General features: G+C 70.1%; 49 protein-coding genes and 2 pseudogenes (1 of these 51 running past the window's edge). 21 read left to right on the plus strand and 30 right to left on the minus strand.

Features of this window, described 5'->3' with window-relative positions:
* Window positions 1-171 precede the first annotated feature (171 nt).
* Window positions 172-1,653, minus strand: a complete 1,482-nt coding sequence (locus ABIA35_RS19625) for an MFS transporter (RefSeq protein WP_370358830.1) — start codon at window positions 1,651-1,653, stop codon at window positions 172-174.
* Between the two features lie 133 nt (window positions 1,654-1,786).
* Between ABIA35_RS19625 and ABIA35_RS19630 the strand changes: the two genes are divergently transcribed.
* The gene (locus tag ABIA35_RS19630) at window positions 1,787-2,152 is read left to right on the plus strand and encodes a nuclear transport factor 2 family protein (protein ID WP_370335667.1); all 366 of its coding nucleotides are present in this window, start codon (window positions 1,787-1,789) and stop codon (window positions 2,150-2,152) included.
* A gap of 164 nt (window positions 2,153-2,316) precedes the next feature.
* Here ABIA35_RS19630 and ABIA35_RS19635 read toward each other — a convergent pair whose 3' ends face one another.
* Window positions 2,317-3,441 carry an NlpC/P60 family protein gene (locus ABIA35_RS19635; RefSeq protein WP_370335669.1) on the minus strand — a complete coding sequence of 375 codons (1,125 nt, stop codon included), beginning with the start codon at window positions 3,439-3,441 and terminating at the stop codon, window positions 2,317-2,319.
* A gap of 253 nt (window positions 3,442-3,694) precedes the next feature.
* On the opposite strand from ABIA35_RS19635, the gene ABIA35_RS19640 reads away from it, so the two are divergent.
* The 6 genes and pseudogenes from ABIA35_RS19640 (at window position 3,695) to ABIA35_RS19665 (ending at window position 10,783) form a co-directional block, all read left to right on the plus strand.
* Window positions 3,695-4,033 carry a hypothetical protein gene (locus ABIA35_RS19640; RefSeq protein WP_370336462.1) on the plus strand — a complete coding sequence of 113 codons (339 nt, stop codon included), beginning with the start codon at window positions 3,695-3,697 and terminating at the stop codon, window positions 4,031-4,033.
* A gap of 165 nt (window positions 4,034-4,198) precedes the next feature.
* Window positions 4,199-5,101 (plus strand): hypothetical protein, encoded by a 903-nt coding sequence (locus tag ABIA35_RS19645; RefSeq protein WP_370335671.1) that lies wholly within the window; start codon window positions 4,199-4,201, stop codon window positions 5,099-5,101.
* On the plus strand, window positions 5,091-6,443 hold the full coding sequence (locus tag ABIA35_RS19650; protein ID WP_370358831.1) for a hypothetical protein: 1,353 nt from the start codon (window positions 5,091-5,093) through the stop codon (window positions 6,441-6,443). The genes ABIA35_RS19645 and ABIA35_RS19650 overlap by 11 nt, the downstream gene beginning before the upstream one ends.
* A gap of 242 nt (window positions 6,444-6,685) precedes the next feature.
* Window positions 6,686-8,215, plus strand: coding sequence for an SCO6880 family protein (locus ABIA35_RS19655; protein WP_370358833.1), 1,530 nt, complete (start codon window positions 6,686-6,688; stop codon window positions 8,213-8,215).
* Window positions 8,216-8,230: 15 nt separating this feature from the next.
* Window positions 8,231-9,616: pseudogene (locus ABIA35_RS19660) on the plus strand (ATP-binding protein); the annotation flags it as partial.
* A gap of 249 nt (window positions 9,617-9,865) precedes the next feature.
* Complete coding sequence (locus ABIA35_RS19665; protein WP_370358834.1) at window positions 9,866-10,783, plus strand: arginase family protein; 918 nt, start codon at window positions 9,866-9,868, stop codon at window positions 10,781-10,783.
* Here ABIA35_RS19665 and ABIA35_RS19670 read toward each other — a convergent pair.
* Entirely contained in the window at window positions 10,772-11,713 is a 942-nt protein-coding gene (locus ABIA35_RS19670) for a GNAT family N-acetyltransferase (protein WP_370358835.1), read from the minus strand. The two genes, ABIA35_RS19665 and ABIA35_RS19670, sit on opposite strands and share 12 nt — an antisense overlap.
* Window positions 11,714-12,090: 377 nt before the next feature.
* Between ABIA35_RS19670 and ABIA35_RS19675 the strand changes: the two genes are divergently transcribed.
* The 4 genes from ABIA35_RS19675 to ABIA35_RS19690 all read left to right on the plus strand — a co-directional run bounded on the left by ABIA35_RS19675 (window position 12,091) and on the right by ABIA35_RS19690 (window position 18,614).
* Complete coding sequence (locus ABIA35_RS19675; RefSeq protein WP_370358836.1) at window positions 12,091-13,089, plus strand: aldo/keto reductase; 999 nt, start codon at window positions 12,091-12,093, stop codon at window positions 13,087-13,089.
* Between the two features lie 366 nt (window positions 13,090-13,455).
* A complete protein-coding gene (locus ABIA35_RS19680) occupies window positions 13,456-13,629 on the plus strand; it encodes a hypothetical protein (protein ID WP_370335683.1) in 174 nt (57 codons plus the stop codon).
* Between the two features lie 34 nt (window positions 13,630-13,663).
* The gene (locus tag ABIA35_RS19685; RefSeq protein WP_370358837.1) at window positions 13,664-16,813 is read left to right on the plus strand and encodes an AAA family ATPase; all 3,150 of its coding nucleotides are present in this window, start codon (window positions 13,664-13,666) and stop codon (window positions 16,811-16,813) included.
* Between the two features lie 214 nt (window positions 16,814-17,027).
* Window positions 17,028-18,614 carry a SpoIIE family protein phosphatase gene (locus ABIA35_RS19690; protein ID WP_370335686.1) on the plus strand — a complete coding sequence of 529 codons (1,587 nt, stop codon included), beginning with the start codon at window positions 17,028-17,030 and terminating at the stop codon, window positions 18,612-18,614.
* Window positions 18,615-18,651: 37 nt separating this feature from the next.
* On the opposite strand, the gene ABIA35_RS19695 is transcribed toward ABIA35_RS19690, so the two are convergent.
* Window positions 18,652-18,969, minus strand: a complete 318-nt coding sequence (locus ABIA35_RS19695; protein WP_370358838.1) for a helix-turn-helix domain-containing protein — start codon at window positions 18,967-18,969, stop codon at window positions 18,652-18,654.
* A 2-nt stretch (window positions 18,970-18,971) separates the two neighbouring features.
* Window positions 18,972-19,305 (minus strand): annotated as a pseudogene (locus ABIA35_RS19700) (type II toxin-antitoxin system RelE/ParE family toxin).
* A 421-nt stretch (window positions 19,306-19,726) separates the two neighbouring features.
* Here ABIA35_RS19700 and ABIA35_RS19705 point away from each other — a divergent pair.
* From ABIA35_RS19705 to ABIA35_RS19735, 7 genes are all read left to right on the plus strand, one after another.
* Complete coding sequence (locus ABIA35_RS19705) at window positions 19,727-20,260, plus strand: RNA polymerase sigma factor (protein ID WP_370336466.1); 534 nt, start codon at window positions 19,727-19,729, stop codon at window positions 20,258-20,260.
* 190 nt (window positions 20,261-20,450) lie between these two features.
* Window positions 20,451-22,091, plus strand: coding sequence for an ABC transporter substrate-binding protein (locus tag ABIA35_RS19710; RefSeq protein WP_370358839.1), 1,641 nt, complete (start codon window positions 20,451-20,453; stop codon window positions 22,089-22,091).
* 15 nt (window positions 22,092-22,106) lie between these two features.
* Entirely contained in the window at window positions 22,107-24,056 is a 1,950-nt protein-coding gene (locus ABIA35_RS19715; RefSeq protein WP_370358840.1) for an ABC transporter permease, read from the plus strand.
* Window positions 24,053-24,820, plus strand: a complete 768-nt coding sequence (locus tag ABIA35_RS19720) for an ABC transporter ATP-binding protein (RefSeq protein WP_370358841.1) — start codon at window positions 24,053-24,055, stop codon at window positions 24,818-24,820. The genes ABIA35_RS19715 and ABIA35_RS19720 overlap by 4 nt, the downstream gene beginning before the upstream one ends.
* Window positions 24,820-25,530 (plus strand): ABC transporter ATP-binding protein, encoded by a 711-nt coding sequence (locus ABIA35_RS19725; RefSeq protein ID WP_370335696.1) that lies wholly within the window; start codon window positions 24,820-24,822, stop codon window positions 25,528-25,530. Before ABIA35_RS19720 ends, ABIA35_RS19725 begins: the two co-directional genes overlap by 1 nt.
* Window positions 25,531-25,601: 71 nt before the next feature.
* Complete coding sequence (locus ABIA35_RS19730; RefSeq protein ID WP_370358843.1) at window positions 25,602-27,296, plus strand: choice-of-anchor P family protein; 1,695 nt, start codon at window positions 25,602-25,604, stop codon at window positions 27,294-27,296.
* 58 nt (window positions 27,297-27,354) lie between these two features.
* Window positions 27,355-27,747, plus strand: a complete 393-nt coding sequence (locus ABIA35_RS19735) for a hypothetical protein (RefSeq protein ID WP_370335700.1) — start codon at window positions 27,355-27,357, stop codon at window positions 27,745-27,747.
* Window positions 27,748-27,805: 58 nt separating this feature from the next.
* Here ABIA35_RS19735 and ABIA35_RS19740 read toward each other — a convergent pair whose 3' ends face one another.
* From ABIA35_RS19740 to ABIA35_RS19810, 15 genes are all read right to left on the minus strand, one after another.
* Complete coding sequence (locus tag ABIA35_RS19740; protein WP_370335702.1) at window positions 27,806-29,533, minus strand: ABC transporter family substrate-binding protein; 1,728 nt, start codon at window positions 29,531-29,533, stop codon at window positions 27,806-27,808.
* A gap of 82 nt (window positions 29,534-29,615) precedes the next feature.
* Window positions 29,616-31,769: a dipeptide ABC transporter ATP-binding protein gene (locus ABIA35_RS19745; protein ID WP_370335704.1), complete on the minus strand. Its 2,154-nt coding sequence runs from the start codon at window positions 31,767-31,769 to the stop codon at window positions 29,616-29,618.
* On the minus strand, window positions 31,766-32,695 hold the full coding sequence (locus ABIA35_RS19750) for an ABC transporter permease (RefSeq protein ID WP_370358844.1): 930 nt from the start codon (window positions 32,693-32,695) through the stop codon (window positions 31,766-31,768). Before ABIA35_RS19750 ends, ABIA35_RS19745 begins: the two co-directional genes overlap by 4 nt.
* A 58-nt stretch (window positions 32,696-32,753) precedes the next feature.
* The gene (locus ABIA35_RS19755) at window positions 32,754-33,737 is read right to left on the minus strand and encodes an ABC transporter permease (RefSeq protein WP_370335708.1); all 984 of its coding nucleotides are present in this window, start codon (window positions 33,735-33,737) and stop codon (window positions 32,754-32,756) included.
* Between the two features lie 341 nt (window positions 33,738-34,078).
* Window positions 34,079-36,103: a dipeptide ABC transporter ATP-binding protein gene (locus ABIA35_RS19760; protein WP_370335710.1), complete on the minus strand. Its 2,025-nt coding sequence runs from the start codon at window positions 36,101-36,103 to the stop codon at window positions 34,079-34,081.
* A 7-nt stretch (window positions 36,104-36,110) separates the two neighbouring features.
* Complete coding sequence (locus ABIA35_RS19765) at window positions 36,111-37,046, minus strand: ABC transporter permease (protein ID WP_370335712.1); 936 nt, start codon at window positions 37,044-37,046, stop codon at window positions 36,111-36,113.
* Window positions 37,046-37,993, minus strand: a complete 948-nt coding sequence (locus tag ABIA35_RS19770; RefSeq protein WP_370335714.1) for an ABC transporter permease — start codon at window positions 37,991-37,993, stop codon at window positions 37,046-37,048. The genes ABIA35_RS19765 and ABIA35_RS19770 overlap by 1 nt, the downstream gene beginning before the upstream one ends.
* 43 nt (window positions 37,994-38,036) lie before the next feature.
* Window positions 38,037-39,935: an ABC transporter substrate-binding protein gene (locus tag ABIA35_RS19775; RefSeq protein WP_370335716.1), complete on the minus strand. Its 1,899-nt coding sequence runs from the start codon at window positions 39,933-39,935 to the stop codon at window positions 38,037-38,039.
* 493 nt (window positions 39,936-40,428) lie between these two features.
* On the minus strand, window positions 40,429-41,400 hold the full coding sequence (gene hemB / locus ABIA35_RS19780) for a porphobilinogen synthase (RefSeq protein ID WP_370335718.1): 972 nt from the start codon (window positions 41,398-41,400) through the stop codon (window positions 40,429-40,431).
* 104 nt (window positions 41,401-41,504) lie between these two features.
* Entirely contained in the window at window positions 41,505-41,963 is a 459-nt protein-coding gene (locus ABIA35_RS19785) for a DUF5709 domain-containing protein (RefSeq protein ID WP_370335720.1), read from the minus strand.
* A 120-nt stretch (window positions 41,964-42,083) separates the two neighbouring features.
* Window positions 42,084-43,862: a uroporphyrinogen-III synthase gene (locus tag ABIA35_RS19790; protein WP_370358960.1), complete on the minus strand. Its 1,779-nt coding sequence runs from the start codon at window positions 43,860-43,862 to the stop codon at window positions 42,084-42,086.
* Window positions 43,863-43,867: 5 nt separating this feature from the next.
* A complete protein-coding gene (gene hemC / locus ABIA35_RS19795) occupies window positions 43,868-44,821 on the minus strand; it encodes a hydroxymethylbilane synthase (protein ID WP_370335722.1) in 954 nt (317 codons plus the stop codon).
* Window positions 44,818-46,140, minus strand: a complete 1,323-nt coding sequence (locus ABIA35_RS19800) for a glutamyl-tRNA reductase (RefSeq protein ID WP_370335724.1) — start codon at window positions 46,138-46,140, stop codon at window positions 44,818-44,820. The genes hemC and ABIA35_RS19800 overlap by 4 nt, the downstream gene beginning before the upstream one ends.
* Window positions 46,137-46,910, minus strand: a complete 774-nt coding sequence (locus tag ABIA35_RS19805) for a redox-sensing transcriptional repressor Rex (protein ID WP_370336470.1) — start codon at window positions 46,908-46,910, stop codon at window positions 46,137-46,139. The genes ABIA35_RS19800 and ABIA35_RS19805 overlap by 4 nt, the downstream gene beginning before the upstream one ends.
* Window positions 46,911-47,409: 499 nt before the next feature.
* Window positions 47,410-47,697, minus strand: coding sequence for a glutaredoxin family protein (locus ABIA35_RS19810; RefSeq protein WP_370336472.1), 288 nt, complete (start codon window positions 47,695-47,697; stop codon window positions 47,410-47,412).
* Between the two features lie 70 nt (window positions 47,698-47,767).
* Between ABIA35_RS19810 and ABIA35_RS19815 the strand changes: the two genes are divergently transcribed.
* From ABIA35_RS19815 to ABIA35_RS19825, 3 genes are all read left to right on the plus strand, one after another.
* A complete protein-coding gene (locus ABIA35_RS19815) occupies window positions 47,768-48,589 on the plus strand; it encodes an HAD family hydrolase (RefSeq protein WP_370335726.1) in 822 nt (273 codons plus the stop codon).
* Window positions 48,590-48,968: 379 nt separating this feature from the next.
* Entirely contained in the window at window positions 48,969-49,820 is an 852-nt protein-coding gene (locus tag ABIA35_RS19820) for an ECF subfamily RNA polymerase sigma factor, BldN family (RefSeq protein WP_370335728.1), read from the plus strand.
* 256 nt (window positions 49,821-50,076) lie between these two features.
* Complete coding sequence (locus ABIA35_RS19825; RefSeq protein ID WP_370358845.1) at window positions 50,077-51,276, plus strand: DUF5667 domain-containing protein; 1,200 nt, start codon at window positions 50,077-50,079, stop codon at window positions 51,274-51,276.
* A gap of 83 nt (window positions 51,277-51,359) precedes the next feature.
* Here ABIA35_RS19825 and ABIA35_RS19830 read toward each other — a convergent pair whose 3' ends face one another.
* From ABIA35_RS19830 to ABIA35_RS19875, 10 genes are all read right to left on the minus strand, one after another.
* A complete protein-coding gene (locus ABIA35_RS19830; RefSeq protein ID WP_370358846.1) occupies window positions 51,360-51,560 on the minus strand; it encodes a hypothetical protein in 201 nt (66 codons plus the stop codon).
* A gap of 32 nt (window positions 51,561-51,592) precedes the next feature.
* Complete coding sequence (locus ABIA35_RS19835) at window positions 51,593-51,976, minus strand: hypothetical protein (RefSeq protein WP_370358847.1); 384 nt, start codon at window positions 51,974-51,976, stop codon at window positions 51,593-51,595.
* A complete protein-coding gene (locus ABIA35_RS19840; RefSeq protein WP_370358848.1) occupies window positions 51,973-52,329 on the minus strand; it encodes a PadR family transcriptional regulator in 357 nt (118 codons plus the stop codon). Before ABIA35_RS19840 ends, ABIA35_RS19835 begins: the two co-directional genes overlap by 4 nt.
* A complete protein-coding gene (locus ABIA35_RS19845) occupies window positions 52,313-53,299 on the minus strand; it encodes a hypothetical protein (protein WP_370358849.1) in 987 nt (328 codons plus the stop codon). The genes ABIA35_RS19840 and ABIA35_RS19845 overlap by 17 nt, the downstream gene beginning before the upstream one ends.
* A gap of 269 nt (window positions 53,300-53,568) precedes the next feature.
* Window positions 53,569-54,246, minus strand: a complete 678-nt coding sequence (locus ABIA35_RS19850) for a Crp/Fnr family transcriptional regulator (protein WP_370335740.1) — start codon at window positions 54,244-54,246, stop codon at window positions 53,569-53,571.
* 361 nt (window positions 54,247-54,607) lie between these two features.
* Window positions 54,608-55,666 carry a lysophospholipid acyltransferase family protein gene (locus tag ABIA35_RS19855; RefSeq protein WP_370358850.1) on the minus strand — a complete coding sequence of 353 codons (1,059 nt, stop codon included), beginning with the start codon at window positions 55,664-55,666 and terminating at the stop codon, window positions 54,608-54,610.
* Between the two features lies 1 nt (window position 55,667).
* Window positions 55,668-56,654, minus strand: a complete 987-nt coding sequence (locus ABIA35_RS19860; RefSeq protein ID WP_370335744.1) for an NAD-dependent epimerase/dehydratase family protein — start codon at window positions 56,652-56,654, stop codon at window positions 55,668-55,670.
* 31 nt (window positions 56,655-56,685) lie between these two features.
* Complete coding sequence (locus tag ABIA35_RS19865) at window positions 56,686-56,787, minus strand: 30S ribosomal protein bS22 (RefSeq protein ID WP_015796886.1); 102 nt, start codon at window positions 56,785-56,787, stop codon at window positions 56,686-56,688.
* Window positions 56,788-56,935: 148 nt separating this feature from the next.
* Window positions 56,936-57,160 (minus strand): helix-turn-helix domain-containing protein, encoded by a 225-nt coding sequence (locus tag ABIA35_RS19870; RefSeq protein WP_370336474.1) that lies wholly within the window; start codon window positions 57,158-57,160, stop codon window positions 56,936-56,938.
* Window positions 57,161-57,455: 295 nt separating this feature from the next.
* Window positions 57,456-57,671 carry the final stretch of a phosphatase gene (locus ABIA35_RS19875; RefSeq protein ID WP_370358851.1) on the minus strand. 582 nt of this gene lie beyond the right edge of the window, so only the last 216 of its 798 coding nucleotides appear in the window; its start codon lies beyond the right edge, outside the window; its stop codon occupies window positions 57,456-57,458.

A 57,671-nucleotide genomic window follows, 5' to 3' on the forward strand; every position in this document is an offset into this window, starting at 1 on the left:
GCTTCCTCCAGACCCCACCTCACGATGACGCCCTTGCCTCCGGCTCGGAGTTAGGACCGCCTCCTCCTCCAGGGGACTTCCACCCCCAAACAACCGCCCATGCTGGGCGCACAAACGGCGTGACCGCCCGGGCCCGACGCCCGGATGGTCACGCCGTTCGGCGCGCCGGCACTAGTCCTTGTCGAACTGGAGCAGGACCGTCACCGCGACCGCGACGCCGACCAGGAGTTCCAGCCCGGCGGTGAAAGCGTGGGTGTAGGCGGCGGGGGTGGTCGAGGAGCCGAGGGCGGAGTAGAAGACGATCCCGATCACCGCGACCCCGACGGCCCCGCCGACCTGCATCACCGTGGACACCACGCCCGAGGCGGCACCGGTGTGGTGCGGCGCGACCCGGGCCATCGCCCCGGCGGCCAGCGGGCCGATCGCCAGGCCCATGCCCGCGCCGTCGCCGACCAGGGCCGGGATCATCCACAGCAGGGAGCCGTGGCTGCCGGTCAGGTGGATGGTGACGATCAGGTCGACCAGGCTCAGCGCCATCAGCAGCGTCCCGGCGGCGGCGGTCTGCCGGCCCAGCCGCGCGGTGACCTTCTGCGCGACCATCGAGGTGAGCAGGTACCCGGCGCCGATCGGGGTGAAGATCAGGCCGGCGTGCAGGGCGTCCAGGCCCCGGCCGAGCTGCACGTAGAGGGCGAAGACCAGGAAGAACGAGCCCTGGCCCATCCAGAACACGATCTGCGCGATGATGCCGCGGCCGAAACCCTTGGTGCGGAACAGCGCGGGGTCGATCAGCGGCGACTTCTCAGCGGCGGCCAGCCGGCCCTGGTACCAGCCGAAGGCCCCGAACAGGACGAGGGCGGCGCCGAAGCTCAGCCAGGTCCACAGCGGCCAGCCCTGGCTCTGCCCCTGGATCAGCGGCAGCACGGTGGCCACCAGCGCGGCGCTGACCAGCGCGACCCCGGGCACGTCCAGCCGCGTCCGCCCCTCGGCCCGCGACTCGGGCAGCGCCCGCGGCACCAGCGTCAGCGCCACCGCGCCGACCGGCACGTTGATCAGGAAGCAGCTGCGCCATCCCAGCCCGGCGAAGTCCATGTCGATCAGCACCCCGCCGATCAGCTGCCCGAACACCGCGGCCAGACCCATAGCCAGGGCGTAGGCGGTGAAGGCGCGGACCCGCTTGGCACCCTCGAAGGCGGTCCCGATGATGGCCAGCGTCTGCGGACTCAGCAGCGCGGCACCGATCCCCTGCACCACCCGCGAGGCGATGAGCACGTTCGCCGTCGGCGCCATCCCGCAGGCGGCCGAAGCGGCGGTGAACAACGCCATGCCCAGCGCGTACATCCGCCGCCGCCCGAACATGTCCCCGAGGCGCCCGGCGGTGATGACCCCGGCGGCCACGGTCAGCCCGTACCCGGCGACGATCCACTGGATCGCGGCCGGCGAGGCGTGCAGATCGCGCTGCGTGGCCGGAATCGCGACGTTGACGATGAAGATGTCGAGGGTGGTCATGAAGACCCCCGCGAGCAGGACCAGGAGGGTCAGGTTCTGGGCCCGGGCACTGTCGCGCCCGGTGCGCTCCGCCGGCGCCTCGTGCGCCGAGCCGGCCGGTGTCGCCGGTGAAATCGGCGTCGCCTTCAAGATCTGTGTGGTGGTCATGGGCTCAACGATGGCCGCGCGGGGGTCATGGAGACGATTACCTGAGTGGTAATCGCGAGGTCATGGCCCCGCACCGCATCGTTGAGGCACAGGCCGCCGGGCAAGCCGGGGGCCGACAACGAAGGGCCCGATCATGACCGACATCACCAACCTCGTCAACGGCTACATCGCCGCCTGGAACGAGACCGACGCCGACGCCCGCGCCAAGAAGGTCGCGGAGGTCTTCGTCGAGGAGATCGAGTACACCGACCCGCTGGCCTCGGTGCACGGCCACGGCGAACTCAGTGCCCTGATCGGCGGAGCACAGGCCCAGTTCGCCGGGCTGAGCTTCCGCCTCGCCGGGGAGCCGGACGCGCACCACGACGTGGTCCGCTTCACCTGGGAGCTGGCGGCGGGCGACGACGAGGCGCTGGTGGTCGGCTTCGACGTGGCGCTCATCGCGCCGGACGGGCGGATCGGGGCGGTCGCCGGGTTCCTGGACAAAGTGCCCGCGATGTGAGTGCCGCGGACGCGGTGATCACGCGAGCACGCCGGAGGGCGGCGGTCAGGGGCTTCGGCTCCTGCCGCCGCCCTCGGCGCGTGGGTGCAGCGGGGGCGCGCAGGGGGGGCGAACTGCGGCGATAGCTCAACCCCTCTTGAGGGGCCTCTCCTGACGCCCCGTTCTCAGCGCTTCGTGCCCGGCGCCATCGCAGGGGCCTGGTTGCCGGTCGGGGTGGGGGCGCTCGGAGCCGGCGGATTGCTGCCCGGATTACTCCCCGGGTTCTGACCCGGGTTCTGGCTCGCCGTGCGCTTCGCCTGCGGCGTGGCCGCATCCACAGCCGCGCCGACGACCAGCGGCTGCGGGCGCGTGGCGCCGAGGTAGTCCGCGGCGCCGATCGGGTCGAAGCGGATCACCGCGCCGGTGTGCGGGGCGTCGATCATCACGCCGCCGCCGACGTAGATGCCGACGTGGTGGATGCTGCCCGGGTTGGACAGGTCGGTGGCGTAGAAGACCAGGTCGCCGGGCTGGAGCTGGTCGACGGGGACGTGCGGGCCGGTGTACCACTGCTCGGAGGCGGTGCGGGGCATGGTGATGCCGACCGAGGTGTAGGCGGCCTGGACCAGGCCGGAGCAGTCGAAGCGGCCGTCGGTGCCGTCGCCGCCCCACTCGTAGGGGGTGCCGAGGCGGTTGTAGGCGTAGGCGATCGCGCGCACGGCCATGTCGGACGGCGCCAGGGTCGGGTCGGGGGCGCGGAAGGCCTGCTCGAGCGCCTCGATGTTCTTCACGTAGTTCTGGGTCTCCGCGTACGGCGGGATGCCCTGGTACTGCTCGACCGCGCCGGGCCCGGCGTTGTAGCCGGCCAGCATGTTCGCCACGGCGTCACCGCCTATCCCCGAGAGCTGGTGGGAGATGGCGCAGTCGTAGCGTGCGGCGGCCGGGATCGCGTCGGCCGGATTGCGCGGATCCTGTTTGCCGTCGCCGTCTTGCGGTGAAGACCAGTTGGGCCAGGTTCCGGGCATGAACTGGGCGATCCCGATGGCACCGGCCGGGGAGACGATGGTCGGGTCGAAGCCCGACTCCTGATACAGCTGGGCGGCCAGCAGCGAGGGGGTCAGCGTCGGGCACATGTGCCCGTACTGGTTCATGAGTGCGGCATCGGCGGCCGGCACGGTACCGTCGGCGATCCGGCCAACGGTGCTCAGACTGGAGCTGCCGGAGGCCACGCTCATGGTCCCGACGACGATCGCGCCTACCAGAAGGAACGGGGTGGCCACCAGCGACGCGCCGACGACGACAGATGTCTTCATCAGAGCCCTTCCTCCCTTCAGTCGATCATCGGATCAACCGATAACCAAGGTGTGCCGCAGACTGATAGAGGAAAACGACACCATAGACAAGGTATCTGCCGTCCGCATCATCCTCGTAGACTGAGTTCCCTACGCTACCGGCAGCGACACCACCACATCGCGAGTACTACGAACACCATCGTTATAACCACAGGACTGGAGGCAGGCGGTCATCGTGTCTGCACTGCAAATTCTGCATGGCGCGGCGCACACCGTGGCCACGTTCCTCGCCGACCCCACCCCGACGCCGGCGCCCCCGGCGGGCAACGACATCAACACGATCATCGGCGGCATCGCCCCGAACTGGGGCCCGTTCGGCAAGGTGGGCAACGAGGCCCGGGTGATGATCGAGGTCATCATGGCCACCGCGATCATCATCTGCCTGGGCATCGCGGTCTGGGGCGCGGCCAAGCAGCGCATCGGCGCCACGGCGCTGCGCGACACCTTCTCCGCCGAGCAGGGCAAGGGCCTGATCGTGGCCGGCCTGACCGGTGTGTTCATCATCGGATCCCTCGGCACCCTGTTCACCATCGTCTACGGCATGGCGATCTGACACGGCATGGCGATCCGCCCGGCCCCCGCGGCCGGCCGGAAGAGGTGCCACCAGGCGCCGCCGGTCAAACCCGCACGAAGCCATCCGGGTATTTGTTAGGAACTGGTGGCCCGACACGACGACGATGTAACGCGACCGGGGCATCCGGGGTGGGGAGACTTGAACATGGTTATCGACGGCGGTAGCGGCGGTCCGGGCCGCACGGGCGACGGCGGCCCACGCCGCGGCCGGCCCGGACGCGCACCGCGCATCGAGCAGCCGCAAACCATCATCCGCCTCCCCAAAGACCCCTACGACGGCGAGTTCAAGGCCCCCCGAGCCCGCCGAGGCCGAGGCGTCCTGGCCCTGGCCGCAGTCGTCGTAGTCGTCGCGGCCGTGATCGCGATCAACAGCAGCAGACACAACACCGGCGCCGCCAGCCAGGGCGCCAGCACCGGCGTCGGCGGCGGGGTGCCCCCGGCGACCGCGACGGTGGGGCAGAGCGCTCCGGCGGGGGCGGCTTCGAGTCCTGCGTTCCCCAGCGGATCGATCGGGAGCGTGCTGGTCGGATATCCGAACTCGCAGGCGGGTGCGGAGTCGGCCGCGGCCAACTACGTTTCCGCTTTCGCCTCCGATGACATGGTCCATCCCGATTCGCGGCACAAGCTGATCCAGGCGATCGCCGACCCGGCCATAGAGCCTGCGCTGCAGCAATCGCTCGACACCGCATTCAATCGCACCTTGAGCGCGTACGGCCTGGACGCACAGGGCAACCCCCCTAAAGGACAAACGTTCGTTTACCGCAACGTGCCGATCGGGGTCAGCGTGCAGTCATACACCAACGCCAAAGCGGTCGTAGCGGTGTGGGACACCACCATCGACGGCATCGCGGGTCAGGGCTCGACCGAACCCATCACGCAGACGTGGAGCACCTCGACCCTCACGCTCACGTGGGTCAACAACGACTGGCGCCTCAACGACTTCTCCCAGAGCGACGGACCGACTCCGGTGTCGACCCAGCAGGGCTCGGTGCCCGCCGACATCCAAAAGGCCGTCCAGCAGTTCGCGAGGCTCCGTTATGCTCCTTGATCCTCAGGTGCTGCACGCCGCCCCCGCCGATCCCTGCGAGCTGCTGATCGGGGCCATGAAGACGGCCTGCGACAACACGCAGCACATGGTCAACGGCACCCCGACCGCCCCCGGTACCACCGGAGGCAACAGCGTCTCCCCCGCCGATACCCTCACCGACCCTCTCGGCTCCATCGCAAAGGGCTGTGCCGAAGCCGCGCAGTGGGTCATCAACAACCTCTCCGGCGCGATCACCAAGACCGCCACCGTCAACTTCACGAACATGGGCTTCCTGAAGCAGTACGCGATCGTCTTCGCCGCCTCGGCGATCCTGACCGTTCTGCTCTGGCTGCTGTCCGTCGTCAAGCGGGCGGTGCGGGGTGACTCCATCGTCACCGCCATAGGTGAGGCCACCGGTTTTCTGTGGATGGCGGTGCTGGCCTCCGCGTTCACGCCGGTGATCCTGGCTGGGATGGTCAAGATCACCGATAGTGTCTCCGATGCCATCGGCAATGGATCCACGGCTGATCGGAACGGGTTCCTCGCCGGCTTCTCCAAGGCTCTGGATCCCAACTCCGGGCTGGGTGGCGGCCCGATCATGCTGATCTTCGTCTCTGTGCTGTCGATGATCGCCGCCGCGCTGCTCTGGCTGGAGCTCATCATCCGCGCGGCGATGCTCTACGTGGGGGCCGCGTTGGCCACGGCCGTGTACGCCGGGTTCGTCGACAAGTCGATGTGGGGGCACATTCGGCGGTGGGTGGGGTTGATGATCTCCATCGACCTCATCAAACCCATCATTGTCATCGTCCTTTCGTTGGCCACGGCTGTGTCGTCGGGGCCTCAGGACTCGTTCAGCGCCGTGCTGTCCGGGCTGGCGATCATGATTCTGTCGATCTTCGCCTCCGGGCTGGTCTACCGGTTCGTGCCGGCGTTCGGGGACGAGATGCTGACGTTGCAGAAGGAGCGCGCGGCCAAGATCGGGAAGGCCGCGATCACCAGTGCTGCCTTCACTTCCCCGGCCGGGACCATGCGCAACGGTATGGCCACTCACGCCAATCGCATCAGCGGCGCCTTCGCCGGTGGCGGTGGGGGCGGCAACATGGGCGGTGCGGTCGCCGGGATGTCCGTGGGTGCCCTGGCCAGCGGGGCCGGTGCGGCGGCGGGGATCGCGGCGCACACCGGCAGGGCTCTGACCGTTCGCCCCGGCGCGGACGGCGGCCAGGGCGGCGGCGGAGGCGGCAATGCCGGTGGTGGCAACGCCGGAGGCGGCAGCGGCGGCTCGGCCACCTCCGCCTCCCGGCTGCAGGCGACCCCCGCCCCCGTCATCCCCAAGACCCCGCCGCCACCGCGCGGCGGTTCGTGACCGTTCGTGACGGTTCGTGACCAACCCCGGTCCGGGACCGGCGAGGGAGGCGAGGACGAGATGAGGCACACCGCGAGCGCACGCATCGGCGGGTTCGCGTCCTGCGATCCCGCCGCCCGCGTTTCCCGGGTAGCGTCGAGGACAGAACCCGGCCGCGCACCACGATCACCCGCTCCCCCGCTGGAAGGCACCGCCGTGAGCACCACGCCAAGCAGTGACGTCCGCCCCCAGGGGGCCCGGCCATGAGCACCACCCAGCAGGAGCCGCCGCAGTACCGGCGGGCCTATCTGCTCGGCAAGGCCAAGCCGAGCGCGCTGATCGGGCGGAACCGGGAGACCGGGGAGATCGGCGTCATCATCGTGTGCTGCGCGATCTCGCTGCTGTCCGGGTTCTTCGTGCCCACCACGTTCTTGAAGGTGCTGGGCATCCTCGCCGGGCCCGCGCTGGCGCTGATCGTCGTGTTCATGCCCTACAACGGCCGCACCATCTACAAGTGGTTCGAGATCAACCGCTCCTACAAGCGGCTGTTGCGCTCGCCGCAGGCCACCTGGCGGTCGCGTGCCATGGAGGCCGGGACGCGGATGGACGGCGGCGAGGTGGAGATCGGCCCTCCTCCGGGTGTCGGACGCCTGCGCTGGCTGCGCGCGCAGTTCGGCCCGGACGAGATCGCGGTCCTGATGCACCTCGACCGCCGCACCGTCACCGCGACGCTGGAGATCGAGGGCCCCGGTGTCGGCTCGCGGGACTCCGAGGACCAGGAGACGCTGGTCGACCGGTTCGGCACGCTGCTGCGGCACGTGGCCAACGGCGACGGTTTCGTCACCCGGCTGCAGATGCTCGCCCGCACACTGCCCGCAGACCCGGACGCGCACGCCAAGGACGTGGCCCGGCGGGGCGACGAGAACTCCCCGCGCTGGCTCCAGGAGTCCTACGAGCACCTGCTGTCGATGGTCTCGACCTCCTCCGAACAGCACCGGGCCTACCTGGTCGCCTGCATGCCCTACACCAAGGACCTGGCCTCCGAGGCCTACGTCATCGGACGCGGCGCCGTGGACGTGGGGCTGGGCATCATCATGGCGCGCGAGCTGGCCGACATCTGCGCCCGGCTGGCCGACGCCGACATCAAGGTGCGGCAGCCTCTGGGCCCGGTCGCGCTGTCCTCGCTGATCCACTCCATGTACGACCCCGACCACCCGATCGACCACCTGCACGCGATGTCGCGGCGCAACGCCTGGCCGGCCGAGTTGGACGCCACCCACCCGCAGTTCCTGCGGGCCAAGACCCGCGAGTCGGTCACCGCCGAGCCGTGGTGCCACGCCACCGCGTGGATCAAGGAGTGGCCGCTGACCCCGGTCGGCGTGAACTTCCTGGCCCCGCTGCTGGTGCACACCCCGGACGTGATCCGGACCGTCGCGGTGACGATGGACCTGGAGCCCACCGACGTGGCCATCGAGCGGATGCTCACCGAGAAGATCAACACCGACGCCGAGGCGTCCCGGCAGGCCAAGCTCGGCCGGGTCGACGACCCCCGCGAGCGGGCCCACGCCGGCCGGGTCGACCAGCGCGGCGAGGACCTGGCCTCCGGCGCGGCCGGGGTGAACCTGGTCGGCTACATCACGGTCTCCTCGCGCGGGCCGGACCCGCTGAACCGGGACAAGCGCACGATCCGGGCCTCGGCGGGCAAGTCCTTCCTCAAGCTGGAGTGGTGCGACCGCGAGCACCACAGGGCGTTCACCAACACCCTGCCGTTCGCGACCGGACTGAAGAAGTAAGGAGGCTGACACGCCATGGCTGGAAACTCCCTCCTGGACGGCCTGATCGAGGGCTTCGCCTCGCTGGTCTTCGGCAAGGTCGAGACCACTCGCCCGCCGGTGCGCACCTCCTCCTCGCAGGCGCAGGCGGTCTATCTGCCGACCGCCGCCCCGGGCCTGGGCGACAGCGGCGTCATCATCGGCCGCGAGGTGTACTCCGGCAAGGGCTACGTCTACGACCCCTTCCAGCTCTACGGCCAGCAGCTGCCGGCCCCGCACTGGCTGGTGCTCGGCGAGTCCGGCAACGGCAAGTCGGCGCTGGAGAAGACCTATGTGCTGCGCCAGCTGCGCTTCAAGGACCGCCAGGTGGTGGTCCTGGACGCGCAGGGCGAGGACGGCGTCGGCGAGTGGCACCTGCTCGCCGAATCGCTCGGCGTCACCCCGGTCCGCCTGGACCCGCACGGCGTGCGCGGCGACAGCATCCGGCTGAACCCGCTGGACCCGGCGATCACCTCCACCGGACAGCTGGCGCTGTTGCGGACCATAGTCGAGGTGGCCCAGGGCCGGCCGCTGGACGAGCGCGCCGGCTACGCGCTGAAGGCGGCGCACCTGCGGGTCGGCGAGGCGGCGCTGCAGTACGGCCGCCAGCCCATCCTCTCGGACGTGGTCGAGGCCCTGCGCACGCCGCTGACCAGCGCCGCCGAGGACATGAACGTGACCATAGAGGACGTGCAGGCCTGGGGCCTGGACGTGGCGCTGGTCCTGGACCGGCTGGTCGACGGCGACCTGGCGGGCATGTTCGACGGGCCCACCACCTCCGGCATCGACCTGGACTCCCCGCTGATCGTCTTCGACCTGTCGGCCATCGACCGCAACTCGATCGGCATGCCGATCCTGATGGCCATCGTCGGCGTCTGGCTGGAGCACACCTGGCTGCGCCCGGACCGGGTCAAGCGCATCCTGCTGGTCGAAGAGGCCTGGCACATCATCAACTCGCCCTTCGTGGCCCAGCTGTTCCAGCGGCTGCTGAAGTTCGGCCGCCGCCTGGGCCTGTCCTTCGTCGCGGTGGTCCACCACCTGTCCGACGTCGTGGACGGCGCCGCGGCCAAGGAGGCGGCGGCGATCCTGAAGATGGCCTCGACCCGCACGGTGTACATGCAGAAGGCCGACGAGGCCAGAACCACCGGCAAGGTCCTGGGCCTGCCCCGCTGGGCCGTGGAGATCATCCCCTCCCTGACCCCGGGCATCGCGGTCTGGGACGTCAACGGCGATGTGCAGGTGGTCAAGCACATCATCACCGAGCACGAACGCCCCCTGGTCTTCACCGACCGCGCCATGACCGAGAGCTCGGCGGACGCCGCGCTCACGGCCAGCGCCGCAGCGGCCGCGCTGACGGCCGGGACGGCCGAGGAGACGGCGGCACTGGAGGCGGCCGAAGCGGACCGCCTGGCGGCCCTTCCAGCGCCCGCAACGCCGGTGCGCGCGATCGCGGCGGGGAACCAGCAGCCCATGGACCGCCAGCGGCGGTGGGCGGTGGAGCCGATCGAGGCGGATGACGACGACGAGCTGACGGCGATCGCCGGGACGCTGTTCGGGAAGAAGGCGGAGCTGCCGTACCAGGCTGAGGCGCCGTACCAGGCGGAGACGCCCGAGGTCTGGGATCGCTAGCCGGTGATCGCGCTCCTGTCCGCACCGAGCAATCTGGGCCTGCGCCCGCCCGAGCCGACCAGCGTCCCGGGCACCGCCAAAGCCCCGGAAGCCTTGCGCGAAGCGGGATTGTTCGCCCGCTTCGCCGAGGCCGGAGCCCTCGACGCCGGCGTCGTGTTGGCCGGCCGCTACCTGGACGACGCGACGCCGGGACGGCTGCGCAATCAGGACGCGATCATCGAGCACGCCCGGCGGCTGGCCCGCCGCATCGCCGAGATCCGGTCCGAGGGCAGCTTCCCCCTGGTGATCGGCGGGGATTGCAGCCTGGTGGTCGGAGTGGGGCTCGCCCTGCGCCCGGCCGGCCGCTTCGCGCTCGTGCACCTCGACGGCCACACGGACTTCCGGAACCCCGGCAACTGCGAGTCCTGCGCGGCGCTGGCGGGCGAGGATCTGGCCGCGGCCGTCGGACGCCACTGGCCGGCGATCGCGGACATCGAAGGGCTCGGACCGTACTTCGCCCCGGCGGACACGGTGCACGCCGGATGCCGCGACGACGACGCCGAACTGGACGAGGTCCGCGCCGCCATCGGCCTCACGATAAGGGCCTCCGAGATCATCGCCGACGGCGCCGCGGCCACCGCCGACCGGATCCGCGACCGCGTCGACCGGCCCGGCATCGACGGCTACTGGCTGCACCTGGACGTGGACATCCTCGACGCGGCCGTGATGCCGGCGGTGGACAGCCCCGACACCGGCGGCCTGCACGCCGGCCAGCTGACCGAGCTGCTGGCCGCCCTCGCGCCGCGCGCGGTCGGCGCGCACGTCACCGTCTACGATCCCGATCTCGACCCGGACGGCCGGTACGCGCGGGTGCTGGTGGACGTCGTGACCGAGGGCCTGGGGCGCCTGGGGAGCGAGCTGTCCGGACAATCAGGAATCTGATCCGAGCGCCTTCTCGACGTCCGCGATCTCGGCCTCGATGTAGACGCTGTCCGCCAGCGTCCGGAATCCGAGCACCCGGTTGATCGAGGCCATGTGGTCCAGGTCGGCAGTCTGGGTCATCACCTGCCGGGCCGCGGGACGCTCGGCGACGAGCGTGCGCAACTGCGCCGCCTTTACAGCCAGCCCGAGACCGTGGCCGCGGTGCTCACGCCGTACCGCGGTGTCGAGCTGCTGCACGACGGTCGGCCGGGCGGCCCCGATCGTGACGATGGTGATGGCGGCGACCTCGCCGGTCGCCTCCTCGACGGCCACCACCGCACGGGATTCGCGACCGGCCTCGGCGTTGCGGGCCTCCTCCTCCCGCACCCGCGCCGGCGTCCACTGCGGTTCATCCCATCGGAGGTCACCGGAGACCGCGTCGTCCATCGCCTGCCGGGCGACAACGTAGGACGCGAGCAGGCTTTCGGGAGCGGTGTCGGTCCACGACTCAAGGCGGTATCCGTCGGGGACCGGAACGCTCCACAGCGTTTGGTCGACCTCGGCGAGGATGAGGATCTGCTGGACGTACCGCAGCGTAGGCCGAAAGCCCAAGCCGGCTCCCCAGAATTCGCCCGAGTCGTGGGAATCGGCGGATCCGATAACCCGGGTCCGGCCCTCGGCGCGCGCCGCCTCGATCAGTATTCGAAGAAAGTCGGTCGCGATGCCCCGGCGACGCCGATCGGGCCGGATGCGGATCTCGATAAGCGCGGTCTGTGTGTTCTCCCTCGCGGGCAGCTGAAGGAAACCGGCGGCTTCCTTCGTTCCCCCGTCGTCGCCGAACCACAACTGCGCGAAGTCGCCTTTGGTCGTTCCCGTGCGCAAGGCATATGCCAGCTCCGGCCCCGACCTCGACGGCCGCAGCGGTCGGTCCGCCGCGTCGAGTTCCGCCAAGAAGGCCGCGGCCTGCTCAAAGTCGCTGTCAGAGGCCTGAGTCTCGTCGAACCGCGTGAACTCCATCCATCCCTTATAGCGTGAAGTCCAGTAATCGCGCCGCCTCGTTTTCGCTCTGACAGGGCCACACGTCCCCGCAGGTGCAGAACACAGGCCCCGGTTCCCCGTCCAGACCCCGCACCTCCACCCTCTGATGCACCGCGAAAAGCACCCCCACCCAGTTGCGGTAATCCGGGGCGACGTGATCGTCAAGACTTGCGACACTCATGTATGTCCTCCAGTCTCCGCGCTGTCCGGCGACACCGTCTTCCGGACGCGGTGTCCAACGACGCCGCCCGGCGCGGGTGACGGGTGAATTCTGTGATGGGAGTTGCTGCATGAAGTACCGCGTCCTCGGGAGTGACGGTCCGCGGGTCTCCGCGCTCGGACTCGGCTGCATGGGCATGTCCGACTTTTACAGCGTCACCCCCGAGTCCGAAGCGGAGTCGATCTCGGTGTTGCACCGGGCGATCGACGATCTCGGGGTGACGCTATTGGACACCGCCGACATGTACGGGAAGGGCGCGAACGAGAAGCTGGTCGGGCGGGCGCTGACCGGCGGCCGGCGGGACGCGGTGGTGCTGGCGACGAAGTTCGGCATCCGGCGCGACCCGGAGACCGACGAGCGTTCGATCCGCAACGATCCCGAGTACATCCGGGCCGCCGTCGACGCTTCGCTGGCCCGCCTCGGTGTCGACCACATCGACCTCTACTACATGCACCGCCGCAACCCCGATGTCCCGGTCGAGGAGTCGGTCGGCGCGATGGCGGAGCTGGTGCGGGCGGGCAAGGTGCGCTTTCTGGGTCTGTCCGAGGTGAACGCCGAGACCCTGCGCGCCGCGCACGCGGTGCATCCGATCACCGCCCTGCAAAGCGAATACTCGTTGTTCACCCGCGACATCGAGGCCGAGGTGCTGCCCGCGGCCCGCGAACTCGGCATCGGGATCGTGCCCTACTCCCCGGTCGGGCGCGGGCTGCTGACCGGTGCCATCACCTCGACGGAAGGGCTGGCCGCCGACGACTTCCGGCGTTCCAACCCGCGCTTCGCCGACGGCAATCTGGAGGCGAACCTGAAGCTGGTCGCGGAGCTGCGCGCGGTCGCCGAGGAGACCGGCCACAGCCCGGTGCAGCTGGCGCTGGCATGGCTGCTGGCGCAAGGGCCGGACATCGTGCCGATCCCGGGCACCAAGCGGATCAAGTACCTGGACGAGAACTCGGCCGCGGCGGACATCGAGCTGAGCGCCGAGCAGCTGGCCCGGATCGAGGCCGCGGTGCCTCACGGGGCCGCGTCCGGGGAGCGCTACGCGCCTGATTCGGCGCGGCGGACCGAGCGCTAGACGATTGATTCCTGGGGGTACCGGCGGCGAAACGGTTGATCAGCGGCGCCTGGCCGCTGATCAACCGTTTCGCAAGACTGCTTGTCAGGTGCGGTGCTGCTTGCCGGAACCCCCAGGAATCAACCGTCTAGAAAGCGTTGGGGCGCCTGGCGAAAAGGACTCCGTCCACCGCCGATGACAGCCGGATAAGCCTTCGACAAACACGGCTCGCTGTGCCGTAAGGGCCTCTGAGGTACCTGAGGGTCATACCTAAGGTACCTCAGCGCCCAAGGACTGGCCTGTTGCCTCATGTGTAGGGGGCACCTCCCGCCGGAGACTAGTACACGTCACCGAAGTGGGAGTCATCGAGAGGCTGGAACCGGAACCATGAACAACACCGTCTTCACTCTGGAGATCGCCAACGCCCGCCGCACCGAGCTGATCGAGCAGGCGCGCCGCCACGGACTGGCCAAGCGCGCCCGCAGGACGCGGGACATAAGCCCGGACAAGGTACATACCGTGCACGCCGGATCACGTTCCGGTGAAAGGTCGATGACCTGACCGGGACCCCTGTGCGATGCTCGACCATGTGTCGATGCGCCAGGTGAGCCCCGTCTTCGTCGGCCGCGGGCCGGAGCTGTCCAAGCTCCGCTCGCTGCTGGCCAGCGCGTCCCGGGGCGAGCCCGCGGTGGTGGTCGTCGGCGGGGACGCCGGGATCGGCAAGTCCCGGCTGATCGAGGAGTTCGTCCGGCCGCTGCTGGACCCGGACCCCGCCGCCGGCGATCCGGGCTCGGCTTCCTTCAGCGACGTGCGGGTGCTCATCGGCGGCTGTGCCGAACTCGGCGACGAAGGTGTGGCCTACGCCCCCTTCGCCGCCGCGCTGCGCCAGCTGCTGCGCGACTTCCCCGGCGCCTTCGGGGACGGCGACGGCGTGCGCCGCCGCGAGCTGGCCTGGCTGCTGCCGGAACTGGCCGAGGGCCTGTCCGGCGACGACTCCCCGCGCGGCGGCATGATGCGCCCGGCAGGCATGGAGCGCCACAGCGACGCGCTGCCGGCCGTGACGCGCGCCGGTGAGCAATCCGTACGCGGGCACCTCTTCGACGCCGTCCTGGGGCTGCTGGAGGACCTCGGCTCGGCCGAGACCCTGCTGCTGGTCCTGGAGGATCTGCACTGGGCCGACCGTTCCACGCGCGATCTGCTGGGCTTCCTGTCCCGGTCGCTGCGCGACTCGCGGGTCCTGGTGGTGGGCAGCTACCGCACCGACGACCTGCACCGCGGCCATCCGCTGCGGCCGTTCCTGGCCGAGCTGGACCGGATCCGGGGCGTGCGGCGGATAGACATCGGCCCGCTGACGACCGGCGAGACCGTCGAGCAGCTCGCCGCGATCTACGGCAAGACCGGCCGGGATCTGCCGCCGGGGTTCGCCGAGGAGGTGTTCGCGCGCGCCGAGGGGAACCCGTTCTTCACCGAGGAACTGGCGTGCGCGGCCGACGGCTCCAGCCTGATGCCCTCGGACGTCAGCGGTTTCGCGCTCTCCGACACCCTGCGGGACCTGCTGCTGATCAAGGTGGAGCAGCTTCCCGAGCCCACGCAGCGGATGCTGCGCCTGCTGTCGGCGGCGCTGCCGCCGGTGGACCACCGGTTCCTGCTCCTGGTCACCGGGGCCACCGACGACGAGCTCAACGAGCAGATCCGCCCGGCGTTCCAGGCGCACATCCTGGTCCCCGGCGAGAGTCCGACCAGTTATCGGTTCCGGCACGCCTTGCTGCGCGAGGCCGTGCACAACGAACTCCTTCCGGGCGAGCACTCGGCTCTGCACCGCAAATACGCCGAACTGCTGGAGGCCGAGCCGTCGCTGGTCGCCGCGGAGGCCCGGGAAGTCGAGCTGGCACACCACTGGTATTCGGCAAGGGACTATCCGCGCGCCTATGACGCGGCGGTGCGGGCGGCCGAGGCCGCGGACGCGCGGTACGCGTACGTCGAGGAACACCAGATGCTGGAGCGCGCGCTGGACCTGTGGGACCAGGTGCCCACGCCCGGCCTGGAGTACGCCCGGCTGCTCTACAAGACCGCCTGTGCCGCGCACCTGGCCGGCGACCCGCACCGCGCGCTGTCCCTCACGGACAAGGCCCTCAAGCGGGTCGACCCGGAGCAGGACCCGGAACTGGCCGCGCTGCTGCACCACCTGCGCAGCCGGGACCACCACATCCTGGGCCGCGGCGACGGGATGGCGGACATCTGGGCCGCGCTGGACCTGGTGGACGGCGAGCAGTGCCCGCAGGTGCGCGTGCAGATCACGAACAGCGCCTCCTTCATCAAGATGCTGACGTCCGACGACATCGACGCCGCGCTGCGCTTCGCCGAGGAGACCGCGCTGCTGGCCGACAAGATCGACTCGGACCTGTACCGGATCGCGGCGGCCATCACCAAGGGCACGGTGCTGGCCGGGCAGGTCTCCCTGGGCACGCACGAGGAGGGCCTGGCCATCCTGCGGCAGGCCATCATCGACGGTCTGGGCTACGGCGATCCGGGCATCATCGGCCGCGGCTACATCAACCTGTGCAGCGCGCTGGAGACCCTGGACCGGCACCAGGAGGCCGTGCAGGTGGCCCGCGCGGGGCTGGCCGAGCTGAAGCGGCGCGGGGTCCGGCTGCGGGTCGCCGAGAGCATGCTGTGGCTGAACATGGCCGAGTCGCTGATCGCGCTCGGCGACTGGGAGGGCGCGGACGCCGCGCTGACCTCCAGCCTGGACCTGGACCCGCCGGGCATCCACGGCGCCACGACCCACGAGTACCTGGCCGACCTCGCGGTGCTCGGCGGCGACCCCGAACAGGCCCGCAGCGAGCTGGCGCTGGGCTCGCGCATCCCGAGCCGGACCTTCGAGCACCAGTACGCGCTGCCGGGCATCCGCCGCGAGATCGAGAAGGCGGTGTGGCTGACCCGCTCGATCAGCGATGCGCGCACAGCGTTCCAGGTCTTCCTGGACAAGCCGCAGTTCCTGGGCGATGAGCGGTACGCCTGGCGGGTCCTGACCGCGATGGCGATGGCCGAGGCCGACCACGCAGAGCTTTGTCGATCTACACAGCCGACACGTGCCGCGGCCCGCTCCGGCACCTCGGCCGTGGACACCGCGGGCTCGGCGATCGTGGCGGCCCTGGCCGAGCGCGCCGGCCGGCTCCCGGCCCTGACCCCGAGCCAGGCCGCGGCCGCCGCGCAGGTGGCGGCGGAGCTGGCGCGCTGGCGCGGCGTCGCGGGCGCCGCGGAGTGGGCCACCGCGAGCGAGCTGGCCTCCCGCGAGGGCGTCCACGCGCATCAGGCCGCGTACATCAACTTCCGCGCCTCCGAGGCCTGCGCCGCCAACGGCGACCGCGACACCGCCGCCGAACTACTGCGCCGCGCGGTCCGGGCGGTCGCCACCCTTCCGGACGGCCCGCTGTGCCAGGAGGTGCAGGCCCTGGCCCGCCGCGCCCGGCTGGACATCAGCGACTGCATGCCGGAGGCCCCGGCGCCCGGCGGCGGCAAGGGTGCGGACTCCGGCGCGCCGCTGGGACTGACCGCACGCGAGTTGGAGGTGCTGGCGCTGGTCGCGCAGGGCCTGTCGAACCGGCAGATCGGCGAGCGGCTGTTCATCTCGACGAAGACCGCGAGTGTGCACGTCTCCAATATCCTGGCCAAACTGGGAGTTTCCGGACGCGGCGAGGCGGCGGCGGTCGCGCATCGGCTGCGAGTCTTCGAGCAGGCATAGGATTCGCCGCACTCCGGCGGCATCCGTCCTCGATATTCGTTCCCTGAGTCGCGGTCGGCACGCACAGTCACTCCCCGTCGATCGCTTGCGAACCCTGCGCGATCCCTCATTCGGATGGATCGCCCCGCGCCGTTCCCCTGACACGCCCCGGCAGAGGTCCACACTGATGGTTCGCGCGAGTTTCACGTCGTGCGCCGTCCGTCGAAAGGCCGCCATGAAGACACCGGTCATGCCCGCGATCGAGGAGCTGCTGCACGCGGCGTTCGACGCCGCGCCGATGCCGGCGGTCCTCGCCGAAGGCCCCGATCACCTGCTGCTGGCCGCCAACGACGCGTGCCTGGCCGACTTCGGCGCGCCGGCGCTGCGGCGGCCGGTCGCCGAATCGCTGCCGGAGCTGGCCGCCACCGGTCTGCCCGCGGCCCTGGACCAGGCCTACGACACCGGACGCGCGGTGCTGCTGCGGGACCGGATGGTCCGGCGGCGCGGCGGGGACCGGTACTACACGCTGGTGTGCGTGCCGGCCAGCGGCGGCGTCGCGGTGTTCTGCCGCGACGAGACCGAGCGGGTGCGGCGGGAGCAGGCGCTGCTGGAGGAGGAGACCCGCAACCGCAACATGGCGGTGATGCTGCAGCGTTCCCTGCTGCCGCAGCGGATCATCCAGCCGGACGAGATCCGGCTCGCGGCGTGCTACCTGCCGGCGCTGGTGCGCTACGAGGACTCCTCGCTGGACGACGATCCGGTGCTGGAGGTCGGCGGCGACTGGTACGACGCGATCCCGCTGGGCGCCGGCCGCACCGCGCTGGTGGTCGGCGGCGTGACCCCGCAGGCCGGCGGCGTCGGCGTCCGCGCGGCGGCGGTGATGGGGCGGCTGCGCGCGGCGGTACGGGCGTACGCCTCGCAGAACCTGCCGCCCGGCGAGGTGATGTACCACCTGGACCGGCACGCCCTGGACTTCGACGGCGAGCGCACCGGATCCCCGGTCGCGACGCTGGTGTACGCGGTCCACGACGCCGACAGCGGCTCGCTGACGTACGCGAACGCCGGCCACCTGCCGCCGCTGCTGCGGCTGCCGGACGGGTACGTGGTGGTCCTGGAGGGCGCCTCGGGGCCCTCGCTGGGCAGCGGCGACTGGACCTGGCAGGAGGCCGCCGTCGCGGTGCCGTCGGGGTCGTATCTGGCCTTCTACACCCAGGGCCTGCTGGAGCGCGGCACCGGCGATCTGCGGCGGGTGTTCGCCCGCGCGCCGGAGGAGGAGCCGCCCCGCCCCGGCGCGGGCCCGGTGGACCTGGTCCGCGACCACATCCTGGCCTCCATCGACCCGCTCTCGGTCTCCAGCGGCGGCCTGGACCCCGCCGGCGCGGTGCGCACGGACGACGTGGCACTGCTGGTGGCGCACGTCCCGGTCTGGACCGGCGCGCACGCGGCACTGTTCCGTTCAGCCTCGGTGGAACTGGTCGGCGGCCCCGAGATCGCCGCACACGCCCGCAGCTACACCGCCGGCGTCCTGACCACCTGGGGCGTCGCCGAGGACCTCACCGACACCGCGGTCCTGGCGGTCAGCGAACTGGTCGCCAACGCCGTCACCCACGGCACCGCCCCGGTGGTCCTGCGCCTGCGCCGCACCGACCGCCGCCTGATCATCGACGTCGCCGACCAGTCCGACCACCTCCCCCGCCGCCGCCTGGCCCGCGAGACCGACGAGGACGGCCGCGGCATCAGCATCATCGCGGCGGTGGCCGCGGCCTGGGGCGCGCGACCGCTGCCGGAGGGCAAGTCGGTGTGGTGCGAGTTCGAGTTCTGAGGCGCTACGGCCCTGACGGACTCCGGCCTCGAACGGTTCAGGCGATCGCGGCGATGTCGCCGTCGTCGAAGTAGATGGCCTGGTGCAGCCGACCACCCAGCGCCACGGCGTACCGGGCCAGGACCTCCTGGCCGGACACCATGCCCCGCTCTATCTGCGAGATACGGCCCTTGGTGACACCCATCCGGTCGGCCACCTGCTGCTGAGTCAGGCTGCGGCTTCGCCGGAGCTCGGCGAGCCGGTACCCGGTCGCCTCGGCGAGCAGTTTGACCTTCCTCTCGGCAGCCGCCTCCTCGCCACCGGCCTCCGCGACGAACTCGGCGCGGACATCACTCCATTTCACGTACCCGGCCACTGTCAATCCTCCTCTGCGCCATGTTCGTTCAGGTACTGCTGATATCGCTACTCCGCCAACGGGGATCGCCTCGTCATACCATCGCTGCCACTGCCCAGCCTTGTCACCGGCGACAAGCAGAATGGTTGATCGCCAGGGATCGAACGCGAACAAAATACGGACCGTACCCGGGCGCAGCTCTTTGAGATTGGCGATCACCGACCCGCGGATCGTGTCCACCAACGGCCTGCCCAAGCCCGGACCGACCGTGGCCAGCACGTCAAGCGCGTCGGAGACCCGTGTGCGATCGGGGAGGTCCAACGCCCTAATCCAGTCCAACACGAGTATAGCATTCACTAAACCTTGCGTTCATCCCCTCACCCTCCGTACTCACCACCGCCCCTTCCGTCCCTCTCCCCACACCCGCTTCGACGCCGCTCCCCACCGGCCCGTATATTGCAGTGCACCCACAGCCGTCCCCTCAAGATGCCCTGCCGCCCAAGGCGGGTCGGGCGATAGCATGGGACCTCGGGTTGTCGGTCGCCGGCCTTCGCGCGGTCGGCGGGGGGACATCGATCTCAGGAGCTGACGGATGAGTGTGGCGGGCGCTGTCGCCTGGCCGGCGCGCACCATATGGTGGCCGCGTTGGCGTCGTGCGACCGTCGCGAGCGCTCCTGCGAACGGAGTCGCCGCTGTCGTGGCGGCGCTGCGGGAGGCGTTGAACACCCCGACCGAGGATGCCGACGACCTGTCCGCCAGCGGGAACCATCCGCTGGCGATGATCGGCGGGAGCACCGCGCCGCGCGGGCACCGGGCGCTGCAGCCCGGTGACGGGCCGTCGCTGGCCGACCTCTACTACGCGCACCGGCTCTCGCTGGTGCGCCTGGCCATCCTGCTCGTGGACGACAAGGCCTCGGCCGAGGACGTGGTGCAGGACTCCTTCACCGGCCTGTGGCGCCGCTACGGCGACGACCTCACCGGCATGGAGAACCCGCTCGGCTACCTGCGCACCGCCGTGGTGAACAACGCGCGCTCGGTGCTTCGCCGCCGCAAGACCGCGCGCGGCTACACCCCGCCGCACGTGCCGGACGCCGCCAGCGCCGAGTCCGTGGCGCTGCTGTCCGAGGAGCACCGCGAGGTGCTGGAGGCCATGCAGAAGCTGCCCCCGCGCCAGCGCGAGGTCCTGGTGCTGCGCTACTGGTCCGACCTGTCGGAGGCGGACATCGCCGACGCGCTGGGCATCAGCCGGGGCACCGTGAAGTCGACGGCGAGCCGCGGGCTGGAAGCGCTCGGCAAGATTCTCAAGGGCTGAACGTTCCGGGCTCGGGAGCACTCGAGGGCTGAAATACCCCACCACCGTCACTCTCAGGAGTGAATCAGTATCACGGTTTGCCAAATTCTGCTGCGCGGCTGTCGCCCCTCTATTGAGTTCTCTGTTGAATTAGAGCACGCTGCCTTGCTACACCCAACGTTTCTGACGACCCGTCAGGTGGTAGCACTCGATGACCTCCGCGCGCTCACCGCGATTCCGTATCAGTCATGACCGCCACAACCGCCCGATAGCGACGGCGATCGTCGTCGCGGCCCTGTCGCTGTCCCTCGGCGCGTGCGGCGCACGCCTTTCCGCCGACCAGAAAGCCGAGGCCATCGCCTACGGCCAAGGCGCCCACGACGGCTCGCAGAACGCTGACGGCTCCCAGAGCTCCAGCGCCAACGGGACCACCACAGGCGGGACGACCGGTGGCACCACCGGAGGCACGACCGGGGGTTCCTCCGGCGGCAGCGCGTCCGGCGGTACCAGCGGCGGATCGTCCGGCGGCGCGGCGGGCGGCAGCGGTGGCAGCACCGGCGGGGGCACCGGCGGCAAGAGTTCCGGGGGCACCACCGGCGGCAAGACCTCTGGCGGCGGCACCGGCGGTACCGGTGGCACGGGAGGCGGGAGCGGCGGCGGCTCAGGGGGGTCCGGGGGTACCGGCTCCGACACCTGCGTCGGCACCGCCTCCGGCTCCAGCGCCACCGGCGTCACCGCGACCAGCATCAGTCTGGGCAACGCCAGCGACCTGTCCGGCCCGATCGGCGGTCTGTTCAGCTCGGCGCCGCAGGCCGTCCAGGCGTACGTGGCCTACTTCAACGCCACGCACCCGAACGGCATCTGCGGCCGCAAGCTCACCGTGCACTCCTACGACTCGCAGACCTCCGACGCCGGCGACAACCAGCAGACGCTGACCGCCTGCCAGGCCGACTTCGCCCTGGTCGGCTCGGTCTCCGCCTTCGACTCCGGCGGCGCGGCGTCCGCGGCCCAGTGCGGCATCCCGGATCTGCAGGCGGTGAGCACCACCCGGGTCCGGCAGACCTGCGCGGTCTGTTTCGGCACCGACTCCCAGCAACTGCCGCTGGTGCCGCAGGTGCAGCCCGACTTCTGGAACAAGCAGTTCCCGGGAGCGAGCGCCAAGGCCGCGTTCCTGTACGTGGACACCGGGACCACGGCGCAGCAGGCGAAGTCGTGGGAGGCGGCCTACGCCAAGGACGGCTTCACCTGGGTCCTGAACCAGCCGATCGGCGTCTCGGAGTCGAACTACACGCCCTATGTCGTGAAGATGCAGCAGTCCGGCGTGCAGTACGTGCAGTTCCTCGGCGCGTATCAGGAGGCCGCGACCCTCGCGCAGGCCATGCAGCAGCAGGGTTTCACGCCGAAGGTCTTCGTCCTGGACCCGACCGGCTACGACCCGAACTACGTGCAGCAGGCCGGCTCGGCGGCGAACAACACCTTCGTCTTCAGCAACGCGGCCATGTTCGAGGAGGCGGGCTCGAACCCTGAGCTGCAGCTCTACACCAAGTGGCTGCACCAGGTGGCCCCGGGCGCCGCGCCCACCTACTTCGGGATGTTCGCCTGGTCCTCGGCCGAGCTGTTCACCAGGCTGGCCAACCAGATCGGGCCGAACCTCACCCGGCCAGCGATGGTGAAGGCGCTGGCCGGGGTGCACAACTACACCGGGAACGGGCTGTTCGCGCCGCAGGACGTCGGCGGCAAGCAGACCTCCCCGTGCGCGCTGTTCATGCAGTACACCGGGTCCGCGTGGAAACGGGTCTCCCCCGGCTCGGGCTGGACGTGCGGGAACCTCATCAACTCCGGCGTCAACTGAGATCGGCGCCGCCGGATGAATGTCTTCCTCACGTACACCATCCTGGGCCTGGTCATCGGCGCTTCCTATGCGATCGCCGCGTCGGGCCTGGTCCTCACCTACGCCACCACCCGGATCTTCAACGTCGCGCACGGCGCCACCGCGATGGTCATGGCGTTCGTGTACTGGGAGCTGGCCTACAACCAGGGCCTGTCCAACTGGCTGGCGGTGCTGATCGTGGTGTTCGGGGTGGCGCCGCTGTTCGGGGCGCTGCTGGAGCGCTGGGTCATCCGCCGGGTCGCCGACTCCGGGATCGGGGTCACGCTGGTGGTGACCTGCGCGGTGCTGGTCGGGCTGATCGGCGCCGCGGAGAAGATCTGGCCGCCGGGCGTGCACCAGGTGCAGCAGTTCTTCGCCGGGCACGGCGTCACGATGGGCATGGTGCGGATCAGCGGCAACGACCTGCTGACCGTGGCGCTGGCGGTGGTCGTCGGGGCCGTGCTGTGGGCGTTCCTGTCGTTCACCCGGCTCGGCGTCGCGATGCGCGCGGCGGTGGACGACAAGGAACTGCTGGCGCTGCACGGCGGCCGGCCGCACCTGATGTCCTCGATCGCCTGGGCCATGGGCTCGGCCCTGGCCGCGCTGGCCGGGATCCTGCTGGTCTCCGCGCAGCCCAGCGAACTGAACTACATCTCGCTGACGCTGCTCGTGGTGAACTCCTACGCCGCCGCGATGGCCGGCCGGCTGACCAGCCTGCCGCGGACCTTCGTCGGCGCGCTGGTCCTGGGGCTGCTGAACGCCTACGCCTCCGGGTACCTGTGGACCGGCCCCGGCTGGACCGGCTTCCGCGAGGCGATACCCGCCATCTTCCTGTTGTTGATGCTGTTGCTGATGCCGCAGGCCCAACTGCGCGTCGGCCGGCTGGCCGGCGTGGCGGGGGTGCGGACGCCGGAGATGCGCCGGGTGGCACTGGCCTCGGCGCTGCTGCTGCTCGCGGTGGTCTTCGGCAACGCGGTGCTCAGCGAAGTGAACGTGAACCGGATGGCGCTGGGGCTGTGCTTCGCGATCCTGGCGCTGTCGCTGGTGCCGTTGACCGGGTTCAGCGGATACGTGTCGCTGGCCCAGTTCAGCTTCTTCGGCGTCGGGGCGCTGACGGTCGCGAAGCTGCACTCCTCGGCACCGACCGCGATCCTGGCCGGGGCGCTGCTGGCAGCGGTCGCCGGGATCCTGGTGGCGTTGCCGTCGTTGCGGTTGCAGGGCCTGTATCTGGCCCTGTCGACGATCGCGTTCGCGCAGATCATGGACACGATGGTGTTCCAGAACCCGTCCCTCGGCGGGTTCGGCGGGTCGCTGGCGACCAAGCGCCTGGACATGTTCGGCTACCGGTTCACCTCCGACAAGGCTTACGCCGTCTTGGCCGCGGCGGTCTTCTGCTTGGTGGGCGCGGCGGTCATCGTGCTCCGCAAGGGCCGCTATGGCAGGGTCCTGATCGCTTTGCGCGACTCGCCGGCGGCCTGCGCCACGCTGGGCCTGAACCCGCGCACGGCGCGGGTGGCGGTGTTCGCGGCGTCGGCGGCCGTGGCCGGGCTCGGCGGCGGGCTCTACGCCGGACTGCAGAACCAGGTCGGGAGCACGAACTTCCAGTTCTTCAACAGCCTGCCGCTGCTGCTGATCGTGGTGTGCGCGGGAGTGACGTCGGTGAGCGGCGCGCTGCTCGGCGGGATGCTGCTGATGGCGCTGAACAGCTATCCGAGCGTGCAGGCCTATCTGTTCCTGATCCTGGCGGTCGCCGCGGTCGGGCTCGGGAAGCAGCCGAACGGGATCACCGGATGGCTGTTCTCCTTGCGGGACAACCCTTTGGGCGCGCGGCTGGGGATCAGCTCGGCGGGAATCGCCCGAGGTATCGCGAACCGCTCCATAGCGGGTAAGGGTTCTGGGACCGACGACCCGGTCATGGTCGGGGACGGCGCGGAGGTCGAGGCGTGACCCGGTTGGACGTGAAGGACGTGACAGTCCGCTTCGGCGGCGTGACGGCGGTGGACAGCGCCACGATCTCGGCCGACGGCGGCCAGGTGACCGCCCTGATCGGGCCGAACGGGGCCGGGAAGACCACGCTGTTCAACGTGGTCACCGGCTTCCAGCGGCCGACCGCCGGCAAGGTGTTCCTGGACGGCGGCGACATCACGCACACGCCGACGCATCGCCGTGCCAGGCATGGGATCGCGCGCACCTTCCAGAGGCTGGAAGCGTTCGGCTCGCTGACCGTCGAGGAGAACATCCGGGTCGCGGCGGACGCCGTGCGGGCGAAGAACACCAAGCCGGCTCAGGTGACCCGGGGGCTGATCAAGCGGATCGGGCTGGAACGCTATGCCCACGCGCGCGCCGACTCGGTGCCGACCGGCGTCGCACGGCTGGTGGAACTGGCGCGGGCGCTGGCGATCGACCCGGAGCTGCTGCTGCTCGACGAGCCCTCTTCGGGACTGTCGGAGGCGGAGACCGACGCGTTCGGCGAGTTGCTCCGGGACCTGGCGGCGCAGGGTCGGGCCGTGCTGATCGTGGAGCACGACATGGGGCTCATCATGCGGGTCTCGAACCTCATCCATGTGCTGGACCGGGGCAAGCTCATCGCCTCCGGGACGCCGGCGGAGGTGCAGGCGGATCCGTTGGTGCGCAAGGCGTATCTCGGCGAGGACGAAGAAGAAGAAGAGAACGAGGAACAGGAAGAGAAAGAGTCCGGAGGCTGGTTCTGATGGCGCCGATCCTGGAGCTGGAGAACGTCCACGCGGCGTACGGCCGTATCGAGGTGCTGCACGGCGTCGACCTGGCGGTCCCGCGCGGCGCCGTGGTGGCTCTGCTCGGGCCGAACGGGGCCGGGAAGACGACGCTGATGAAGGTGTGCTCGGGACGTCTGCGGGCCACCTCAGGCCACGTACACCTCGGCGGCTCGCACGTGAACAACGCCGCCCCGGACGCCTTAGCCCGCGCCGGCCTGTGCACGATCCCCGAGGGCCGCGGCATCTTCCCGAACCTGACGGTCGCGGAGAACCTGCGGCTGTCGGGACTGGCGGGGCAGTCCTCGGCGGCGGAGATCTACGAGACGGCGTTCAGCCGGTTCCCGCGCCTGGCCGAGCGCTACGACCAGCTGGCCGGCTCGATGTCCGGCGGCGAGCAGCAGATGCTCGCCATGGCCCGGGCGCTGGTGACCAATCCGGCGGTGCTGCTGGTCGACGAGCTGTCGATGGGGCTGGCCCCGCTGATCGTGAGGCAGTTGTACGACGTGCTCGGGCAGATCGCGGAGCAGGGCGTGACCGTGGTCGCGGTGGAGCAGTTCGCCGACATGGCGTTGCGGGTCGCGGACTTCGCGGCGGTGATGACGCACGGCAGGATCGTGGCCTTCGACGAGCCGGAGGTCATCCGGCGGGATCTGGCCGCGTTGTATCTGGGAGGTGCGGCAGCGTGAGTACTGGGCCATCAGGAAAAGCTGGGCCATCCGAAAAGGCTGGGCCATCAGGAAGGTCACGGAGTTCAGGGGTGCGGCGGGGCGGTGCGGCCGCCGCGGCGGTGGCGCTCGGGGTGCTGACGGCGCCCGCGGTGTGGGCCGGGCCCGCGCCGGCGCCCAGGCCCGCGGACGGCGGGTCGCCGCCGGGGCTGGGCGGCTGGACGATCTCGGCCTCGGCCGCGCCGGTCACCATGGAGATCTACGACCCGAAGATCCCGATCCCGGCCCAGCCGGGGCAGCCGAACCTGGAGTTCGACCTGTCCTACACGCGGGCCAGCTACGGGTCCGGGCCGACCGGGGCCGCGACGGCCAGCTGGCTGTGGCCCGGGGACGCGATCGCGTTCGGGCTGGGGCAGCTCTTCAACAGTCCGAACGTGAAGTACCCGATCCTGACGAACGTGCAGTACCCGGGCAGCACCCCGGACGCCACGATGCAGCCGATCCCGGGCTCGTACATGCAGTCCCACACGGACGGCAACGGGTCCACGTCGGTGTCGACGTTCGGGCTGCCGCTGCCGGGGACCGGGCCGTCGCTGCCGGGGCAGGCGCCGTCGAGCGCGCCGTCCTCGGCGCCGTCGTCCTCCTCCGGCGGCCTGCTCGGCGGGCTGCTGCCCCAGCCGCAGCTGCCGGACCTGGGGTCGCTCATCCAGTTCCTCACCGGCCAGTCGGCGCTGGTGGACGTGCAGGGCGAGCGGTCGCAGTCCTCGGCGACGGTGACCAACGGCAAAGCCGTGGCCACCGCGGAGTCCGACGCCGGGAAGCTGCTGATCCTCGGCGGGCTGATCGAGTTCGACGGCCTGAAGGTCACCTCGCAGAGCACGTCGGACGGCGTCAGGGGCGCCTCGACCGGGAACGTCGACTACGGCTCGATGTCGGTGGCCGGGGTGAGCTTCGGCATCACCGCGAACGGGATCCAGACCCCCTTCGGCCTGATCGCCCTGCCGCAGCTGCCGGACGCGATGAACCAGCTGCTGGCGCCGCTGGGCATCTCGGTGGCGCTGCCGGCGGCCGGCGACCTGTCGAAGGACACCGCGGGCGAGATGTTCAGCCACGGCCTGCAGGTCACCATCGACACGGCGAAGCTGAAGGCGATGCTGCCGCTCACGCCGGTGCTGAACCAGCTCTTCGCCCAGATCCCGCCCTCCCTCACCCAGCAGCTGCCGCCGCAGCTGAGCCAGATCATCAGCATCCTGCCCCAGCTGGCCCCGAAGATCGTGCTGACGGTCGGCTCGGCGAAGTCCAAGGCCGACGCCTCGCAGGCCATCGCCATGACCGGCGGCACCACGACCGGCGGCACCACCGGCGGCACGACCACCGGCGGCTCGACCAGCACGACCGGCGGCACCACGGGAGGCGGCACGACCACCGGCGGCACCACGACCGGCGGCTCCGGAACGAGCGGCACCACCGGCGGCACGGTCGGCGGCGGAGGCGACAGCGGCGCGGGCACCGTCGGCGGCGGCACCACGGGAGGCGGCACAGCCGGCGGCACGACAGGCGGCACCACCGGCAGCACGGTCCCGAACCCTCCGCTGCAGAACACCGCCGCGAAGGTGACCCCGGCAGCCTTCGGCGGCCTGTCCGGCCAGCTGATGCTGGGCGCAGCGGCGGTGGCCTGCGTGGCGGCGTGGGGGCTGCGCAAGTACAGCACGCTGCTGTTCGGCGGCGCGGGCTGCGAGGCGGGGCACTCCACCGGGGTGCCGGACCTGCGGGAGTTCGAGGAATGACGGCGGTGGCACCAGCCATGGCGGCCCCGGCACCCCGGCACGCTCAGAAGGGCGATCGATGAGCACTGCGAAGACCTTCGCCGGCCGCGCGATCAACGGCCAGCTCCGCGCCGCCGCCGTGGCGGCGCGGCCCAAGACCCGCACCACCGAGTCCGAGCGCCTGATGCAGCAGGGCCTGTCGCTGGCCGGCAGCCTGCTGATGCCGCTGGGGCTGCTGGCGATCGGCCTGGGCTGGTACGGGGCGGCGCACACGCCCTACAGCTTCGAGCAGGTCGCGTACCTGGTGTCCGGGGGGATCGGCGGGCTGGCCCTGACCACGCTCGGCGGGTTCCTGTTCTTCGGGTCCTGGCTGGCGCGGATCGCGCATCAGCAGCGGCAGCAGACCGAGTTGCTGGCCGGGGAGATCGCGCGCCTGGCCGACGCGATCCTGGCGCTGGAAGCCGGGGACTGAACACAGCGGCGCGGGCCCCGTTCTGCCGAACGGGGCCCGCGCTTCACTGTGTTCGGGCTCAGCTGGTGAAGCCGACCTTGGTCCAGTCGTAGTCCTGGAAGCCGAACGCGCCGAAGTTGGCCAGCGTCGTCTTGGTGGCCCAGATCTGCGGGCGCTGGTACAGCGGGATCAGGCTGGCCTGGTCGGTGGCGAGCTTGTCCGCGGCGTTGGCGTCGGCGATGGCCTGGGTCGGGTCGGTGTCCGCCAGGGCCTTGGTCAGGGCCTGGTCGATCGCCGGGTTGTTGTCCAGGCGGGGGTTGTTGTGGATGTTCTTCGGGTCCGTGACCGACTGGATCTGCGGGGCGCCGCTGCTGATCGGGAACGGGTTGCCGGTGTAGGCGAAGGCGGTGATGTCGAAGTTGCCGGTGTTGATGTACTTGTCGAAGAAGTCGTCGCTGTTGACCGGGGTCTCCTCCAGGCCGATGCCGATCTTGGCCAGGTCGGCCTTGACCATCTGGGCCTCGTTGGAGGTGGTCTTCACGCCCTGCGGCTCGATCCACTTCAGGTCCAGCTTGACGCCGCCCTTGGCGCGGATGCCGTCGCTGCCCTTGACCCAGCCGGCCGCGTCCAGGGCGGCGTTGGCGGCGGTCGGGTTGAAGGCGACGTCGGCGCCGTTGTCCTGGTAGCCGGTCTGGTTGTTCACGAAGAAGCGGTTGTTCAGGACCGTGGGCTTCCAGGTGCCCAGGTTCTTCAGGTCCACGTCCGCGATCTGCTGGCGGTCCAGGGCCTGGTAGATGGCCTTGCGGACGGCGTCGTCCTTCAGCGCCGGGCTCTGGGTGTTCATCGAGATGTGGCGCCAGTCCGGGCCGCCGGCGTAGTGCACGGTGCTGTCGGTGGTGTCCTTGATCTTCGCGTACAGCGCCGACTGCGGGCCGACCTCGAAGGCGTCGATCTCGTGGTTGTTGTAGGCGTCGGCCTGGGCCGAGGTGTCCTCGATCGCCCGGAAGACGATCTTGTCCACGATCGGCTTGGTGCCCCACCAGTTCGGGTCCGCGACCACGGTGATGGTCTTGTTCGTCGCGTCCATGCCCTGGAGCTTGTACGGCCCGGCGGTGACCGGGATCGCGTTCATGTAGGCCTTGTTCCAGCCGTCGGCCGTGGAGATCTTCGAGGCCGGGTACAGACCGGCGCCGTCGAACTGGTCGAACATGGACTTCCAGTCCGAGAACGGCGTCTTGTAGGTCACCACGACGGTGGAGTCGTCGGCGCCGCGCGCGACCGAGGCCATCTGGTCATAGCCGGTGGAGCTGGCCACGTCGAAGCCGGCCGCCGAGCCCTCCTCGCCCTTCCAGGTGGCGACGAAGTCCTTGTAGGTGATCGGGGTGCCGTCCGACCACTTGGCCTTCGGGTTCAGCTTGTAGGTGACGGTCTGCTTGCCGTTCACCGTGGCCTCGTCGGCGGAGACCAGGTAGTCCGGGTTCGGGGTGGCCTTGCCGGTGGCGTCGAAGTGGAACAGCTGCGGCATCATCGTGGACAGCACCTTCTGGGTGTCCTGCTCGTTGCCGTTGTTGGTCATGCCGTTCCACTGCGACGAGTACTGGTCGATCGCGAGGGTCAGGGTGCCGCCCTTGAGGGTGGAGGCGTCCTTGGCGTTGATGTCGTTGGCGGTCGCGACCGGGATGGACTTGCCGCCGCCGGACGCCGAGCCCGAGGACGAGCTCTTGCTGGAGGAGCAGGCCGTCGCCGTGAGCGCAGCGGTCGCCAGGATCGCCAGGATCGCCGGCGACTTCTTGATCATGCTGGACATATCGTTTCTCCCGTAGTGGAACGCTTTGGGTCGGTGAGGATTGAGGAGCCGGTCAGAGCCGGTCAGAGCCGGTCGGAGCCGGTCAGACCACTTGCAGGGCGTCTGCGAAGTGGCACGCCGTGGCGTGGTCGGCCTTGCCGGGACGCGCGATGATGACCGGGTCCTCGTCGCGGCACCTGCTCTGCTCGGCGGCGTTGAGCGAGGCGTACTTGAAGCACCGGTCGCGGAAGCGGCAGCCGGAGGGCACGTTGGCCGGCGAGGGCAGGTCGCCGGGCAGCAGGATCCGCGAGCGCTCGCGCTCCTTGCGCGGGTCCGGCAGCGGGATCGCCGAGAGCAGGGCCTGGGTGTACGGGTGCGAAGGCGTGTGGAACACCGAGGACACGTCGCCGATCTCGACGATGCGCCCCAGGTACATCACGGCCACCCGGTCGGCGATGTGCCGGACCACCGACAGGTCGTGCGCCACGAACAGGTAGCTCAGCCCCAGCTTGGCCCGCAGCTCGTCCAGCAGGTTGATCACGCCGGCCTGGATCGACACGTCCAGGGCCGAGACCGGCTCGTCCAGGATGACGACCTTCGGGTTCAGCGCCAGCGCCCGGGCCACGCAGATGCGCTGCCGCTGGCCGCCGGAGAACTCCCGGGGGAAGCGCGAGGCGTGGTAAGGCTCCAGGCCGACCAGCTTCAGCAGCTCCGCCACCCGCGCCGCCGCCTTGTCCGCGGACCAGCCGTGGGTGCGCAGGGGCTCGGCGATCGCCTCGCCGACCGGCATCCGCGGGTCCAGCGAGGCCATCGGGTCCTGGAACACGATCTGGATGTCCTTGCGCATCTCCATGCGCTCGCGCCCGGACAGGTTCGCCGCCTCGCGGCCGAACACCGCGACCGAGCCGGCCTGCGGAGCCACCAGCTCCAGGATCTCCAGCAGCGTGGTGGTCTTGCCGCAGCCGGACTCGCCGACCAGGCCCAGGGTCTCGCCCTCGCGGATCTCGAAGTCGATGCCGTCCACGGCCTTGACCGTGCCGACCCGGCGCTTGAACACCGCGCCGCGCATCAGCGGGAAGTGCTTCTGCAGGCCGGTGACCGCCAGCACCGGCTCGCGCTGCTCGCGCGGCACGGTGTCCAGGTCGGCCTCCGGGATGACCGGGACCGGGTAGACCTCGTCGATCGGGATGGTCCCGTTCTCCAGCTCCGCGCGGCGGTGGCAGGCCGAGGGGTGCGAGTCCGGACCTGCCGGCAGCAGCTCGGGCTCGGCGTCGCGGCAGATGTCGGCGACGATCGGGCAGCGGTCGGCGAACGGGCAGGCGTCGGGCAGACCCACCATCGACGGCGGGTTGCCCTCGATCGGGGTCAGCGGGCGGCGGCCCTGGTCGGCCGACTCGTCCAGGCGCGGGATCGAGCCGAGCAGGCCGATGGTGTACGGCATGCGCGGGCTGTAGTAGATCTCGTCGACGGCGCCCTGCTCGACCGGGCGGCCGGCGTACATCACCGCGACCTTGTCGGCGAAGCCGGCGACCACGCCGAGGTCGTGGGTGATCATCAGGATCGCCGCACCGGTGAGCTCCTGGGCGTTCTTCAGCGCCTCCAGGATCTGCGCCTGGATGGTCACGTCGAGCGCGGTGGTCGGCTCGTCGCACAGGATGACCTTGGGATCGTTGGCGATCGCCATGGCGATCATCACGCGCTGGCGCATGCCGCCGGAGAACTCGTGCGGGAAGTTCTTGAAGCGCCGCTCCGGGTCCGGGATCCCGACCACGTCGAGCAGCTCCATGGCCCGCTTGCGCGCGGCGTCCCGGGACAGCTTGCGGTGCACGGTCAGCGCCTCGACGATCTGGTCGCCGACGGTGAACACCGGGGTCAGCGCGGACAGCGGGTCCTGGAAGACCATCGCGATGTCGTTGCCGCGGATCTTCGACATCTGCTTGTCGTTCAGACCCAGCAGCTCCCGGCCCTCCAGCTTGATGGAGCCGGTGACCTTGGCGTTGTCCGGCAGCAGGCCCAGGATCGCCATCGAGGACACCGATTTGCCCGAGCCGGACTCGCCGACGATGCCCAGCACCTCGCCGGGGTGCAGGTCGTAGCTGACGCCGCGCACCGCGCGCACGTCGCCGGCCTCGGAGCCGAAGGTCACGTGCAGGTCCTGCACGGACAGCAGCGGGGTGCCGGCGGCGGCCGGATGCTCGGGCTTCTTGGACTTCTCAGGACGCCCGGAAGCGTCGGTCAGCAGCAGGTTCTGGCTCATCGCGCCGAGGCTCCCGTCGAGTTGGGGTCGAGGGCGTCGCGCAGGCCGTCCCCGATGAAGTTGACGCACAGGATGATCAGCACCAGCACCGAGGCCGGGAACACGAACAGGTACCACTGGTCGGTGGAGGCGAACTGCGCGCCGTCGTTGATCACGGTGCCGAGCGAGACGTTGGGGCTGCGGATGCCGAAGCCCAGGAAGGACAGGAACGACTCGGTGACGATCGCGGCGCCCACGTTCAGCGTGAAGTCGACGATCAGGATCGAGGAGAGGTTCGGGATGATGTGCCGGCGGATGATCGTCCAGGCCGGCACGCCCATGTACCGGGCGGCCCGCACGAACTCCCGCTCCCGGATGGTCAGCGTCATGCCGCGCACCACCCGCGAGGTGATCATCCAGCTGAACAGCGCGATCATCGGCACCAGCACCAGCCAGTTCGCCCCCTGGAAGTACGGGGACAGGATGATCAGCATCAGCAGCGAGGGCACGACCAGGAACAGGTCGGTCAGCCAGACGATGACCTTCTCCCACCAGCCGCCGAAGTAGGCCGCGGCGGTGCCCAGGAGCCCCGCGGACCCGGTGGACAGCAGCGCCACCAGCAGACCGATGATCAGCGACTTCTGCATGCCGTTGACGGTCTGGGCGAACATGTCGTGGCCGACGTCGTCGGTGCCGAACAGGTGGTCCCCGGTCGGCCCGGACTGGGTGTTGATCAGGTCGATGTCGCTCGGCGACCAGTGCGTCAGCAGCGGGCCGGCGAAGGCGAAGACGAACAGCAGCACCAGGCCCACCAGGCCCACCATGGCCAGCTTGTTGCGGCGGAACCGGCGCCAGACCAGGGCGGCGCGCCCGGAGCCCCCGGCGCCCTCGAGGGCGGCGGCGAGCGGCTGGACGTTCTCCACGTCCGCGGCGGTCGGAGCGGTCATCACAGGGCCCTTCGGTGGCTGGTGCGGCTGAGCGGTGCGGCGGGGGTCGACGGCGCGGTCACAGCCGGACCCGCGGGTCGAGCACGGCGGTGATGATGTCCGAGAGCATCCCGGCGATGAGCACCAACACCGCGGAGAACAGCGTGATCACCGCGACCGAGTTCACGTCGGAGTGGTTGGTGGCGTCGGTGAACCAGGAGCCCAGGCCGTTCCAGCCGAAGACCCGCTCGGTGATGATCGCGCCGGCGAAGGTCAGGATCGTGGAGTAGGTCACCAGCGTCATGACCGGGATGACCGCGGTGCGCACGCCGTGCTTGAGGATCGCCTGGCTCTTGCGCAGGCCCTTGGCCCGCGCCGTGCGCAGGAAGTCCGAGCCCAGCACGTCGAGCATCTGGCCCCGCTGGTAGCGGCTGTAGAAGGCGATCAGGCCCAGCGACAGCGAGATGGTGGGCAGCAGCAGGTGGTCGGCGCGGCTGAACAGCTCGCCCCAGAAACCGGTCGCGTTCGGGTCGATCTCGCCCTGGTACTGCAGCAGCGGGGTGTCGCCGCCGACCGCCTTGTTCACCTGGACCGCGATCAGCTTCAGCAGCGGCGCCAGCACGAAGACCGGCATCGCGAAGATGATGTAGGACCCGAACGTGATCGCGTGATCACTGAACTTGTACTGTCTGACCGCTTGGAACGAGCCGATCAGGATGCCCGCCACGGCCGACAGCAGGGCGGCGATGGAGACCAGGCGCACGGTGACCCACACGCTGATCGAGAAGTGCTTGCCGACCGAGTCCAGCTGCCAGGTCTTGCCGAAGTCGCCGTGCGCGACGCCGTCGACCCAGTGCGCGTAGCGCTCGAGCACCGGCTTCTGCGGGTTCTCGTTGCGCTGGTCGAGCTCGTGGTACATCACCACGGCCGGGGTCGGCGGGTTCTTCTGCAGGTACATGTCCTTGGGGTGGAAGGCCGTGGCCGCCCCCAGGTACGCCAGGGACGTGGCGACGAACACCAAGACCACATAGTTCAGAAGCCTGCGAACTATGAAGGCACCCATGCCTGACCCTCCGTGCTCTATGCCACAACCGGTTAAGCGGGCATAGATCAGTGAGGCAGTACAGATCGTTCCAAGCCCGTCCGTAAACAGGTTCCCGGATGTTCACCGGGAAATCGATCACGAACAGGACACGAAGTGATTTCTAGTTATAAACACTGACACACTTCGTGAAGGCCCAATAACGGGCAGTGTGCGCATAAGGGAAAAAAGAGACACCGGGTGCGCGGATGCTCACGCGAACCCGGTGTCCTCACCGTAGCGATCTTCGTTTGTGTCCACAATGTGAGAGGCCGTCAGCCTCTCGGAATCCTGGAGTCCTTACCTCTACGGTGTGACCCGCGCTACTCCCAGATCGGGAAGTGGCACGCGGCCTGGTGCCCCTCGGTGCCGTACGGCACCAGCGGGGGCTCGCTCTGCCCGCAGATCTCCTGCGCGGCCGGGCACCGGGTGCGGAACCGGCAGCCCGAGGGCGGGTTGATCGCGCTGGGCAGCTCGCCGACGATGCCGCTGCTGGCCTTGGCCTTCTCCACCTCCGGATCGGCCACCGGGATGGTGTCCAGCAGGCCCCGGGTGTAGTGGTGGATCGGCTTGGAGTACACCGACTCGGCCGGGCCGATCTCGACCAGCTTGCCCAGGTACATCACGCCGATGCGGTCGGACACGTAGCGGACCACCGACAGGTCGTGCGAGATGAACAGGTAGGACAGCCCGTGCTCGGCCTGCAGGTCCTTCATCAGGTTCAGGACCTGCGACTGGATCGACACGTCCAGCGCCGAGACCGGCTCGTCGGCCACGATCAGCTTCGGCGCGGGCGCCAGGGCCCGGGCGAAGCCGACGCGCTGCCGCTGGCCGCCGGAGAACTCGTGCGGGTAGCGCTCCAGCGCCGAGGCCGGCAGGCCGACCTGCTCGAAGAGCTCCTTGATCCGCGCGTCACGGGTCTGCTTGTCGCCGACCTTCTGGATGTCCAGCGGCTCGCGGACCACCGTGCGCACCCGCATGCGCGGGTCCATGGCGGCGTAGCTGTCCTGGAACATCAGCTGGACGTCGCGGCTCTTCTTGCGCCGCTCGCCCGACTTCAGCGCGGCCAGGTCCGACCCCTCCAGGCGCATCGCGCCGGCGGTGGTGTCCTCCAGCCCGACGATCAGCTTGGCCACCGTGGTCTTGCCGCAGCCGGACTCCCCGACCAGGCCCACGGTCTCGCCCTTGCGGATGCTGAACGAGACCCCGGCGACCGCGCTGACCGAGCCGATCTGCCGGCGCAGGAAGCCCTTGGTGATCGGGTAGTCCTTGACCAGATCGCTGACCTCCAGCAGCACCTCGCCCAGCTCCGGGGAGGGCAACTCCTCGGACGTGGTGGCCTCCGAGAGGGTCACCGCCACCTCCTCGCCGGAGCGTTCCGCGGCGCCCACCGGGTGGAAGCACGCGAACTCGTGGCCCACCTCGTCAACCCGCGAGGGCGGGTCCTGCGCACGGCAGTCGTCCTGCGCGTAGCGGCAGCGCGCCGCGAAGCGGCAGGCCGCCGGCGGCTTGGTGAGGTCCGGCGGCATGCCGGGGATCGAGTACAGCCGGGTGCCGCTGTCGGCGCCGCGCTCGGGCAGCGAGTCGAACAGCGCCTCGGTGTACGGGTGCCGCGGGTTGGAGTACAGCCGCTCGGTGGTCGTGGTCTCCACGATCCGCCCGGCGTACATCACGTTCACCCGGTCCGCGCGGCCGGCGATCACGCCGAGGTCGTGCGTCACCAGGATGACCGCCATGCCCAGGCGCTCGCGCAGGCCGTCGATCAGCTCCAGGATCTGCTTCTGCACGGTCACGTCGAGCGCGGTGGTCGGCTCGTCGGCGATGAGCAGCTTGGGCTCGTTGGCCAGCGCGATCGCGATCATCGCGCGCTGGCGCATGCCGCCGGAGAGCTGGTGCGGGTAGTCCCGGGCCCGTTGCAGCGGACTGGGCATCCCGACCAGCTGGAGCACCTCGACCGCGCGGTCGTGGCCCTCGGACTTGCTGGCCCCGCGGTGGATCCGCACCGACTCGGCGATCTGCTTGCCGATGGTCATCGTCGGGTTCAGCGAGGTCATCGGGTCCTGGAAGATCATCCCGACGTCGTTGCCCCGGACCTTGGACATCTGTTCTTCGTCCAGCTGCAGCAGGTCCCGGCCGTCCAGGAAGATGCTGCCGTCCGGGCTGGAGCCGCCGTTGGGCAGCAGCCGCATGATCGACATCGCGGTCATGGTCTTGCCCGAACCGGACTCGCCGACGATGCCGATGGTCTCGCCGGCCTCGACGCTGAAGCTGATGCCGTCGACCGCCTGGACGACCGAGCGCTTCAGCTTGATCTGAGTGTGGAGGTTCTGGACCTCTAGAAGTGCCATGGCCGTCTCACCGCTTCTGGAGCCGGGTCTCGAAGGCGTCGCGAAGGGCGTCTCCGATGAAGTTGCAGGAGATGATGATCAGCACGATGGACACGCCCGGCGGATAGATCATCCACCAGTAGTTCTGGTCCAGGTAGCTGGATCCGTTCGCGAACATCCCGCCCCAGTCGTCGTTCGGCGCCTGCAGGCCCAGCCCGATGTAGCTGAGCACGGACAGCGCGAAGACCGAGTTGGCGATCGACAGCGAGGTGTTCACGATCGTGGTGCCGATGGTGTTCGGCAGGATGTGCCGGAAGATGATCCGCGGGCTGCGCCCGCCCATCATCCGGCAGGCCGCCACGTAGTCGCGCACCTTGATGGTCAGGGTGTCGCCGCGGGTCAGGCGGGTCAGGCTGAACCAGCTGGTCAGCGCGATCACCATGATGAACACCGTCTTGGTCCGGCCCAGGGTGGAGGCCAGGTAGATCAGCGCGAAGATGAGCGGGATCGACAGCAGCGCGTCGATGGTCCGCATCATGATCGAGTCGACCCAGCCGCCGACGTACCCGGCGACGGCGCCGTACAGCATGCCGATCACCGAGGCCAGCACGCCGGAGGCGATGCCGATCTCCAGCGAGATCTGGCCGGCCTTCATCAGCTTGCCGAGTTCGTCCACGCCGTTCTGGTCGGTGCCCAGCGGGTGGCTGGGGCCCGGCGGCAGGGTGATCTCGTCCATCTGCACGTGCGAGGTGTTGCCGTGGTAGACCAGCGGCCCCAGGAAGCACATCAACACGTAGAAGACCAGCACGGCGAAGGCGACCACGGCCAGCCGGTTCTCCAGGAAGACCTCCAGGCCCCGGCGGAACATGGAGCGCGCCGTCTCGGTCGGCTCGATGCCCAGCATCTGGTCCGCGGTCGGAACGTCGTCCCCCATCCCGGGGGCCTCAGCGATGATCTCGTCCATCAGGTGAGCCTCACTCGTGGGTCCAGGGCGGCGTAGGAGATGTCAGCCACCAGCGACCCGACGACCGTCACGATCGCCGTCAGCATGGTGGTGCCCAGGACGATCACGAAGTCGTTCTGCAGAGCCGCATTGATGGTCAGCACGCCGATGCCCTGGATGTTGAAGATCTGCTCGACCAGCAGCGCGCCGCCGACCAGCGTCGGCAGGGACAGGCCGATCAGGGTCACCATCGGGATCATCGCGTTGCGCAGCACGTGCCCGTAGAGCACGCGGCGCTTGGTCGCGCCCTTGGCGATCGCCGTCCGCACGTAGTCCTGGGTGAGCTCGTCCAGCATCGAGGAGCGCATGTACCGGCTGTAGCCGGCCACTCCGCTGACCACCAGCGTGCCCACCGGGAGGATCATCTGGGACGGCTGGGAGAACGCCGCGTGGAAGGAGTCGATCTGGGTCGCGATCGGGATCACGTGGAACTGGACCTGGAACAGGTCCCGCAGCACGACGCCGAGGAAGAACACCGGGATCGCGTAGCCGATGAAGGAGAACGTGGTGATGGTGTAGTCGGTCACCGAGTTGCGGCGGGTGGCCTGCACCACGCCCAGCGGGACGGACAGGACGATCGTGAAGAACAGCGCGAGCCCGACGATGTAGATGGACTGGCCCAGCGTCTCCTTCAACAGGTCGTTGACGCTCTGGTTCTTCTGGTAGCTGTAGCCGAGGTCGAAGTGGACCACCAGGCGGGTCAGCCAGTGCCAGTACTGCATGTACAGCGGCTGGTCCAGACCCAGTTTGTGGTTCAGGACCGCCAGGCTCTGCGGGTTGTAGTTCTTCCCGAGCATCGCCCGCGCCACGCCGTTGGGCATCAGGTGCATCATGCCGAACGTGGCGATCGAGACGATGAACAGCGTCACGATCGACTGGAAGAATCGGCGGATCAGATAGGTGGTCACCGCGACCCCCCGCCGGGGGTCGCGGTGACGTCAGTGCGCTGTATCACTGGGTGTAGTACCAGAACTCAGGCTCGAAGCCCTGGAAGGCGTCCTGACCGGAGTCGTGGAAGTTCTTCGCCACGGCCCACGGCCAGATCTGGTTCATCATCCAGATCAGCGGCAGCGAGATGCTCGAGGCGTAGGACTCGTAGTCGTACCAGGCCTGCGGGTCGGTGCTCTTGATGGTCTTGGCCACCGCGGCGTCGAACTTGGGGTCGGAGAACCCGAAGATGTTCGAGCCGGCTCCGGTGGTCAGCAGCGAGTCCGTGGTCGGCTGCAGGGAGAAGACCCAGCCGCCGTACAGGATCGCGTCCCACTGGCAGCCCGCCGGGCTGCTGGCCGAGCAGCCGACCAGTTCGCCGCCCAGGGTGTTCTGGGTCTTGGTGACCAGGTTGATCGAGATGCCCGCGGCAGCCGCCGACTGCTTGTAGGACGCCAGCATGGTGTCCATGGCCGGGTGCGCCGACGGGTACTCCAGCGTGAACTCCGCCTTGTCGCCGGCGTTGATGCCCGCGCCGCACTGGTTGTCAGCGGTGCCCGGGGTCTTGCAGGTCGCCGGGGTGGTGGAGGTGTCCCAGCCGTGCGCCGCCATCAGCGACTTGGCCTCGGCCGGGTCGAACTTGGCCGCGGCGGCCTTGGCCGCCGGGGACAGCGTGTTGCCGTCCGGGTAGCCCGGGACGACACCGGTGGTCGGGTAGCCCCAGCCCTTGTAAGCGCCCTTGATGGCACTTTCCTGGTCCATCTCGTCCTGCAGGGCCTTGGTGAAGTAGGCCTGCTTGAACAGGTTCCCGTGGTTCTTGGAACCGAAGTTGACCTGGTAGTAGCCGATCGAGTCGAGCAGCGCGCCCTTCTCGACGTTGTACCCCGAGGACGCCAGCGGGTTGCCGGCCTGCAGGTCGGTGCCGTTGTACTGCGGGGTGTCGGCGTTCGGGAAGACGCCGATCTGCAGCGCGTTCGCGCCGGTGGAGCCGGCCTTCAGGACCGTCCACTCCGCGTCCGGGCTCTGGAACGACTCGAAGTCGACCTCGTCCAGGTACGGCTTGTGCTCACCGGTGAACTTGGTGTTCGGCACGATGGAGAAGGCGCCGGAGGTCGCGTTGAAGTCCTTCAGGACCCACGGGCCGTCGACGATCTTCCACAGCGGGTTGCTGGCGAAGGTCTTGACGTCCTTGCCGGCCGTGTTCAGGTACTTCCAGACCGCGTCGCAGTCCTGCTGCAGCGTCGGGGAGGTCAGGGTGTCCGTCGAGCACTTGCCCTTGGTCCCGTTGCCGTCGGTGACGTCCCAGGCCAGCGGCATCGGCGTGACCGTCTGCAGGGCGTTGCCGATGATGTAGTTCTGGTTGTACTGCTGGTCGAACGTGATGCTGATGCTGGAGTCGCTGACCGTGGTGGACTTGATGTTGTCCGGCAGGTAGTTGACCCCGGCCGCGGCGTTCGGCGGGCTGTAGTAGCCCGAGTTCTTCTCCTCGGCCTTCAGCATGTTCAGCCAGAACTGCACGTCCTGGCCGGTGACCTTCTCGCCGTTGCTCCAGCCCCAGGTCGACTTCAGCGGAACCGTGACGGTCAGGCCGTCCGCGCTCCAGGTCGGCTTGTCCGCCGGACCCATGTCGTAGTTGACCGCGAGCTTGTCGTTCAGGCCGACGAAGTACAGCGGACGGTAGAAGTAGTACTGGAACTGACCGGCGTTCTGGGTGCTCAGCTGGTCGCTGCTCATGAACGGCCAGATGGCGTCCGGGCTCGAGCCGGCCGGCCACTCCGCGACGTGCGCGACGCCGCCCTGCTTCGCCGGGGCGGCGGAGCTGGACGAGACGGTGACCGGGTTCGTGGCGTTGTTGTCGCTGCCGCTCTTCTTCGAGCTGCCACAGGCGGCGGCGGACGCAAGGACCGCGATCACACCTGCCATCGCCACGACTTTTCGGGTATTTCTGACGGCCATAGAGCCCTCCCCTTCGACGGAGCCGGCTCGGTGTGTGGATCCGGGCCGGTCGCGGTTTTGTGAGCGCGCCCGACAGCACGACGAAGACAGGCAGTGGCGCCGAGGGTGGCTCACGACCACTCCTGCATACAGTGGCCCAACAAAGAGGGAAAAGCGATCACGGATCGGCAACAAAATCGATGTCAAATGACCTACGGACCTGCTACGGGCGCATGTCCGGGGGAATTAACAAGATCGATACCGGGCGCGGAAAGATCTTCGTTTTCCAAGATCCTTTACCCGTTACCGCAGGTAAACCGGCACCGCCGCGGACCCCTTGGATATCCACCCGTTACCATCGGGGGAAGCCCGCCGTAAAAGTATACGAACCCCCGCATCCTCTCCACCGGGGCCCGGCAAGGGTCCGGCAAGGGATGAGGGGGTTCGGGGGAGGGGATGTCCCGAGGCGGGACACTTGTCCCTAAAGCATCCGCGAGGCCTCCACGGCCCAGTAGGTGAGCACCGAGGCGGCCCCGGCCCGGCGCACGGAGGTCAGCGTCTCCAGGATGGTCCGCTCCCGGTCCAGCCAGCCGTTGGCGGCCGCGGCCTCGACCATCGCGTACTCGCCGGACACCTGGTAGGCGACCACCGGCACCTCGGAGATGTCCGCCACCTGCCGGACGATGTCCAGATAGGACATGGCGGGCTTGACCATCACCATGTCCGCGCCTTCCTCGATATCGAGGCGGACTTCGCGCAGGGATTCGCGGGCATTGGCCGGATCCTGCTGATAAGAGCGCCGGTCGCCCTGCAGGCTGGACTCCACGGCCTCCCGGAACGGACCGAAGAAGGCACTCGCGTATTTCGCGGAATAGGCGAGGATTCCGGTGTCCTGCAAGCCCGCTTCGTCCAATGCGCGGCGGATATAGGCGACCTGTCCGTCCATCATGCCGCTCGGGCCGACCATATGCGCGCCGGCCTCGGCCTGCCTGACACCCATTTCCGCATAGCGTTCCAGCGTCGCGTCGTTGTCGACGGTGCCGTCTTCCCGGATGACTCCGCAATGTCCGTGATCGGTGAATTCATCCAGACACAGATCCGACATGATCACTATGCGGTCGCCGACCTCGTCGCGGACCTCGGTGATGGCGCGCTGCAGGATCCCGTGCGGGTCGGTGCCGGCCGTGCCGCGCGCGTCCTTCTCCGCCGGGACGGCGAAGAGCATGAGGCCGCCGATGCCCTCGGCGACGGCCTCGGCCGCGGCCTTCCGCACCGACGCCAGGGTGTGCTGCAGGACGCCCGGCATCGACGTGATCGGCGTCGGCTCGCTCACCGTCTCCTTGACGAACAGCGGGAGGATGAAGTCGGCGGGATGCAGACGGGTCTCGGCGGCGAGGCGGCGCATGGCCGCGGTGGTGCGCAGACGACGGGGGCGGTCCAGCGGGAAGCTCATACATTTGAGGGTACTCGCGGTTTTTCGGCCGCGAGGCACGACTGCGTGCTCTGTGCGGAATCAGACACAGAGCACGGGATATCAGGGGTAAGTGCGAAGCCGGATCAGTCGACGGCGTCGTCGTATTCCTCGTCGAGTTCCTCGTCGTCGACGATGTGCATGGCCGCCTCCTCGGCGGAGGCCGCGCCGCCGTCGATGCCGACATCCCGCGCCGACAGATCGGCGTTGCCGCCGGAGTGTGAACCCTCGTCCGGCGCCATCAGCCGGCCGGAGCGCCGGCCGCCGACCTGGTCGCCCATCAGCTCACCGTCGCCGCCGGCGTAGTCGCCGAGGCCGTCCCAGTCCTCCGGGAGGTCCGTGACGTCCGGCGTCTCCTCGGCCAGGCGCTCGTCCATGGTCTCCGGGTCGCGCAGCGCCATCGGCCGGTCCGGCGGCGAATAGCCGGTGTCCAGCTCGTCCGGACCCGAGATCAACGTGTCGGAACCGTCCAGCTGCTCCAGCGGGTCCTGGGCGTCCGGATCCGGCTGCGGCAGGTAGACGTCGTCCGCGAAGCCACTGCTCATGCGACTACCTGACCACTTCCGTCCCACGGACGCAACTCATTGCCGTGTCCTTGCCGCGTCCACACCGCGTCCTCACCGCGTCCTCACCGCGTCCGCTGCGGACAGCGGCCGGACGGCGACTCAGCGTGCGGAGCGGCGCCGTCCGCCCGGCCGGCGCTCGGAGGGCCGGTAGAGCGGCTCGCCCGCGGTCAGCGCCGAGACCCGGCGGGACTCGCCGAAGGCGGCCAGCGCGTCGGCCAGCGCGGTCACCGACGCCGAGGGCGCCATGACGTCCACGCGCAGTCCGTGCTCCTCGGCGGTCTTCGCGGTCTGCGGGCCGATGCAGGCGATCACGGTCGCCGCGTGCGGCTTGCCGGCGATGCCGACCAGGTTGCGGACCGTGGAGGAGGAGGTGAACAGGACCGCGTCGAAGCCGCCGCCCTTGATCGCCTCGCGGACCTCGGCCGGCGGCGGCGCGGCGCGCACCGTCCGGTAGGCGGTCACGTCGTCCACCTCCCAGCCCAGCTCGATCAGGCCGGCGATGAGCGTGTCGGTGGCGATGTCGGCCCGCGGCAGGAAGACCCGCTCGATCGGGTCGAAGACCGGGTCGTAGGCCGGGAAATCCTCCAGGAGCCCGGCTGCCGACTGCTCGCCGGAGGGCACCAGGTCCGGCTGCACGCCGAAGGCGACCAGCGCCTGCGCCGTGGACTCGCCGACCGCGGCGACCTTTATCCCGGCGAACGCCCGGGCGTCCAGGCCGTACTCCTCGAACTTCTCGCGGATCGCCTTCACAGCGTTCTGCGACGTGAACGCGACCCACTCGTAGCGGCCGGTCACCAGGCCCTTGACCGCGCGCTCCATCTGCTGCGGGGTGCGCGGCGGCTCCACGGCGATGGTCGGCACCTCGTGCGACACCGCGCCGTAGGTGCGCAGCCGGTGGGACAGGCCCTCGGCCTGCTCCTTGGTGCGCGGCACCAGGACCTTCCAGCCGAACAGCGGCTTGGTCTCGTACCAGGACAGCGCGGCCCGGTCGGCGACGGCCGCGCCGACCACCACGACCACCTCGCCGCCGGCCGCGATCAGCGCGGAGGCCTCGATCGCGACCCGGGCCAGCGTGGAGACCACGGTGCGCTGGGTGGTCATCGAGCCGTCGGCGGTCACCGCGACCGGGGTGGTGGCCTTGGCCAGACCGGTCGCCTGCAGCGCGGCCGCGGCCGCCTCCAGCAGGTGCGCCGGGCCCACCATCACCAGGGTCTCGTGCGCGCCCAGGGGACCGGCGCCGGGCTTGCCGGCGGAGTCGGCGACGTCGGCCAGCGACCGGATCCGCACCCCGCCCTGGCCCGAGGAGCGGCCCAGCGGGATGCCGGCGTACAGCGGCACCGCGGTGGAGACCGCGACGCCCGGGACGATCTCGTAGACCACGCCCGCCTTGGCGCACAGCGCGGCCTCGGCCGCCACCACGCCGGACAGGCCCGGGTCCCCGGAGGTCAGCCGCACCACGCGGCGGCCGGCGGAGACCTCGGCGAGCAGGTTCTTCATCCGCGAGGCCGGGGTCAGCGAGACCGCCGCGTCCCCGAGCTCGCCCAGCTCGCCCCGCTCGTTCTCGGCCACCGGCACCAGGGCGGCGTCCGGGTTCAGGTGCGGCGCGAGCCGCTCCAGCAGCGTGGCCTCGGCGGCGATCACGTCGGCGGCCCGCAGCAGCGCCACGGCGCGCAGGGTCAGCAGCTCCGGGTCACCGGGGCCGGCACCGACGAAGGCCAGCAGTGCCGTCGTCGCACAGGAATCGAGCGCAGAGGCCGAACCTCGCTGTGTAGTCGTCACCATGCCTGCCTCACCCCCACCGTCCGTCTTGTCGTTTTGCATGGAAGCCCCCAGCGCGCCGCCCGCGGCGCCCTCCAGGACTTCGAGCACGTTCACCATGTCGGTCACGCCCCGGCCTCCATGAGCTCGGCGGCGCCGTCGGCGAGCAGCGCCTGGGCCACCCGCCGTCCCAGGGCCTCGGGCTCGCCGACCTCACCGGTCCGGGAAAGCCGCAGGCCGCGGGACCCGCTGACGGTAGCAACCACCCCGGTCAACGACAAAACGTTGTCATCCAAGGCGATCGCGTGGCCACCCACCGGAGCCGAGCACCCGGCCTCCAGCACCGCCAGCATGGTGCGCTCGGCGACCACCGCGGCCCGGGTGGCCGGATCGTCCAGCACCGCCAGCACGCCGACCAGGTCCGCGTCCGCGCACTCCACGGCCAGCGCGCCCTGTCCGGGCGAGGGCAGCATCACGTCCGGCCCGAAGACCTCGGTCGCCTCCTCGGCGCGGCCCAGCCGCTGCAGGCCGGCCAGCGCCACCACGACCGCGTCCAGGTCGCCGGTGCGCACGTGGTTGACCCGGGTGTCGACGTTGCCGCGGATCGGCACGACCTCCAGGTCCGGCCGGATCATCTTCAGCAGCGCCATCCGCCGCGCGGCGCCGGTCCCGACCTTCGCGCCGGCCGGCAGGTCGGCCAGCTTCAGGCCGTCCCGCGCCACCAGCGCGTCGTTCACCGCCGCGCGCTCGGTCACCGCCGCCAGGTGCAGCCCCTCGGGCGCCGCGGTCGGCAGGTCCTTCAGCGAGTGCACCGCGAAGTCGATGGTGCCGGCGTAGAGCGCCTCCCGCAGAGCGTTGACGAACACGCCGGTACCGCCGATGACGGACAGCGCCTCGCGCGAGGTGTCTCCGTACGTGGTCACGTGGACGAGCTCCACGGGACGCCCGGTGGCCGCGGTCAACGCCTCGGCGACCATCCCGGACTGGGCCAGGGCCAGGGCGCTGGCCCGGGTGCCCAGCCGCAACGCCCGATCGGGACCGGGGGAAGGCGACCCTTGGCCGCCCGGACTCCCGCTCATGCTGACACCTCATTCGTCGTGCCCGCGGCGTTCGCCGCGCTGACGGCCTCCACCGAGGCCGGATCGAGGCCGAAGAGCTCACGCAGCGCCTCGGCGTAGGAGGACCCGCCGGGCGCGCCGGCGAGTTGTTTCACGCGCACCGTCGGCACGTGAAGAAGCTTGTCGACCACGCGCCGCACGGTCTGCTCGACCTCGGCGCGGTCCTTGTCGCCCAGATGCGGGGTCTTGCCCCGCAGCCGGTCCAGCTCGGCGCGGACCACGTCCGCGGCCATCACGCGCAGTGCGGCGACGGTCGGTGCGACGGCCTCCGCGCGCTGTGCGGCAGCGTAGGCCTCGACCTCGCCGAGCACCAGATCGCGGACCGCGCCTATCTCCTGGGCGGCGCCGGCGGCCTGCGCGCTGCCGTCCTCGGCGACCCGTTCCAGGTCCACGACGTGCACGCCGGCCAGCTCCCGGACCGCCGGATCGACGTCGCGCGGCAGCGCCAGGTCGACCAGCGCCACCGGGTGGCTGTGCGCGGCCCGGTTCAGCATCTCGCCGGTGATGACGTAGCCCGGCGCGCCGGTGCAGGCGACCACCAGGTCGGCCTCCCCCAGCGCCGGCACGACCTCCGCCATCGGCACCACGTCGCCGCCGTACTGCGACGCCAGGTGCTCGGCCCGCTCCTGGGTCCGATTCGCCACGACCATATGACGAACGCCGGCCCGGTTCAGTGACGCGGCGGCCAGCGCGGCCATCGAGCCGGCCCCGATGATCAGGGCCCGCAGCTCGTTCGGGCCCTCGACCCGCAGCGCCTGGTAGGCCGCTTCCAGGGCGACCGAGACCACGGACTGCCCGGCCCGGTCCAGGCCGGTCTCGCTGTGCGCGCGCTTGCCGACCCGCAGCGCCTGCTGCATCGCGTCGTTCAGCGCGCGCCCGGCGGTGCCGTGGTCCTGGGCGGTGGCCAGGGCGGTGCGGATCTGGCCGAGGATCTGCGGCTCGCCGACCACCATCGAGTCCAGGCCGCAGGCGACGGTGAACAGGTGCTGCACCGCGCGGCCGTCGTAGTGCACGTACAGGTGCTGCGTCAGCTCGGCCGGCTCCACGCCGGTGTGCAGCGACAGCAGTTCGGTGATCTCGGTCACCGCGGCGTGGAACTTGTCGACGCCGGCGTAGACCTCGATGCGGTTGCAGGTGGCCAGGGCCGCGGCCTCGTGCACGTTCGGGGACGCGGCGAGGTCGGCCAGGAGTTTGCCGGTGCGCTCGGTGCTCAGGGCCGCGCGCTCCAGGAGCGCGTGGGGTGCGGACCGGTGGGACAGTCCTACCGCTAGAAGGCTCACGAGGGGATCCCGGTGTCGATCAAGGAGGAATCGAGGGCTGGACGGCCGGAGGAGGAGGCCTTGGAAGGTCCGCCGGCGGTCTTCCCGCCGCCGTCGGACTCCGCCGGCTCGTCTCCGGCCTGCGGCAGCGCGTGCCCGCCCTTGCGCTGCTCGTGGAAGGCGAGGATCTGCAGCTCGATGGACAGGTCCACCTTGCGCACGTCCACGCCCTCGGGCACGTTCAAGACCACCGGCGCGAAGTTCAGGATCGAGGTGATCCCGGCCGCGACCAGACGGTCGGCGACGGGCTGGGCGGCGGCTGCCGGAGTCGAGATCACGAAGATCGAGATTCCAAGGCCGCGGATCGCCGATTCCAGTTCGTCCGCATGCCGGACGCGGACCCCGGCCACCACCGAGCCGGTGAGGGCGGGATCGGCGTCGAACAGGGCCGCCACGCGGAAGCCGCGGGAGGCGAACCCCCCGTAGTTGGCCAGCGCGTGGCCCAGGTTGCCGATGCCGATGATGGCCACGGCCCAGTCCTGGGTCAGGCCCAGCTCGCGGGAGATCTGGTAGACGAGGAAGGAGACCTCGTAACCGACCCCGCGCGTCCCGTAGGAGCCCAGGTAGGAGAAGTCCTTGCGGAGCTTGGCGGAATTGACTCCGGCCGAGGCCGCCAGTTCCTCGCTGGAGACGGTGATGATGCCCCGCTCCTGCATGCTGATCAGAGCCCGCAGGTAGACCGGCAGCCGCGCGACGGTGGCCTCCGGGATGCCCTGCCGGTGGGAACGCAGCGAGGATCCGTTGCCGGAACGGGAGTCCGATCCGGTGCCGCCCGACGCGTTGCTGCTCGTGCTGGCCACGCTGCTCCTCATCGCGCTCGCGCTCGGCGTTGCCGTCGTGCTGTGGATCTGTGTCTCACAAGAAAATCTGTGTCTCACAAGAAAATCTGTCGACAATCTGTGCGTGTCACCCGTGGTCGAGCCACACGGCCGCACCGGTCTCGGGCCCGAACAGCGGTGCCCTGGCCACGACGGCCGTAGAGGCGTCGGCGCAGAGCTTGCGCGCTTGTTCCTCTTGCCATGCACGATAGGCGTTTGTGAACGCACGCACAAAGTCTCGTCGGTCACCCGGAGCCGAGATGTCCCAATTGTCAGCACAACTGAAGGCCGAATAGTTACCAAACCGGGCACGCCAGTGCCGTGGATCACTCTGCTCCAGAGCTTTTTCGGCCCCGGACCGCCGCCGGCCGGTCCCCGATCCGCCCCGGCCCGCCTCCGACCCGCCCCCGGCTCAGCCCTTCGCGGCCTGTCCGATCGCCTTGCGGAGCCGGTCGGCGTCCACCCGCCAGAAGTCGTGGCGCTCGCCGTTCACCAAAGTGACGGGGATCTGTTCCCAGTATTCGGCTTTCAACGCCGGGTCGAAGTCCTCGGCGGTGATGTCGAGTTCCTCGACGGCCGCACCGGTCTCGGAGGCGACCGCGAGCACGGTCGCGCGCGCGTCGTCGCACAGGTGGCACCCCGGCTTGCCGACGAGGGTCACGGTCACGGGGGCGCCGCCGGCGCGCTTGAAGAGTCTCATCACGGCAAAAGCCTACGGAGAACACGCACACGACATCTAACAGTCACGCAGGGGGCTTAGGCTTGGCAGCATGGGCACCGAGACTGCTGGGCGCACCGTGCACTCCGCTGGGCGCACTGTGCACTCCGCGGCGTTCTTCGACCTGGACAACACCCTGGTCCAGGGCGCGTCCCTGTTCCACCTCGCCCGCGGCCTGACCGCGCACGGCATGGTGACCAAGCGCGAGATCGCCGGGCACGCCCTGCGCCAGGTGCGCTTCCGGGTCTTCGGCGAGCAGTCCGGGCTCCTGGACGACGTCCAGGAACACGCGCTGGACTTCGTGAAGGGCCACGAGGTGGCCCGCATGGAGAAGATCTGCGAGGCGGTCTTCGACGACTACCTGGCCGACAAGATCTGGCCCGGCACCCGCGCCCTGAGCGAGGCGCACCTGCTCAACGGCAAAGAGGTGTGGCTGGTCACCGCCGCGCCGATCGAGCTGGCCCAGGTGATCGCCCGGCAGCTCGGGCTCACCGGCGCGCTGGCCACCCAGCCCGAGGCGGTCCAGGGCGTCTACACCGGCCGCATCTCCGGCCCGCTGCTGCACGGCCCGGACAAGGCCCGCCAGGTCGCGCGGCTGGCCCGGGAACGCGGCCTGGACCTGGCGCACAGCTACGCCTACAGCGACTCGGCGAACGACCTGCCGCTGCTGTCCCTGGTGGGGCACCCGGTGGCGGTGAACCCCGACCGCGCCCTGCGGCGACACGCGCGGCATCACGACTGGGCGATCGTCGACTACCGGACCACGCGGCGCGCGCGGCCCGGCCTGCCGGTCGCCGGTGCCGCCGCCGCGGTGGGGGCGGTGGCCGCCGGAGCCGCCGCGGCCGCGGTGCACTGGGCGGGCGACCGTGACTGACGGCGACTGTGGCTGATGGCGACCATGACTGACGGCGACTGAGAGCTACGGCTCGTCACCGTCCGTCGATACCGTGCACACGCCCTCCGACCTCCCGAAGGTCCCCTGCGCAACCCTTGCGCACGGCCCCTCGAAGTCCTCTAAAGTCCTCCGGACACACGTGGTCCAGTGAGCGGACCTAAACCGGACTTCCTGTACAAGAGGGCGTTTCCTGTGGGTGTAATAGCCGGAATCACCCGCACGGGTCCACCCTGATTCCGTACGATGGGGAACCCTACGATCGGTGATCGAGGCGGAACACTCTGCTACTAGAGGCTTCTCAATGAGCTACATGGCCAGCTGAACCAGGCCCGCTACATAACCGAGCCACGGGAGACACGTGTACCGGGACAACTTCGGACTCAACGGATACAGCGCGAAGGTGGGTGGCGACCCGTTCGCCCGCACCGGCTCGCTGTCCACGCAGGTGCTGTCCACGCACGTGCCGATGCCGACACCGACGCCGCTGCTGGACCGCCAGGAGCGCGGCCTGCTCATGCTGCGCGAGGCCATAAGGGTCGTAGCAGGCGAGGGCGGCGGGCGCGGCGCGCACGCCGCGGGGACCCGTTCGGGGAGCGGCGCCCGCCACGGCGGAGGCTCGGGGACCGCGGACCGGGCCGGCGGCCCGGTCGCCGGCGACGGCGAGTCCGAGGCGATGGTGCAGCTGGTCCGCCAGGCCCAGGAGGGCAGCGCCGACGCGTTCGGCGAGCTCTACCGCATCTACTGCGACACGGTCTTCCGGTACATCTACTACCGCGTGTCGACCCGCGCCCTGGCCGAGGACCTCACCAGCGAGACCTTCGTGCGCGCGCTGCGCCGCATCACCACCTTCAGCTGGCAGGGCCGGGACTTCGGGGCCTGGCTGGTGACCATCGCCCGCAACCTGGTCGCCGACCACTTCAAGTCCAGCCGGCACCGCATGGAGGTCTCCACCGGCGAGATGCTCGACTCCAACGAGGTCGAGGCGTCCCCGGAGGACTCGGTGCTGGAGCACCTGTCCAACGAGGCCCTGCTGGACGCCGTCCACCGGCTCAACGACCAGCAGCGCGAGTGCGTCACGCTCCGTTTCCTGCAAGGACTGTCCGTAGCGGAGACGGCCGACATCATGGGCAAGAACGAGGGCGCGATCAAGACGCTCCAGTACCGTGCGGTGCGCACACTTGCGCGACTCCTGCCGGCCGAAGCCCTCTAATACTCCTAAACCAGGACCACCCGTATGCGGGACACGCCGTAACCCCCAAACTGGGACCGTCGTTTTCCCGGTAGCGGTCCAACAACTCACTCTGAAGGGTGAATGGGGGGCCGAAAGACATGCCGGTGGGAGCCGGGGGCACAACCTTTGTCGTCTGTCGGTGTCTAACACTGCGGCGAGCATCGTCACCTACTGACGAAGGCGGCGGTGGGCGACGGGTGGGGCTTCCCTGCGAACGGGACAGGAAGGATGACACATGGCCGCAGCATTCGGCGAGCGCCAGCGGGCCGAGCAGTTCGCCAGGCTGCTCGACGGCCTCGACGGCTCGCGGGACGGCGGCTCGGGTGTCGCCACGCTCATCCCGCCCCAGAAGGCCGACCCCGAACTCCGGGCGATGCTGCGGGTGGTCGAGAGCGTCATCGACGAGGGCCGCGCGCACGCGCCCACGGTGCGCCCGGAGTTCCGCGAACAGCTCGGCGCCCGTCTGCACCGCGACTTCATGGTCCTGTTCAACGCCGACGTGGACGGCGGCGGCCCCGGAGACGGCGACGTCCTGGCGCGCGGGCGCTCCGCGTGGCGGCGCCGGCTGATCGGCGGCGGCGTCGCGGTCGGCGTGCTGTCCGGCGGCATCGGCGGCGTGGCGTGGGCGGCGTCCGGCGCGCTGCCCGGCGACCCGCTGTACGGCGTCAAGCGCAGCCTGGAGAACATGCGGGTCTCGGTCTCCGGCTCGGACCTGGAGCGCGGCGAGCAATACCTCGGGCAGGCCAAGACCCGCCTGGAGGAGATCCAGAAGCTGCTGGGCCGGCACGACTCGAACGTCGACGGCTCCGACTCCAGCAAGCTCATCGCCGAGACCGCCGACAACCTGTACCAGGACGTCGACAGCGCCGGGCAGCTGCTGGCCTCGCTGGCCGAGTCCGGCAACGCCGAGGCGCTGACCAACCTGCAGAACTTCCTGACGGCCTACGAGCCGCAGGTCCAGGACCTGCAGACGCTGCTGGCCCCGGACACCCAGGACGAGGCCCGCCGCCTGGTGGCGCTGATGGACTCCCTGGACGCCCGGCTGTCCGCCGCGCGGGCCGACCTGGCCAAGCAGCGCGCGGCCCAGCAGCACCCGAGCAGCTCGGACACCGACTCGCACCGCGGCGGCGCGCTGCCGGGGACCCCGACGCCCACCGGCAGCCCCTCCTCGCACGCCGCGCCCGGCCAGCACGCGCCGAGCCAGGGCGGCCCGACCGGCACCGAGTCCGCCGGTCCCAGCACCGCCCCGAGCGCCCCGTCCAGCGACCCCTCGAGCGTGCACGTCTCGGTGCCGATCGGCTCCAGCGACACCACACTCACCGTGCCGCCGCTGATCAGCGGACTGCCGCCGATCGGGATCACCCTGGGGAACACGGCCCCGGCCACCGGGCCGACCACCGGCGGGCCGCCGAACACGGACCCGAACCCGAACTGAGAGGGTGCGCGAGTTCGACGACACAGAAAGCGGCCGCGTGCGATGCGCACCCGGCCGCTTCGTGTCTCCCGCGCTCCCGGCGGTCAGCCCGTCGGCACCGGCCGCTCAGCGCGCTCAGTACGCCGCGCACGCCGCTCCTTGACCACGGCCAGCCCGGCGACCAGCACTAGCCCGCTTGCGAGGAACGCCAGCGGGAACCGGACGGCGCCGAAGTAGGACGGCCACGCCGCGATCCGGATGAAGACCGGCACGAGCGCGGCGACGGCGACCACCGCGAGCGCCACCGGCCACACCGCCGACCGGTAGGCCGCGACGCCTACGGCAGCCAGGCGTCGTGCACCATCGTCGGATTCGACGAGTCCCAGTAGGCGATGGGGTCCTCCCGGACCGGCGCCATGTACTGGGCCAACTGGGCCATACCGATGAACGCCAGCAGCATGGTCCCGGCGATTCCCACGGCACGCACCATCTCGCCGGCCCGTGTACTCGTCGGGGAACCGCTGTCGACGGCGGAACCCAGCCGCACCCGCATCCCGAGCCGCGCCAGGCTTAGCGTCTCCCGGAGCTCCGGCCACCGCCGCCCCTCTGAAGCACCGTCCATCAGGGTGCTGAGCAGTTCCTCCTCCCGCACCTGCCTATAGGGCTTCGGCAGTATGCCCAGAAGGCACCTATAGCGCCGCTCCAACTCCCCACCGCTCATGCCGTCCCTCCCAGGGACGTACGAGGCGCCCCCCGTTTCCGCAGCCGCTCGAGCGCCACCGCGGCCTGCCGGGCGAGCCGCTCCGCCTCGCCGGCGAGCACCTGCGCGCCGGCGTCGGTGAGGCGGTAGTACCGGCGGAGGCGGCCCGAGACCGTCTCCTCGCGGTCCAAGACCAGCAGGCCCTCGCCGGACAGCCGGTCCAGTGCGCCGTAGAGCGTGCCCACGCGCAACTCGGTCCGGCCGTCCGACAAGCGGGCGACCTCCTGGATGATCCCGTAACCGTGCAGCGGTCCGTCGACGAGCGCGGTCAGGATCTGGAACGTCTGCTCCGTCCGGCTACTCGATGAACTCATGGTCGATATATATCGGCTGCCGAGCTATCGGGGCAAGCCCCGCGGCCAGCCCGGCCGCCCCGCCGACCAGGACCACGGTGCGCACCCCGAGGCCGGCCAGTTCGTCCAGCAGCGAGGCCTCGTCGGCGAGCAGGACCGCCACCGGGCCGTCCTGGCCGCGTCCGCTCCCGCCGGCCGGCGCCAGCACCGGCCCTATCACCGGCCCCAGCACCGGCGCCGTCGCCGGTTCCAGTCCCGACTCCCCTCCAGACACCGACCGCGCCGCCTGCCGCGGTATCGGCAGCAGCACCCCGGCGCCGAACAGTTGGATCCAGCCGGGCACGTCGGCGGACTTCACCTGCACCCGGACCCGCTCGAAGGCCGCGGCGTCCAGGCCGCCGTAGCCATGGCGCAGCACCCCGTCGTGCACGCCCTCGGACACGATCAGCCCCACCGACGCCGCGCTGTGCTCCATCGCCTCGCGCAGCGGCCGGGCGTCGACCAGGCGGAAGGCCAGGTTGACGTCGTACCCGGCGTAGCCGTGCGCGTCGTGGTGCACCTCTCCGGCGTGCACCACCACGCGCAGCCGGAAACGCTGCCGCACGCTGCGCTTGGCGTTGCCGCGCTCGAGCAGTTCGGCCAGCCGCGCCGGCATCGGGCCGAGCAGCAGGACCTTGGAGACCTCCGCCGAGACGAAGATGAGCACACCGTCGCCCCGGTCCTCCCGCACGGTCTGCCGCCACGGGATTCCGGAATCCTCGAATGCGTCGCGCAGCGTCTCGTAAAGCGCGGCGCGAATTGCCAGTTGATCGACGTTGTCCCTGTCCGGCCGCGTGAACGAGACCACGTCCACGACGACGATCGACCGGTGGGTGGGCAGATTGGTGACGGCTTGGGGAAGTGGCTGGTGGCTGATCGGCTGCGCATACCGCCCGTGGAAGCTGCGCGGCGTCCTACCAGCACGACTACGCGGCTCCAGCGACGGATTCATGAGAACAGGTCCTTGATGACGACCCTCCGTGCCCCCCGACATGTATCGCAAGATACTCCGATGCGCAAGATCTCCGCACCAGCTATTTTACTAGTGCGGAAACGGATCCGTTAAGCATTAAAGCTATCGCCCGGCACTGACAAAAACCGGCCTCGCAGGACCCGCACATGCGGTTTCACAAAGTCACAAGTACGCAGTGCGAAGTACGCCTCCGGCACGCCGAGGGCCGGCCGGCCCGAAAACCCCCGCAGAGCGTTGCCGGATAGTTATCAGTCGGCTACGCGACCGTTTTGCGCGACCTCGCGCAGGGCCTTTTCATCGAGCACGATGATGCGCTGCCGCGCGCTGCGGATGACCCCGGCTTCGCGGAGCGTGCGCAGGGAGCGGGCCAGGGCGGGCACGCTGACCCCGGCCCAGCACGCGACCTCTTCCTGGGTGAACACGGGACGGTCCTGCCCGGAGTCGGCGTAGGAGTGGATCTCCAGAAGCTTGTCGGCGACCGCGCCGAGCGCGACGGAGCCGTGCAGCTGGGTACGGTGCCGGTCGGCGTCGTGGAGGCGTTCGGCCAGGACGCGGAACAGCGCCCGGGCTATGGAGGGGGTGCGCTCCGCGAGGTCGATGAAGGCCTCGCCGCTCATCCCGCGCGCCTCGACGGTGCTGCGGGCCCTGACGGTGGCGCTGCGCGGCCGCTCGGACAGGCTGGCCAGCTCCCCGACCACGTCCCCGGGGCCGCGGACCGCGAGGATCCGGGTGGCCCCGACGGTGCTGTGCTGGATCACCGAAACCCACCCGGACTGGATGAAGAACACCCGATGGGTGTCCTCCCCCTCACCGGTCAGCGAATCCCCGGCCCGGAACACCTGGTAGACGGTCCGCGAGCGGATCTCCTCGGCTGCCATAGCGTCGAGGAGATCCCAGAACCGCAAGCCGTCTTCGTCACTCGCCATTCCCCGCAAACTAGCCGAGCCCGGCCCGTAGGCAAAGCTCGGCCTGAGGAATGGCGCCTCGCGTGCAGACGAATGTGCCCCCGTGACCCCCGTGTACCCCCCGGCATCCCCCACGGATCCCGGGTCCCCCGAAGTCCCCGGAAGAGTCCCCCGTGACCCCCCGCCGCGCCCGCAGCTCCCCCCGGAGCTCCCCCCTCCGCAGGCGCGACGCGGACTATCCTCGGGTTATCCCTCGGTTTGAACCACGTCATCTGATAGGCACGGGAAAACGACGGCGTGTGTCCGCGATCACAGCAGGGCTTTGGAGAGGGACACAGAGTTTTGGATAGGGACGCAGAGCTTTGAGAAGAACACCGAGCTCTTAGAAGAACACCGACCGGCGCTGCAACAGCAGCCGGTACAACGTGTCCTGGATCGTCTCGCGCACCTGGTCGGTCAGGTCGAAGACGAGCATCGGGTCGTCGGCGGCGCCGGCGTCGTACCCGGAGGTGGCGATCGGCTCCCCGAAGGCGATGTGCCACTTGGTCGGCAGCGGCACCAGCCCGAGCGGGCCGAGCAGGGGGAAGGTCGGGGTGATCGGGAAGTACGGCAGCCCGATCAGCCGCGCCAGCGGCTTGAGGTCCGCGATCTTCGGATAGATCTCCTCGGCGCCGACGATGGACACCGGGATGATCGGGACCCCGGTGCGCAGCGCCGCGGAGACGAAGCCGCCGCGGCCGAAGCGCTGGAGCCGGTAGCGCTGGGAGAACGGCTTGCCGACGCCCTTGAAGCCCTCCGGGAACACCGCCACGACCTCGCCGCCGCGCAGCAGGCGCTCGGCGTCGGGGTTGCAGGCCAGGGTGTGGCCCATCTTGCGCGCCAGCTCGCCCACGAACGGCAGCGTGAAGACCAGGTCGGCGGCCAGCATGCGCAGGTGGCGGCGGGCCGGGTGGTGGTCCAGGAGCGCCAGCTGGGTCATCAGCGCGTCCACCGGGACCGTGCCGGAGTGGTTGGCCACTATCAACGCGCCGCCCTCGGACGGGACGTTCTCGATACCGGAGACCTCGACGCGGAAGTACTTCTCGTAGAGCGGGCGCAGGGCACCCATGAGCACGTTGTCGTTGAGGTCCGCGTCGAAGCCGAACTCGTCGACCTCGTACTCGCCGGTGACCCGGCGGCGCAGGAACGCCAGGGCGCCGGCCGCCTTCTCCTCCCAGCCGCCCGAGGTGCGCTCCGAGGTGCGCTCCGAGGTGCGCTCCGGGGCGTGCTCGGGGTCATGGTCGGGAGCCGCATGCTCAGGAGCTGCGTGGTCGGGGGCGGCGTGCCCGGGAGCGGCGTACTCCGTAACGTGCTCGGCGGCGGTGTGCTCCGCGACGTGCTCGGGGTCGGCGTGCTCCGTGGCGTGCTCGGGGCCGTCCACCGCCTCGGACCGGTCCGCCACCTCAGTACCCCTTCGTCCAGCCGGGCACGACCGGCTTCAGCCCGGCGCCCTCGGCGTGCGCCCGCAGCGCGTCCGCGGTGGTGTGCCCCGGCTCCCAGCCCAGGCGTTCCTTCACCCGCGCGGTGTCCAGGACCCGGCCGTAGCGGACCATCGCCACCTGGTCGGGGGTGAAGTCGACGATGCCGGTCCGGCGGATCACGCCGCCGAAGAAGCCGGCGCCGAAGGACAGCACCGGGATGGTCGGACGGCCCAGGCGGCGGGTGATCTGGGACAGCGGCATGGCGCCGTCGCCGGCCACGTTGTAGGTGCCCGGGTGCCCGCCCAGCGTGGCCAGCACCAGGGCCCGGACCGCGTCGTCGATGTGCACGAACTGCAGGCGCGGGTCGAAGCCCAGCACCGTGGGCACCACCGGCAAAGTGAGGTAGTCCAGCAGCGGGGAGGCCACACCGGGACCGGCGAACGGCGCGAAGCGCAACACGGACACCGCCACGTCGGGGCGGCGCCGTGCGAAACCGCGGACGTACCCCTCGGCCTCTGCCACGTCCTTGCCGTAGCCGGACGTCGGCGGCAGGTGCGGGGGTGTGTCCTCGGCGAACAGGGCCGGGTCGCGGGGTGCGCAACCGTAGACCGCGCCGCTGGACTTGACGACCAGCCGCTTCAGACCCGGCGCCCGGGAGGCGGCGGCCAGCAGTTGCATGGTCCCGATGACGTTGCGTTCCTTCATCGCCGCCCGGCCGCCGGCACGCGAGGGCCGGGGCTCCAGGCCCAGGTGGACCACCGTGTCGGGGTCCGTGCCCGCGATGAGGCGGGCGATCGCGGGGGAGCCGGAGGCGTCGGCCCCGTCGGCGCCCGCGACGAAGCGGACACGGCCTTGCTCGCGCAGGGCCTCCACGACGGACCGTCCCAGACGGCTGTCCGCACCGATCACGAGCACGCGGCGGCCGCCGGACGGCTTCCCGTCCGCCTGAGTCCGACCCGCACCTGCCATCGTCGCGGCCAAACCCCCCGACGCGCCGGCGCTACTTCTTCTTGTTGCGACGCTGGATGCGCGTCTTCTTGAGCAGCTTGCGGTGCTTCTTCTTGGCCATACGCTTACGGCGCTTCTTGATGACTGAGCCCACTCGGGTGCCCTCGCTCACTTGTGACAGGGATTCGCGACTGGCCCAGAGTACCTGGTCGTCCGGTCCCGCGACCAAACGCCCGTCGGCACGGGGTCGGCACGGGGTCCCGCGGACCCCGGGCGCAAGCCCGGCAGAAGGTTTCGGGGCTCTAAAGAGAGTCCGCCACGTAGGCGTCGCGCAGGTATTCCTGCACGGCTTGTTCAGGGACCCGGAAGGAGCGGCCCACGCGGACCGCGGGTAGTTCCCCGCTGTGCACCAGGCGGTACACCGTCATCTTGGACACCCGCATGACCTGGGCGACTTCGGCGACCGTGAGGAACTTGACCTCGGAGAGCCGCGCGGCGTCGCCGCCCGTGCGAGCGCTCCCGTGCATGTCGGATATCTCAGAAGCCATGTTATGAGGATAGGGGTGGATGATACATATGGGGAAGAGGATGCGGCATTCGTGTGATTTGCGGACTGTTACCCCTGGGGTGACGTGGTGACCTGCTGCGACCAGTCACTCACGCTCCGGAGCGACTCCCGGCGCCCCGAAGCGCTCCGGCTCGCCCCGGCGCGTCCCGATTCAGCCGTCCTCAAGCGCCTCAGAAAGCGCCTCAGCAAGCGCCCCAGACGCCCTCCGGCACCTTCAGCCGTCCGAAGGGCGCGTCAGGCGCCCCGAGACAGCCTCACAGCCCGGCCCGGGCGAGTACGTACCGTGACATAGGCGTGTAGTGCCGGGGCGCGATGCCGTCGTCGAGCGGCACGGCCACCTGCACCACGCCCTCGGCCTCCCCGACGAACAGCGCCGGGTCGTTGGAGTCGGCGAACCCGATCGCGTCGATCCCGGCCTGGCCCGCCCCGCCGCACCAGCCGTGGTCGGCGACCACCAGGTCCGGCAGCGG

The organism is Catenulispora sp. MAP12-49 (genome assembly GCF_041262705.1).
Lineage (GTDB): Bacteria > Actinomycetota > Actinomycetes > Streptomycetales > Catenulisporaceae > Catenulispora.

Bases quoted from the DNA above. Each gene is read 5' to 3' on its own strand.
- ABIA35_RS19625 (WP_370358830.1), bottom strand. From the start codon at position 1,653: ATGACCACCACACAGATCTTGAAGGCGACGCCGATTTCACCGGCGACA.
- ABIA35_RS19630 (WP_370335667.1), top strand. From the start codon at position 1,787: ATGACCGACATCACCAACCTCGTCAACGGCTACATCGCCGCCTGGAAC.
- ABIA35_RS19635 (WP_370335669.1), bottom strand. From the start codon at position 3,441: ATGAAGACATCTGTCGTCGTCGGCGCGTCGCTGGTGGCCACCCCGTTC.
- ABIA35_RS19645 (WP_370335671.1), top strand. From the start codon at position 4,199: ATGGTTATCGACGGCGGTAGCGGCGGTCCGGGCCGCACGGGCGACGGC.
- ABIA35_RS19650 (WP_370358831.1), top strand. From the start codon at position 5,091: ATGCTCCTTGATCCTCAGGTGCTGCACGCCGCCCCCGCCGATCCCTGC.
- ABIA35_RS19655 (WP_370358833.1), top strand. From the start codon at position 6,686: ATGAGCACCACCCAGCAGGAGCCGCCGCAGTACCGGCGGGCCTATCTG.
- ABIA35_RS19675 (WP_370358836.1), top strand. From the start codon at position 12,091: ATGAAGTACCGCGTCCTCGGGAGTGACGGTCCGCGGGTCTCCGCGCTC.
- ABIA35_RS19680 (WP_370335683.1), top strand. From the start codon at position 13,456: ATGAACAACACCGTCTTCACTCTGGAGATCGCCAACGCCCGCCGCACC.
- ABIA35_RS19685 (WP_370358837.1), top strand. From the start codon at position 13,664: ATGCGCCAGGTGAGCCCCGTCTTCGTCGGCCGCGGGCCGGAGCTGTCC.
- ABIA35_RS19690 (WP_370335686.1), top strand. From the start codon at position 17,028: ATGAAGACACCGGTCATGCCCGCGATCGAGGAGCTGCTGCACGCGGCG.
- ABIA35_RS19705 (WP_370336466.1), top strand. From the start codon at position 19,727: ATGATCGGCGGGAGCACCGCGCCGCGCGGGCACCGGGCGCTGCAGCCC.
- ABIA35_RS19710 (WP_370358839.1), top strand. From the start codon at position 20,451: ATGACCTCCGCGCGCTCACCGCGATTCCGTATCAGTCATGACCGCCAC.
- ABIA35_RS19715 (WP_370358840.1), top strand. From the start codon at position 22,107: ATGAATGTCTTCCTCACGTACACCATCCTGGGCCTGGTCATCGGCGCT.
- ABIA35_RS19725 (WP_370335696.1), top strand. From the start codon at position 24,820: ATGGCGCCGATCCTGGAGCTGGAGAACGTCCACGCGGCGTACGGCCGT.
- ABIA35_RS19735 (WP_370335700.1), top strand. From the start codon at position 27,355: ATGAGCACTGCGAAGACCTTCGCCGGCCGCGCGATCAACGGCCAGCTC.
- ABIA35_RS19740 (WP_370335702.1), bottom strand. From the start codon at position 29,533: ATGTCCAGCATGATCAAGAAGTCGCCGGCGATCCTGGCGATCCTGGCG.
- ABIA35_RS19745 (WP_370335704.1), bottom strand. From the start codon at position 31,769: ATGAGCCAGAACCTGCTGCTGACCGACGCTTCCGGGCGTCCTGAGAAG.
- ABIA35_RS19750 (WP_370358844.1), bottom strand. From the start codon at position 32,695: ATGACCGCTCCGACCGCCGCGGACGTGGAGAACGTCCAGCCGCTCGCC.
- ABIA35_RS19755 (WP_370335708.1), bottom strand. From the start codon at position 33,737: ATGGGTGCCTTCATAGTTCGCAGGCTTCTGAACTATGTGGTCTTGGTG.
- ABIA35_RS19760 (WP_370335710.1), bottom strand. From the start codon at position 36,103: ATGGCACTTCTAGAGGTCCAGAACCTCCACACTCAGATCAAGCTGAAG.
- ABIA35_RS19765 (WP_370335712.1), bottom strand. From the start codon at position 37,046: ATGGACGAGATCATCGCTGAGGCCCCCGGGATGGGGGACGACGTTCCG.
- ABIA35_RS19775 (WP_370335716.1), bottom strand. From the start codon at position 39,935: ATGGCAGGTGTGATCGCGGTCCTTGCGTCCGCCGCCGCCTGTGGCAGC.
- hemB (WP_370335718.1), bottom strand. From the start codon at position 41,400: ATGAGCTTCCCGCTGGACCGCCCCCGTCGTCTGCGCACCACCGCGGCC.
- ABIA35_RS19785 (WP_370335720.1), bottom strand. From the start codon at position 41,963: ATGAGCAGTGGCTTCGCGGACGACGTCTACCTGCCGCAGCCGGATCCG.
- ABIA35_RS19790 (WP_370358960.1), bottom strand. From the start codon at position 43,862: ATGGTGAACGTGCTCGAAGTCCTGGAGGGCGCCGCGGGCGGCGCGCTG.
- hemC (WP_370335722.1), bottom strand. From the start codon at position 44,821: ATGAGCGGGAGTCCGGGCGGCCAAGGGTCGCCTTCCCCCGGTCCCGAT.
- ABIA35_RS19810 (WP_370336472.1), bottom strand. From the start codon at position 47,697: ATGAGACTCTTCAAGCGCGCCGGCGGCGCCCCCGTGACCGTGACCCTC.
- ABIA35_RS19815 (WP_370335726.1), top strand. From the start codon at position 47,768: ATGGGCACCGAGACTGCTGGGCGCACCGTGCACTCCGCTGGGCGCACT.
- ABIA35_RS19825 (WP_370358845.1), top strand. From the start codon at position 50,077: ATGGCCGCAGCATTCGGCGAGCGCCAGCGGGCCGAGCAGTTCGCCAGG.
- ABIA35_RS19835 (WP_370358847.1), bottom strand. From the start codon at position 51,976: ATGAGCGGTGGGGAGTTGGAGCGGCGCTATAGGTGCCTTCTGGGCATA.
- ABIA35_RS19840 (WP_370358848.1), bottom strand. From the start codon at position 52,329: ATGAGTTCATCGAGTAGCCGGACGGAGCAGACGTTCCAGATCCTGACC.
- ABIA35_RS19845 (WP_370358849.1), bottom strand. From the start codon at position 53,299: ATGAATCCGTCGCTGGAGCCGCGTAGTCGTGCTGGTAGGACGCCGCGC.
- ABIA35_RS19850 (WP_370335740.1), bottom strand. From the start codon at position 54,246: ATGGCGAGTGACGAAGACGGCTTGCGGTTCTGGGATCTCCTCGACGCT.
- ABIA35_RS19860 (WP_370335744.1), bottom strand. From the start codon at position 56,654: ATGGCAGGTGCGGGTCGGACTCAGGCGGACGGGAAGCCGTCCGGCGGC.
- ABIA35_RS19870 (WP_370336474.1), bottom strand. From the start codon at position 57,160: ATGCACGGGAGCGCTCGCACGGGCGGCGACGCCGCGCGGCTCTCCGAG.